The following is a 57,671-nucleotide window of genomic DNA, read 5'->3' as shown; positions in this document are numbered from 1 at the left end:
TCGAGATACAGACCTTCAGCCCAAGGCTTTGCCATCTTGCGGCCTGCTCTACCGCCTGGGCGACGACCCATCTGGTGAGCGGTCGCGCCATCCTGGTCTGCTCGATCAGCGGAATGAATTCTGCGGGAGAAACGTTACCCAGTGACGGATGCTTCCAGCGAATAAGCGCCTCAACACCAACGCACGCCCCGGTCTTCATATGAATCCGGGGCTGATAGTCCAGGCGCAGCTGGCCTATGTTTGTCAGTGCGCTACGAAAGTCGTCCAGGAGGACGAAGCGTCGTTGATAACGGGCATCCAGCTCGCTCGAATAGAGCCCGACGCCGGCCTCCGACTGACCCGCGTCCTGACTGGCGCAATGTGCAACGCGCAGCACATCCTCGCCGAGGCGTTCGCCCAGGCGGAAAGGTGCTACGCCGATGACAGCGCGCGTCATCAACGCCCCGGAATCATCCGGAACAGGCACAGCGAGATTCAGGCGCAACGCGCTGGCCATGTCGACCGCTTCCTGCTCGCCGGCCGCTTCCATGACATGGACAAATTGATTGGGGCTAACGCTGTAGAGCTTGACGCCCTTGTCCAGCGATCGCTGCAAGCGCATCACGGCAGACTTGATCTGCTTGTCGAGAAACGCAGGGCCCATCACCCGCTGGATGGACATGATCTGCTCGATATCCACCAGGTCGGTGAAAAAAGCGAACAACGCCTTGCCTGGCTGGTCGCGAGCGAGATCCTCAAGATCCTCGAGAAACTGGCTGCGATTGGCTAATCCGGTCAGGGGGTCCACACGGCCGTACGCATGCTGCATTTCGATCTGTCCCATGACCATGGATGCCAGATCACGTAGCACCGCTTGTTCATGATCGGTGATGTCGCGCGGCTCGGTACCGAGCACACACATAGCTCCGAGCGTGTAGCCGTCTCGGGTAACCAGCGGAGCCCCCGCGTAAAAGCGGATCCCGGACTGCGCAAGCGCGCTGTCGCTGTAGAACGGCGAAGCCAGCAGGTCACTGACGACCAGCACTCCGGAACTATCGGCAACCTCTGCGCAGCACGCCTTGAATCGCGGGATCTCCGTATGGGCTACCCCCACGCGGGATTTGAACCATTGGCGATCACTGTCGGTAAGCGAAACCGCCGCTATTGGCAGGTCGAACAGCTGGCTAGCCATTCGCGTGATCCTGTCGAAGCTTTCGCTTGGCGGTGTATCCAGAATATTCAGCTGCCTCAGCGCGAATAATCGTTTTTGCTCGTAGTGCGACATGGCGCGTTCAACTCCAGACATCATTTCATAAGCGCCGCGAGTGGATTCACCCCAAGGGCCGCGGAGGACTTCTGCCAAGCCGGCTCGTCAGATGCGGCCCATCAATAGGTGACGATGTCGTAACGCATTGCGTAAGCAGATAATCGGCTGCGACCTGCTCATCTTGATGTCCATTGATCGCCATTAGCGGATGTAGCTAAAGTCGCCAGGCTGGCCGGTAGACGCCTTCGGGCGTTTAATGCAGGCCTTACAAAACCCGCTCCTCTAGGACCGCCTCACCATGCCCGCTGATACCCACTATTTGCTCGACCAGCTTGAAGCCGCCGACATGCTGATCATTGACGAGCTGCATGCCTGGCAGTTCGAGCTGAACGAAGCGCTGCTTGATGATGCCGACGCCGCGGCCGAGGCCAATCAGCCATTCGCCAGCGAAGACACCCTGCTGACCATCGACCTAGTCGACGGCCGTACCCGCCGCCAGTGGCAGTTCAGCTATAACCAGATCATGGAGGCCCAGCTCCAGGCCGATGGCGAGAGCTGGCTGCTGGAAGGCCCTCACCAATTGCGGTGCCTCAGCGCCATCGGCGGCGAGGACGAAGCCGAATAGCGCCGTCTTAACCGCCTCGCCCGACCCTGGCCACGGATGGCATTGGATTCGCAATTGTGGTTTTCCCTGCAGATGCAGCTGACTTTGCGCCATCCATAAGCGGTCGTTCGATATAGCGATAGCTCAGACCAGCAACGATCAGCGAGACCGATATGCACGCGGCCAGCCGTGGCAGCAGCGGCTGGTCGTCGAGCCAGCTCATGCACAGCAGCCAGACCGGGATGTGACACAGGTACAGCGAGAACGATACCTGCCCGACTGCCTCCAGCGGACGTGACAGAACACCGAAAATCGCCTCACTGGAACAGACCGCCAGCATGAATGGCACGGCCAGAACCAGCGTCGTTGCTGCCCAGCGAAATGACGCGAGCGGTTCCAATGCGATGGCCAGAATGCTCGCCGAAACAACCGCCAGGGCGCTCACCAGGACTTTTCGGGTGGCCGTCATCGCCTCGATGTCGCACTCGACGACGCGAAACTGCTCGAGCGACGACAGCTTCCATAGCAATAACCCCATGAACAGACCGTTCGCCCGGAACAGCCACTCGGGGGCGAACGGGTTGGCGAAGCTGAACCAGAGCACAATACCAATCACCGCCGGCCAAAACGCCCGGCGCAGCAGAAGCAATAGCGGGAACAGCAGATAGAACTGCACCTCCAGCGCGATCGACCAGAAGTAGCCGAAGTCGGTCTCGTGCAGGCCGTTAAAGACATTGGCGAGAAAGAATGCTGCGCTCGCCGTCACGCCCAGCAGCGTATCCAGCGTGTAGGCAGGCGCGCCGCGCGGCGGCTCGACAACACTGAACAGCAACACCACCGCTGCCCAGAACCACGTCGGAAGCAGCACGCGGCGGATGCGTTTCTTATAGAACGCGTACACCGCCTGGGCATCGAAACACTGCTGCTTGCGCAGAAAGGTCGTGCCCATCAGATAGCCGGAAATGAGAAAGAACAGATCGACGCCAACGCCCGGCAGAAAGCGCTGCAGCAAGCCATCCCACCCGTCTGCCTCCGCGCCGACCAGCATTACCGACGCGTGGGCCAGCAGCACCATCACGATCGCCAGCCCACGGAGAAATTGAATGTTGCGATTCTTGCCGTGCCGCGCTCCGGCATCACTCATAAGCAGTCCGATATCCGCAAGCCGCCGCGACTACCAGTCACTGCCTGGGTCATTCAGGATCAACTCCATCTCCTCGGGGCCTGGTTGAGGTCTGGCCGGCCTCCTGCCGTGCCCTTGCCTCAACCAAGACCCGTCGACATCCGGGTTGTTCAATCGCCGTACGGCTTGTGGCCTGCAGCAACGGGCCTTCGCGTCCGCTATGATCGCGCCCCTCGTTTGGCAAACCCGGTAGTACCCATGTCGCCTCTAGAACTGATCGCCTCGCTACTCGGTGTCATTGCCGTATGGCTGACGGTACGTCAGAACCCATGGTGCTGGCCCATCGGCCTGGGCATGGTGTCGCTCTACGCCTGGTTCTTCTTCGACGCCAAACTGTATTCGCAGGTGTTGCTGCATAGCGTTTTCGCCGCCATGCAGCTCTACGGATGGTGGGCCTGGACGCACGGTGCCGTGGGCGACCGAGGCCGGCCCGTCACCCGAGCCAGCACGCGCGAAGTAACAATCGGCATTGCCGGCGCGGCGCTTGGCAGCCTGTTGCTCGGCAGTGCCATGGCCAGCTTCACCGAGGCTGCTTTTCCCTGGCTCGACGCCGGGCTCACCGCCTTCAGCCTGCTTGCACAGCTGTGGATGGCACTCAAACGGCTGCAGTGTTGGCCGCTGTGGATCGTCGTGGACCTGCTGTTCGTCGCCTTCTTCAGCTATCAAGGCTACTGGCTGACCGCCGGCCTCTACGCGCTGTTCACCGGGCTTGCCGTTATGGGGCTGCGCGAATGGCGCATGGCATTGGTGACGTCACGATGAAGGTGCTGGTGCTTACCGGCCCGGAGTCCAGCGGCAAAAGCTGGCTTGCCGAGCGGCTGCTGCGCACGTTCGGCGGGGTGCTGGTCGGCGAATACGTGCGTGACTATATCGAGCTCACGCAACGCGATACGACGCTTGCCGACATCCCGACCATTGCCCGCGGGCAGTTGGCCCAGGAAGATGCCGCGCGAGCCCGCGCACCGCACCTGCTGATCCTCGACACCCACCTGCTGAGCAACATGCTTTGGAGCCGCACGCTCTTCGGTGACTGCCCCGCCTGGCTCGAGGATGAGCTACTGGCGAGGGATTACCACCAGCACCTATTGCTCTCGCCAGAGGGCGCCGAGTGGCATGCCGACGGCCAGCGCTGCCAGCCCGATTTCAGTGAACGAATGGACTTCTTCGAGGCTTGTCGCAACTGGTTGCAGCAGCGCGACCAGCCCTTTATCGAGGTCGGCGGCAGTTGGTCCGAACGCGAGCGTCAGGCCATTTCCCATACCCGCGCACTGCTGGGTGAATGACCGGCTGTCAGCCTATGGCTGGCGGTCAGGACGCAGCAGCAGGCCGATGGCAAGCACGACCAACAGGCTGCCAGGCAACCAGTGCATGCCCATGCGGGTCGGCTGATCGAAGAACAGCAGCAGCATCGAGACAAACGGCACCAGGTAGCTGTAGGCCGTGACCGCACCGGGACTGAGAACGGAGGTCGCTCGCTGCTGAAGAAAGAAGGTCATCGCGCTGGAGAACACGCCGAGGTAGATCACCAGCAGCAGATCCAGCAGGTTCATCCTCAGCAGCATCGCCGGGCGCTCCCAGATCAGGCCCATCAAGCCGATCAGAACCGCGCCTGCGATCAGGCTCCAGAACGTGCGCAACCCTGCCTGCCGCGGCAGTACGCCGTTCGCCAGCCCCCATTTGCTGAGCACCGGGTACAACGCCGAAGCGACACAGCCGAAGAAGAAGCCCAGCTCGCCCAGGCCCAGCTGCATGTCAGAGAAATCGCCACCGTTCTCGGCCCATGCCAGGCCGAGTGCCCCGCTCGCACCAAGCGTCAGTACCGCCAGCAGACGACCGGCGGGTTGCTCGACGCCGAGCCCGCGGCCCAGGCAATACGCCAATAGCGGCACGCTGACGAACAACGTCGCCATCGACAGCGCGCTGACCCGATGGGCCGCCCAGAACATGGTGCCGAAAAAACCCGCCAGGCATAGCCCCATGGCGGCGTAGAGCAACAGCGTGCGCCAACCTGGACGCCCTTCGCTCTGGCTCCAGGCCAGCGGTGCCAGCACCAGCGCCGCGATGCCGAAGCGCATGGCGGTCAGCAGCAACGGCGGCAACCCATCGCTGAGCAAGCCCACGGCCGGAAACGACAACCCGACGAAAAGCGCCCAGAGCAGCATGCCGAGGTGCGCACGGGAGGTTCCGCCGCGGCTATCGCTGCCTTGTGTCTCCAGCGCATGGCCGCTTGGGCTGGTATTTGCGGCGGACGGATGGTGGCTGCGGTTCAAGAAAAGTCGCTCCCGGTTCGTTGCCTCGCAGCCAATTTGGCGATTACAGACGCGAGGGGGACCGACGAATGACCCTGATCGAGTGGCTGAGGTTCGGTTTTCGCGTCACGCTGATCGGGCGTCGGGTGACCGTGTCGATCGTGATATTCCAAAATCCGGTGCTCGGCACCACGATCTTCGCCGGAAATGTATCGAACGCGCCGCCATGGTAGGTGTGGCGACCGCCGTTCTTGAAACTGCGGAAGTTCGCATCGTTCATCAGGCGGATATTGCAGGTCTGCGAGCATTCGACGACGACGATATCGTCCTCGTTGAGGTGCTCGCGCTGGTGTATGAATTTCATCGACTGCTCCGACAGCGCACTTGGCGGCAAAGCGGCTAACGATAGCATGCACACCCCTCGTACCGGCCTGGTTGTGATCACCGCTTTGAGTGGAACAGCGTACCGGCCGCACTTGTGCTCGGGTTGTTCCATAGCCGGGGTTGTGTATCCTCTATGCACCTATCCGACAACTGTCCCTTCCATGCTCTGCACGTCACTCCCCTGCTCTTCAAGCCTGCCCGCGGGAAGCCGACTGCTGTTTCTCTTCGATACCGGACTGCTGGCCCTCTGGTGAATCGCGGCTCGCTACGCGCCCGACCACAATGCCAACCCAGTTCATCGAGGAATGCCGCCCATGCTTGCGGTCCGTAATACCGTTCAAATCGAAGCCCCAATCGTGCGCAACGCGACCCGTTGCGGTTTTTTCATGGCCGGCTTCGGCCTGTCCGTCTGGGCGCCGCTGGTGCCTTATGTGCGCGAACGCATCGAGATGACCGATGCGGTGTTCGGCCTGTTGCTGCTGTGCATTGGCGTCGGCTCGCTGACCTGGATGCCGCTGTCTGGCGTACTGGTGAGCCGCTGGGGTATCCGTCCGGTGCAGCTTTGCAGCGTCGTGTTGCTGGCATTTGCCTTGGCCGGCATGGCGCTGACCGATTCGATGTGGCTGCTGGCTCTGGCGCTGTTCTGCTTCGGCGGCAGCCTGGGCGTCATCGACGTGATCATGAACATTCAGGCGGTGCTGGTGGAGACGGCAGTCGGCCGCCGGCTGATGTCGAACTTCCATGGCATGTACAGCCTCGGCGCCATCAGTGGCGCGCTGCTGCTCACTGGTTTGCTGACCTTCGGCCTGGCGCCGGAGGTAGGCAGCTTTCTGATGATCGGGCTGATCATTGCGGCGAATCTCGGCCTCGCCCGCGGCTTTCTGCCGAACCGCGCACCGGGCGGCGGCTTTGCCTTCGTGCGGCCCACCGGGGTGGTGCTGTTAGTGGGGCTGATGTGCTTCGTCGTCTACCTGGCCGAAGGCGCAGTGCTGGACTGGAGCGCGCTGTACCTGACCGGCGAGAAAGGCCTGGAAGTGGCCAAAGGTGGCCTCGGCTATGCGGCGTTCGCGCTGATGGTGACAATCGCACGTTTCGCCGGCGGCTCCCTTGTACATAGCCTCGGCACGGCGCGGGTCATCGCTTTCGGTGGGTTACTCGCTGCGTTCGGCATCGTCCTGAGCCTGGCCGCCGAGCACTGGGCTGTCGCGCTGATCGGCTACGGCCTTTGCGGACTTGGCTGTGCCAACGTCTCACCGGTACTGATTTCATCCCTGAGCAGGCAGGATGGCATGCCGGTGCAGTTGGCCGTCACCGTGGCGACCACCATCGGTTTCGCCGGTGTACTCGCCGGTCCGGCCATGATGGGCGTAGTCGCGCATTTCAGCTCGCTGGGCATGGCGTTTGCGCTGCTGGCAGTTCTGCTGCTGGGTATCGTGCCGTTCTGCCGTCGCTTCACCGCGTGACCCCGGATAGAATGCGCGCCCTATGCGAATCCTAGACTTCCAGCAATGCCTCGCCGATATCGGCGCCAAGCCCCATCATATCGGGCGGATGACCCGTGCGTGGCTCAAGGGCCTGCCGCTCGATGTCGGCCGGCGCCAGCAACAGGCTGAGGATTTCCTGCCGCTGAGCGTGCGCGAAGGCTTGCCCGCGCTAAGCGCCAAGCTCGACGGCCTGGCGCGGCTGCGCTCCGAGCATCCGGCGGCCGACGGTTCGGCGCGCCTGCTGGTGGAGCTGGCCGATGGGCAGATGGTGGAAAGCGTGCTGCTGCCGCGCGACGGCCTGTGTGTATCCAGCCAGGTCGGCTGTGCGGTGGGCTGCGTCTTCTGCATGACCGGTAAGAGCGGCCTGCTGCGCCAGTTGGGCAGCGCCGAGATCGTCGCCCAGGTCGCCCTCGCCCGGCGCTTCCGCCCAGTCAAGAAAGTGGTCTTCATGGGCATGGGCGAGCCCGCCCACAACCTCGACAACGTGCTCGAGGCCATCGACCTGCTCGGCACGGACGGCGGCATCGGCCACAAGAATCTGGTGTTCTCCACCGTCGGCGATATGCGCGTGTTCGAGCGCCTGCCGCAGCAGCAGGTCAAACCAGCGCTGGCCCTGTCGCTGCACAGTACCGATGCGACGCTGCGTCAGGCGTTGTTGCCAAGGGCGCCGCAGATCGCACCGGACGAACTGATCGAACTCGGCGAAGCCTATGCCCGCGCGACGGGTTTCCCAATCCAGTACCAGTGGACGCTGCTCAAGGGCATCAACGACAACCAGGACGAGATGGATGGCATCCTGCGCCTGCTCAAAGGCAAGTACGCGGTGATGAACCTGATCCCCTACAACAGCCTGGAAGACGATGAATTTCAGCGCCCCGATGGCGAGCGCATCGTGCAGATCGTGCGTTATCTGCACAGCCGCGGCGTATTGACCAAGGTACGCAATTCGGCCGGCCAGGATATCGACGGCGGCTGTGGCCAGCTCCGTGCACGGGCTGAACAGGTGCTCGATCGCAAGCGGCGCGCTGATAGCGGCGCCTGAACCCACCTCGCCGAGCACTGTCCCAGCGCAATACCCTCAATGGCCAACACCGGCCTTACCCAGCAAGGAAAGCGCAAAGCCGCATGCATACATTGGAACAATTGGAACGTGGCGAGCTGGCCGGCACCCGCCGTCTCGACCTCTCGGCCGATCTGCAGACCTTTCCCGAAGCGATCTTCAGCCTTGCCGATACGCTGGAGGTGCTGAACCTCTCGGATAATCGCCTTGACGCGCTGCCAGCCGACCTTTCTCGCCTGCGCAAGCTGCGCATCCTGTTCTGCTCGGACAATCTCTTTACCGAGATGCCAGCCTGCCTCGGCGACTGCGCGCAGCTGGAGATGATCGGCTTCAAGGCCAACCAGATCCGCCATCTTCCTGCTGCGGCGCTTCCGCCGGCATTACGTTGGCTGATTCTCACCGACAATCAGTTGCAGGCGTTGCCCGAGGAGATTGGCAAGTGCCGACGCTTGCAAAAGCTGATGCTCGCCGGCAACCAATTGGCTGCGCTGCCGGACGCGTTAGCGAATTGCACCAACCTCGAGCTGCTGCGCATCGCTGCGAACCACCTGCAAGCGTTGCCCGACTGGTTGCTGACGCTGCCGCGCCTTAGCTGGCTGGCCGCTGCCGGCAACCCCTTTAGCGACACCAACGAAACGATGAGCCTCGCTCGCCATTCACTACCGGCAATCCCGCGTGAACAGGTCATCCTGCACGAGCAACTGGGCCAGGGTGCGTCCGGCATCATTCACCGTGCCGAATGGCATCCTGCCGGGCGGTTGCCGAGACAGATGGCCGCCAAGTTGTTCAAGGGCCACGTCACCAGCGATGGCCTCCCCCATAGCGAGACGGCCGCTTGCGTAGCTGCCGGAGCCCATCCAAACCTGATCGACGTTGCCGGGCCGCTGGCCGAACACGCGGGGCAGACGCCGGGCCTGCTGATGGATCTGGTCGAGCCGATCTTTCAGCCGCTGGCCGGTGCGCCGTCCTTAGCCAGCTGTACGCGTGATTGCTATGCCGACGATAAAACCTTCACTTTGGAGCAGGTGCTGCGCATTGCTCGAGGCACCGTATCGGCGGTGGCGCACCTGCATGAGCGAGGCATCCTCCACGGTGACCTCTATGCGCACAATCTGCTGGTCGAGCCCAACGGCGAATGTTTGCTCAGCGATTTCGGCGCGGCATCTTTCTTCGAGCCAGACAGCGCTATCGGAGAGGCCCTGCGGCGCGTCGAATCCCGCGCCTTCGGTTGCCTGTTAGAGGAATTGCTGCAACGCTGCCCGGGCTTCGATAACGACCCACGCCGGCATACCCTGAGCGAACTGCAGAATCAGTGCATGTCCGAGCAGCCAGCGCGCCGCCCCGACTTCAGCCAGCTGCACATCACACTCGCCGCGCTCTGACGCGCCTTACCTGAGCGACCCGCAATGACGTCACCCGCAGCAGACGAAGAACGCACGCCCTACCCCAAGCCCTATTCAGACGCGCCCGGGGAGCACGACCCCTTCATCCGTGGCCTCAAGCAGCGACTGCCCGAGCATTTGCGCGAATCCTTCAGCGCGGAGCAGCTCGACGCATTGCGTGGCGTATTCGGCGCGCGGTCATGGGTCAAACATCGAGTCGACCTGCGCGGCACGGTACGAGTCTGGCGCGATCGTTACTACTTCGCGATCGTTGCTGGCCGTAACAAGCGAAACCTTACCCGTCCGCAGCAAAATCTCTCGCTGATAGCCAAGGCTGCGCTGGCGACCTTTTTTCTGCTGTTCTCGGGCCTGGTTGGTCTGGTGATCCTCTATCTGCTCAAGTCCGCCCTGGGCATCAATCTGTTCCCGGATTTCTCTCTGGGGCTGTGGGACTGGTTCAAAGAGAGCCTCTGAAGCGAGCGCTGACCGGTAGACGGCGAGACTGCACAGCTCAGCTAGACTCATGAAAAACCGTGATCCGAGGCAGCCATGAGTGATAAGCAGGAGAAGAACCTGACGCTTCGAGAAATGCTGGGCAGCGTATTAGCCGCCGCGCTGGGCGTGCAAAGCGGCAAAAACAGAACCCGGGATTTCAGCCAGGGTAAACCCAGCCATTTCATCATGCTTGGCGTGGGATTTACCGCACTGTTCGTGCTGGTGATCCTGGGATTGGTGAAACTGGTGCTCTACTTTGTCGGTTGAGCTGGCCGCTACTGGTGGCTGACCCAGAATATAGCCGTGCCCACGGCTAGCATGATCAAGGCGAAGATCGCCGCGGCGTCCACTACACTGTCGCGCTGGTCGTTTCTCACGAGTCTTTCCTCTAGCAATTCAAACAGGTCAACCGCCTGTTTCAGCCAGTTAAGACCACGGAAGGAAGTTGCTCAAGGGCAGTGAGCCATAAGTCCGTTTCGCTTGGTTTAGTTCTAAACATATTCCCAAACATCACTTTTGCGCATAACCGACAGCTGGTATCGTGCCGCCCTCCCTAAATGGGTGCGCGGCCGTGCGCGCGAATGCTGCAGACAGCCTGAAAACAGGACATTTATGTACGTTTACGATCAGTACGACCAACACATCATCGAGGACCGGGTCCGGCAATTCCGCGACCAGACTCGCCGCTTCCTGGCCGGCGAACTCGCTGACGAAGAATTTCGCCCGCTGCGCCTGCAGAATGGCCTGTACATCCAGCGCTACGCGCCGATGCTGCGCGTAGCTGTGCCCTACGGCCTGCTCTCCTCCACCCAGGTGCGCAAGCTTGCCGAGATCGCGCGGCGCTACGACAAGGGCTATGCGCATATCAGTACTCGCACCAACGTGCAGTTCAACTGGCCTGAGCTGGAAGATGTGCCCGACATCCTGGCCGAACTGGCCACCGTGCAGATGCACGCAATCCAGACCAGCGGCAACTGCATCCGCAACACCACTACCGACCAGTTCGCCGGCGTAGCCAAAGACGAGCTGATCGATCCGCGTCCGTGGTGCGAGATCATTCGTCAGTGGTCGACCTTCCACCCCGAATTCGCCTTCCTGCCGCGCAAGTTCAAGATTGCCGTCAACGGCGCCGTCAGCGACCGCGCCGCCATCGAAGTGCACGATATCGGCCTGGAAGCAGTCAAGAACGAAGCCGGCGAACTGGGCTTCCGCGTTTCGGTTGGTGGTGGCCTCGGCCGGACCCCGATCGTTGGCAGCTTCATCAATGAGTTTCTGCCGTGGCAGCACCTGCTGAGCTATCTCGACGCCATCCTGCGGGTCTACAACCGCTATGGCCGCCGCGACAACAAGTTCAAGGCGCGCATCAAGATCCTGGTGAAGGCACTCACGCCGGAAGTATTCGCCGAGCGCGTCGATGCCGAATGGGCGCACCTGAAAGACGGCCCGACGACCCTTACCGAAGCTGAAGTTCAGCGCGTCAGCAAGTTCTTCGTCGATCCAGAATACAAATCGCTGGAAGACCAGAGCGCAGCCCTCGCCCAACTGGACGCCGAGCACCAAGGTTTTGCCCGCTGGCGCCAGCGCAACGTGGTTGCGCACAAGAAGCCCGGTTACGCGGCGGTGACCCTTTCACTGAAGAGCACTGGTGTCGCTCCGGGCGATGCGACCGACAAGCAACTCGATGCCATCGCTGAGCTCGCTGATCGCTACAGCTTCGGTGAGGTGCGCAATTCCCACGAGCAGAACATGATTCTGGCCGACGTCGAACAGGCCAAGCTGTTCGAACTCTGGCACGAACTGCGCGAGCTGGGTCTAGCCACGCCGAACATCGGCCTACTGACCGATATCATCTGCTGCCCCGGCGGCGATTTCTGCTCGCTGGCCAACGCCAAGTCGATCCCGATCGCCGAGGCCATTCAACGTCGCTTCGACAACCTCGATTACCTGTTCGACCTGGGCAACATCGACCTGAACATCTCAGGTTGCATGAACGCCTGCGGTCACCACCATGTCGGCCATATCGGCATTCTGGGTGTGGACAAGAAAGGTGCTGAGTTCTACCAGGTGTCCTTGGGCGGCAGTTCCGGGCGTGACGCAAGCCTCGGCCAGATCCTCGGCCCATCCTTTGCTCAGGACTCGATGCCCGACGTGATCGAAAAAATCATCAACGTTTACGTGGAGCAGCGTACCGAAGATGAACAGTTCCTCGACACTTTCCGCCGCATCGGCATTGATCCCTTCAAGGAGCGCGTCTATGCAGCGAATCATTAAGAACGATCAGCTGGTCGACGAAACCTGGCATCTGCTGCCCAAGGAGCAGACGCTCGACGATCTGTGCAACAGCGACGATCTGATCGTCCCTCTGCACCTCTGGTTAGATCACGCACACGCCCTGAAAGCCCGCGATGGCGGCCTCGGCGTATGGCTCGATGCGCACGAGCAGATCGAAGATATCGCCGATGACCTGGAGCATTTTCAGGTCATCGCCCTGAATTTCCCGAGCTTCACCGACGGCCGCCATTACTCCAGCGCCCGCCTACTACGTGAGCGCTACGGTTATAAGGGCGAAATTCGCGCCATCGGCGATGTGCTACGTGATCAACTTTTCTATATGCGCCGCTGCGGCTTCGATGCGTTCGCCATTCGTGCCGATCGCGACCCTATCGATGCCCTGGAAGGTCTGAAAGATTTTTCGGTGACCTATCAGGCCGCGGCTGACGATGACCGCCCGCTGTTCCGCCGTCGCCAGCCCTGACATAAGCAAGGCGCAATAGCTGTAAATAAAAAGCCCGCCAATTGGCGGGCTTTTTATTGCGTCATTGGTACATCCAGAAATTGGGATGCTCAACTGGTGCGGCAATCTCGGTCGCCTTTTTTCCGGAAGCGATCTGTTTGATTTTCTCGGCGAGCTTCTTCATGAGCGGATTTCCTTGGTTGCGTTCGGGAGTGGCGCTAGAGTCCGCCAAACGCCGCTTCGAAAGGAAATTCATTGCCACTATTACGCTGATAAACCGTTCATCAGGCGCAACTGATTCAATCGACACGCACCAGTATGCGTCCCACTTGGCCACCGGCCAGAATGCGCTCGATGGCCTCTGGCAATTGCTCTAGACCGATCTCGTGAGTCAGATCTTCGAGGTTGGCCAGCTTCCACTGCAACGAGAGCTTGTCCCACATGGACGCCTTGACCACCAACGGAATCTCCACCGAGTCCACGCCCAACAGATTGACCCCACGCAGAATGAAGGGCAGCACACTGGCCTGGAACTGCGTACCGGCAGTAAGCCCGCAACAGGCTACGCTCGCGCCTCGCTGCAGGGACTTGACGACATTGAACAGGATATCGCCGCCGACGGTATCAACCGCCCCGCCCCACTGTTCCTTGAGCAAGGCCTTTTCCACACCGGCCTGCAGCGCGGCCCGCTCGACAACCTGACTAGCACCCAGACGGGTCAGAAAGTCAGCCTGATCGGCCTTACCGGTGACTGCCGCCACCTTGTAGCCGAGGCTAGCCAGCAGCGCGACCGCGATGCTACCAACGCCACCCGTTGCCCCGGTCACGAGAATGGAAGCGTCGCCCGGCTCAAGCCCGGCCTGTTCAAGCTTGTCGACACAAAGCGCTGCCGTGAGCCCGGCAGTGCCGAGAATCATCGCTTCGCGCAGGGACAGGCCCTGAGGCCGCTTGATTACCCAGGCCGCCGGAACGCGGATGTACTGTCCGAAGCCACCGGCAGTGTTCATGCCCAAGTCGTAGCCGGTGACGATCACCTCGTCGCCTTCGGTGAACTCACTCACGCTGGAAGACGCCACGACACCCGCCGCATCAATCCCCGGTGTGTGTGGATAGGACCGGGTGACGCCGCGGTTGCCGCTGGCCGAAAGCGCATCCTTGAAGTTCAGCGAGGAATAACGTACCCGGATGAGCACCTCGCCGGCTGGCAGCTCGTCGACGCCGCGCTCGACGACTTTGGATTCGAAACGGCCTTCGGCCGCCTCGCTGACTTGTAGTGCCTTGAAACTGCTCATCGAGGTTCCCCTTGTCATTGCCAAAAACGTTGTTCGTTCAGCCGGCTCCAGCCTTTCAGCAAGCCGTGCTCCATGACCGTGCTGGCCGCCATGCCGAAGCGTTCCGGCAGGCTCTTTTTCTGGATGTAATGCAGCTGGAACAGTTCCGCTTCCTGGGCCCGTTCGGCGAGGTACTGATCACTGGTCTTGAGCTCGTCCGCCAGCTGCTTGCCCAGCGCGGCGATACCGAGCCACACCTCACCCGTCGCGACTTCATCTATGGCGAGATTCTGTCGGTAGCGGGCGACGAAGTTCTTGAACAGCTCATGGGTGGTTTCCAGGTCCTCCTGGAATTTCTCCCGGCCTTTCTCGGTGTTCTCGCCGAAAACGGTCAATGTCCGCTTGTGTTCGCCGGCGGTGAGCACTTCGAAATCCACGTCGTGCTTCTTCAGCAGCCGGTGAACATTGGGCAGCTGCGCAACTACTCCGATGGAACCGAGGATTGCGAATGGCGCCGTGAGAATGCGATTACCAATGCACGCCATCATATAACCGCCGCTTGCGGCCACCTTGTCGACGCAGACCGTCAGCGGCACGCCGGCATCCCGGATACGGACCAGTTGGGATGCGGCCAGACCATAGCCATGCACCATTCCGCCGCCGCTTTCCAGGCGCAAGACCACTTCGTCCTGCGGCGTCGCCATTGTCAGCAGCGCTGTGATTTCGTGGCGCAGATTTTCAACGGCCGATGCACGAATATCGCCATCGAAATCGAGGACAAACACCCGCGCAGGCGTTTCAGGCTTCTTGTTCTGCTTGGCCGCCTTGGCTTCCCGCTTGCGCAACGCCTTGAACGCGTCCTTCTCAAGCACAGCCAGCTCCAGCCGCTCGCGCATGGATTTGTAGAACTCGTTGAGCTTGTTGACTTCGAGATGGCCACCGCCCTGCTTGTTGCGCCCCCGGCGCATCGAAGCGAGAGCGATCAGCACGACCACGATTGCTAGCACTAGCGTGACGGTCTTGGCCAGGAAGCTGGCGTAATCGACAAAAAATTCCACGTATTCCCCTCGATGAGTTCGGTCGCCGACATAGACTCTTCGGCAGCAAGCCGCCAGCATACCGGCGGGCCTTTGGCTGGGCTAGCGCGCGCGATTCAAACAAACGTTCGAATTATCGTTGACACTCCCGGACGATGTCCCTACCCTCGCGAAAAACAGTGCCGGCCGGAGCAGCAAGCATGGGCAGTATCTACCTGATCAGACATGGTCAGGCGTCATTCGGCGCAGAAAACTACGACGTGCTCTCTCCTCTCGGTTATCGCCAGTCCGAAGCGCTGGGCGACTATCTGGCGCAGCTCGATGTAACTTTTGATCGCTGCCTGAGCGGCGAACTCGATCGTCAGCAGGACACTGCCCGCACGACGATGGCCCGATTGGGTAGCCAGCCAGAGCTTGAAGTCGACGCCGCCTTCAACGAATTCCATGCCGATGCGGTTATCCGCGCCCACCTTCCCGACCTGCTCAAAGTCGAGCCGAATGCGATGCACATCCTGCGCAATGCGGCAGATCATCGCGCCGACTTTCAGCGGTTGTTCACTTATGTCGTGCATCGCTGGATTTCCGGCGAGCATGAAAAAGAAGAACTCGAGAGCTGGCAGCATTTTCTAGAGCGCGTTCGCAGCGGCCTGGAACGCGTACTCGATCAAGCCGGCAAGCGTGATCGCATTGCCATCTTCACGTCGGGCGGAACCATTACTGCGTTGTTACAGCTGATCATCGGTGTACCGCCGGTCAAGGCATTCGAGATGAACTGGCAGATCGTCAACACTTCACTCAGTCTGTTGAAGTTTCGTGATCGGGATGTCGCGCTCGCCTCCTTCAATAGTCATGCGCACCTGCAACTTCTCAAGAATCCGGAGCTCGTCACCCATAGATGAGCCCAGCCCCACGCGGCCTCGCGCTGCGTACCCATAACGACCAAAAAAGGAAACCCTCATGAGCAACGTCGCCGAGACTTTCAAAGGCATGCAGTCGAAGTTCAACCCCAGCGCTGCTGCAGGCCTGGACCTGGTCTTCCAGTTCAACATCACCGACGCCGAGAACTATTACCTGGTCGTCAAGGATGGCACCTGCGATCTGCAGCAGGGCGACTCCAGCGACGCCAACGTCACCCTGATCATGGACAGCGAAACCATGCAAGGCATCGTCAGCGGTGAAACCGACGGTATGCAGGCCTTCATGGGTGGCAAGCTGCGCGCCGAAGGCGACATGATGCTGGCTATGAAGCTCAGCGAACTGTTCCCAGCCTGACACTGACGCCAACCGCTGCGATGCAGAGAAAACCGAAGTCCTGGACTTCGGTTTTTTTATGCCGACGAAATGGGGGTGATCGAATCAGGGAGCTTGATTGATAGGCAACACTCCGACCAATAACAGCGGGCATCGCTTGGTCTGGAGCATCTCCCACATTAGATTACTGAATCATCTTGGGCACCGAGCATAAGTAGAAGGGATAACAATGGCGCTTACAGATCAAACCACCCGCGTCCGAGAAGGCGAGGATCTGCCGATCGAGATCATCGACCGATACCTGAAGGCGCACATCCCTGGCCTGGACGGTGAACTGCAGATTTCCCAGTTCCCCGGCGGCGCCTCGAATCTGACCTACCTGTTGCAATACCCTGGCGTCGATCTGGTTTTGCGCCGCCCTCCCTTCGGCCATAAAGCGAAATCCGCCCACGACATGGGCCGAGAATTTCGCATCCTCAACCAGCTCAACGAGGGCTTTCCCTATTGCCCGAAGGCCTACGTCTACTGCACCGACGAGTCGGTGATAGGGGCCGAGTTCTACGTCATGGAGCGCGTCAATGGGATCATCCTGCGCTCCGAACTGCCGCCTGAGCTGAACTTTGACGAAGCCCAGACCCGCGCCCTCTGCGAGAGCTTCATCGACAAGTTCGTCGACCTGCATAACGTTGATTACCAGGCCTGTGGCCTCGGTGATCTAGGCAAGCCAGAAGGGTATGTGAAGCGCCAGATCGAGGGTTGGAGCGAGCGCTATGAGCGCGCAATCACTCCCGATGCGCCCGCTTGGGATGCGGTCAAAGCCTGGCTGAAAGACAAGATGCCGGCCGATCATCCCAAACCTGGGATCATTCACAACGACTACCGCTTCGACAACGTCATTCTCAACCCGGACAACCCGATGGAAATCATCGGTGTACTGGACTGGGAAATGACCACCATTGGCGATCCGCTGATGGATCTGGGCAATACGTTGGCCTACTGGATCGAAGCCGATGATCCCCAGCCGATGCAGGCGATGCGTCGGCAACCAAGCCATCTGCCTGGTATGCATACCCGCCAGGGCTTCGTTGACTACTACGCCCAGCGCGCCGGCATCGAAATTCCCTGCATCGATTTCTACTACACCTATGGCCTGTTTCGCCTGGCCGGAATCGTCCAGCAGATCTACTACCGCTTCTATCACGGCCAGACCCAAGACCAACGTTTTGCCCAGTTCATTCACATGAACAAGCTGCTCGAACAACGGGCACTGCAAGTGATCGGGCAGTCGAGGCTCTGAAGCCAAACCAAGACCCGTGGCCGCCACGGGAACGAACAAGAAAAGAGGAACGCCCAATGTCCAAGACAACCCTGTTCGACCTAGACGGAAAGATCGCTTTCGTTTCCGGAGCCAGCCGCGGGATCGGCGAAGCCATCGCCAAGTTGCTCGCCCAGCAAGGCGCCCACGTGATCGTATCCAGCCGCAAGATCGAGGGATGCCAGGCAGTGGCCGACGCGATCGTGGCCGCTGGCGGGAAAGCCACTCCAGTCGCCTGCCACATCGGTGAGATGGAGCAGATCCAGGCAGTTTTCGCCCAGATCCGCGAACAGTTCGGCCGCCTCGATATCCTGGTCAACAACGCCGCAACCAATCCGCAGTTCTGCCACATCCTCGACACCGATGTGTCGGCCTTCCAGAAGACCGTCGACGTGAACATCCGCGGCTATTTCTACATGTCTGTTGAGGCCGGCAAGCTGATGCGCGAGAACGGGGGCGGCAGCATCATCAACGTCGCCTCCATCAATGGCGTCACGCCGGGCAACTTCCAGGGCATTTATTCGATCACCAAGGGCGCTGTGATCAACATGACCAAGGCTTTCGCCAAGGAATGCGCGCAATTCGGCATTCGCTGCAATGCCCTACTGCCGGGCCTGACCGACACCAAGTTCGCCTCGGCGCTGGTCAAGAACGACTCGATCCTGCAAATGGCGCTGCAGCACATTCCCCTAAGCCGTGTCGCCCAACCGAGCGAAATGGCCGGTGCTGTGCTCTATCTGGCCAGTGATGCGTCCAGCTACACCACGGGCGTGTCGCTCAACGTTGATGGCGGTTATCTGGCCTGACGCGTTCTGGGATAAACAAGAAGGGAGCCTAACGGCTCCCTTCTTGTTTTCCAGCTATCAGCTACCAGTTCTTCAGCGCCTCGGTCGCCGCGGCGTTCGTCGGCCTGGCGATCAGCCCTGTCGGAGCGAGCTCCACAGCATATGCGGCGCCATCGGCGATCGGCATGTAATCCACGCGCAACAGCTGCGCATCGAACAGATGCATGTCGCGCTGCCCGAGTTCAAGTGTTTGCCAGATGTCTACACCCAGAGGCTTCTCGCTCAGCAAAACGCGGCCATGGCGCGAAAGGTTCTGCTGTTCGACAGCGAGATAGCGTCCGGAGAGCCGCTCCAGTCGATAACCTGACTCCAGTCCGATCAGCTCGGCGAGGCTTTTCCAGCGGAGCACATGCAAGTCTAGCTGCCAAAGATCGCCCTCCAGTGTTGCCGTGCGTGTCTTGTTCCCTTGCTCAAGCCGGACTTCATAACGTTGCGGGGCCTGGGCGTGAAAACTCAGGGTGACCAGCGGTTCCTCGCTCGGCAGCGCAGTGTAGGTACTGACGTCGTAGCCAAGCATGGCGATTAGTCCAGCAAGGGCAAGGACAACGAAACCGCAGGTTCCACGCAGCCAGCCCATCAGCCAGGTGCCCCCCAGCAGCAAACGCAGCGCTACCAGCAATACGATCACAGCCAGTAACGCGATCACGATCGCGAGCCCGATATATTGCATAGCCAAGCGTCCTTTTCATTGGGTGCGACATTATCCGCAGCAGCCTTCGACACAGCCAGCACCGGCATGGGACGCCGGTCACGGGCTGACGTTGTTCTTGGTGCAGAGCTGGACGCCGGTCGTTCAATCTCTCCACTTTCGCCAGCATGACAGCCGCACTATCCTGCGCTGTCCTTCAGCCCATCGAGGCCCGCATGCCCTTCGCGCTTGAGCTCGCGCTCGACCCTTCGACACTGGTAATTCTGTTCGCCGTAGCCTTCACTGCCGGATTCATCGACGCCATCGCTGGCGGTGGCGGGCTGCTGACTATCCCCGCGTTACTGACTGCGGGGCTGCCGCCACATCTTGTGCTGGGTACCAACAAGTTGTGCGCTACCTTCGGCTCGGCCACCGCCAGCTATACCTTCTATCGCCGTCGCCTGTTCGAGCCCGGGTTATGGCGCCGCGCGCTTGCCGGCACCGCAATCGGAGCGGCACTCGGTGCAGTTCTCGCGCAGTTCATGCCGGCGAGCTGGCTCAACCAGCTATTGCCCTTAGTCGTATCTGCCTGTGGGATCTATCTGTTGTTCAGCCACATGCCCACGCGGGCAAGCAGCGATGTGACACCAATCGGACGCCAGCGGCAGTGGCCGCAGAGCCTTTCACTCGGTTTCTACGACGGGGTGGCCGGGCCCGGCACGGGTGCGTTCTGGACGGTCAGCAGCATGCTGCTCTACCCGCTCGATCTGCTGCGGGCTAGTGGTGTTGCGCGAACGATGAACTTCGTCAGCAACGCGGTTGCGCTGAGCGTGTTCGTGATCGGCGGCCATGTCGCCTGGGTGCTCGGAATCGGTATGGGTCTGGCACTGATGGCCGGCGCTTATTTCGGCGCGCGCACGGCAATCCGTGGCGGCTCACGGTTCATCCGTCCCGTGTTCATTTTGGTGGTTCTCGCAATGAGCCTGCGTCTAGCCTGGCAGCACTGGTTCGGAACGGCCTAGACGGCGAGCCAGATACAGCTCTATCAGATAACGCGCGATGGACTGGCGAGGGGGCAATGCCGGCAGGTTGTCGATGGCGAACCAGCGCGCGTCTTCGATCTCCTCGGGCTGAAGCACGATCTCGCCGCTGGCGTACTCGGCATGGAACCCAAGCATCAGCGAGTGTGGAAACGGCCAGCCCTGACTTGCGACGTACTGTGGCGGATGGATGGCTACGCCGACCTCCTCCCGCACTTCGCGCGCCACGCACTGCTCCACCGACTCGCCCGGCTCCACGTAGCCCGCCAGGGTGCTGTAGACCCCTGGAGCGAAACGCGGCGAGCGAGCCAGTAGCAGCTCATCCCCGCGGGTAACCAGTACGATCATGCTGGGCGATAGTCGCGGGTAGTGCTGAACGCCGCACGCCAGGCAGTGCATCGCGCGCTCGCCGGCGCGCACCTGCATCGGCGAACCACAGCTGCCACAGAAACGATGCTGGCTTGCCCAGGTACCTATTTGCGTGGCGTACCCTAGGAGCTGGAACAGATCGCGATCATCTTCCAGCATGAACTGGCGCAGGCCCTGCCAGCGCGCACCGGGCACCTCGGCGGGAGATTCCAGTTCGAAAAGAAAAACCGGCTCTCCGTCAAAATGACCCAGGCCTTGCTCGCTTAGCAGCGGCAGATCCAGGCGCTTGAGCCAGTCCCGCGGGAACAACACGCCATTGTCGTCAAGGAGGAACTGCTGCCGGCAGTGCACCACTGCCCAGCCCCCCGGCACCGAGGGGTCGAGCAGCGCCGCCTGCCAGCGCAGACTCATTAGGCCGCTACCGGCATGCCCAGCGCGCGCACGCTCTCGCTGGCCAGATCAAGCACGCTCACACGTGAATCGTCACGGCGCAATACCGCTCCGCCTTCGAGGTAATACTCCAGACTGGTCAGGGCATCGGCGAGAGTTTCCAGCAGCTGCTCAGGCGGCATCTGATTCGACTCCAGCATGTGCTTCTGAATGAAGTCGGCACAGGCACCGATCAGTTCCGCCGCACGCTCCTGCTCGAGGAAACGTAATCCGCCTCGGACGGCCTGCAGGCTGAACGGCACGTTGGCCAAGTGCAGTTTCTCGCCATTGGATTCCAGATAGGCGGTAATCGCCCGCTTGGCCAGCGCAAGCCCGGCGGTCGCTTCGTCGATTACTACAATGCGAGCCTCGGTCAGCTGATGATTGGCGAAAGCTTCCGCTTCCATTCCGGGGCGGGCGACTTGGGGCTTGGTGTCACGCCGATCGCCACGCTCTAGGCTGGCAACCATGCTCTCGACGTAAAGCACGGCGTCGGCAAGACGCTGAATAACCTGCGGCTCGGGCGCATGCTCCAAGCTCCAGCTGGAGACATCGCTCAGCTGCGCCTGCAGGGTGCTGGCTGCTGACGATAGACCAACCATGCCGAGGGTCTTGGCCATCTTGCCGAGCAGGTTATGCAGGTTCGAATAGGCTTCCGCTTGCGCGGTACCACGCTCGATCAGATCCAGCAGATCCTTCAGGCTAGCCAGCTCCTCGCGGATCGCAGACGACAGCGAACGCATGACCGCCTGACCAGGACCAGCCAGGCGCTGAGACTCCTCCTCGAGCAGGTGATCAGTGAACGGCAGCGAACTCAAGGAAAAGACCTGGCGAACCTGGCTGGCGATAGGTCCTTGGGTGTCCGCCAGAGCAACAACGTACAGAAGTTCTTTGAGCAGGCTGCGTGGGGCTTCGTATGAAGAATTGCCGAGCACTTGCTTGAGCTCGCGGTCGAGCCGTGAAAATAGCTGTTTGCGCGATTTGCGCGGCAGCAGCTGTCCGTCGAGTTGCGATTCGAGGGCGGCACTGCCGATCCAGCATAGCCGGCTTGCCGGTGATTCGATGAACAGCTGATCCAGGCGCGTCAGCGCACGACCCATGAGCTTCAGGCTGGCTGGCAGATTCTCTTCGCGGATGAAACCCAGCAGCCCAACCTGATACATCTGGCGCAGGCGCCGGGCCTCAGCAACTGGCACAGCACCCGAGCGGGCCGGTACATCCGCTGCAGGGCGAGGATGATCGAGACGAACGCTGAAGAAGAAACTCTCAGGTAAGGCCGGCTGCACACAAGCCTGTCGCAGCGCGTTTATCGCCGGAAGCAGCAGCTCGGGGATTTCCTGGCGGCTGGCATCGACGCTTTCGAGATAACGTCGCAATACATAGAGCGCGTTACTCAGTGCGGCGAGCTGGACATCGCGGTCTTCGCCGGCACCAACGGGGATATCGGTAGCCAGCTGCAGGATTTCCTGCGCAAGCAACTCGGCTCCGGTCAGCTCGATGAGGTTGAGCGTGCCGCGCACCTGCTTGAGGTTTTCCACGGCTTGCTGCAGCAGGCCGCCGTTGTTGCGATCGATGATGAAATGCTCAAGGCTCTGCTCGGCCTCTTCCATGGTGGCGAACAGTTCGTCACGTACCAGACCAAGTGAAGTAGCTCCAGTAACCATGCCTAGTGCGCCTCCCGCGCAAACGTGTGATAGCGCATCAGTCGGCAAAGTCCGGCTTCTGTTTGCTCATATGAGCGGCGATGGCGACTTTTATATCCGCAGATTGCAGCATGGCCGCATTCCACGTAGCGATATATTCGAGGCCGTCATCGACACGGTGATCACGCATATAGCGGATCATTTCCTTGGTTCCGCGAATGGCAATCGGTGACTTGCGGGCGATGTCCCGAGCCAGCTCGAGCACGCCATCCATCATCGCCTGCTGGTCGGCATAGGTGCGATTGACCAGGCCGATGCTACGCGCTTCTTCGCCCTGGATCGTGCGGCCAGTAAACGCCAGTTCACGCATCATGCCATCGCCGATAATTCGTGGCAGGCGCTGCAGGGTCCCGACATCGGCGGCCATGCCCATGTCGATTTCCTTGATCGAGAATTTTGCGTCCGCCGTGCTGTAACGCATATCGCAGGCCGAGATCAGATCAATGGCACCGCCCAGGCAGTAGCCCTGAATCGCCGCGATGACAGGCTTGCGGCAGTTGTCGACGGCATTGAACGAGGCCTGCAGGGAAAGGATCTTGCGGCGCAGCTGCTCGGCGTTGCGCCCGACGTCGCTGCCCAGCTGGCTGCCGACCGAGGCCAGCAGCTGCAGGTCGATGCCGGAAGAGAAATGCTCACCGGCCCCGCTGAGGACCACTACGCGCACCTCGTCGGTGGCATCAACCCAGTTGAAGATATCGATGATCTCCGACCAGAACGCGGCATCCATCGCATTGATCTTCTCGGGTCGGTTGATCACGACGCGGGCAATCTTGTCTGCCAACTCTACGCGGAAGGCTTTGTATTCGGTCACGCTATCATCCTCGACAGCAACGGGCGCATGGAAGGCGTCATCGCGGGCACGCCGGACGACGGTGGGCAACTATAACAACTGGTGCCACAACGAGTGAATGTCGATGCAGACGATGTGATACAGACCACGCCGCCAGCCGACCTGTTCATGCCGCAGTAGACAGCCTGGATCGTAGCCAAATGATCATTCGCGAACGCAGTCGACGGTATACGCACTTCCATCCGGGCCTGCCTCGTGCTGCAGCCCATGCACGTCGGCATCGAACCCTGGAAAGCGCTCGGCAAAATCACGGGCGAAGCGAAGGTAATCGAGAATCGAGCGAGTCTCCCCGGTAAAGCGCTCGCCCGGCATGATCAGCGGGATGCCCGGCGGATACGGCACCAGCATGACGGCGGCGATGCGCCCTTCCAGCGCGTCGATCGGCACCGCTTCGACCTCGCCGCGTACCAGCTTGTCATAGGCCTGTGCCGGGGTCATCGCCGGTTCCGGCAATGCCGTATACATCCTGCGCATGGCTCGCGCCGTGGCGTTTTCGCAGTAACAGGCATGCAACGCATCGCAAAGGTCGCGCAGGCCCATCCCCGCGTAGGTCGCTGCGCCGGCGCGCACGATTGATGGCAGCGCATCGACCAGGGGTACGTTGGCATCGTAGTGACGCTTGAACTCCAGCAGCTCAGTTAGCAGCGTGCTCCACTTGCCTTTGGTGATGCCCATGGAGAACAGCACGAGCATCGAGTAGAGCCCGGTCTTCTCCACCACCAGACCGCGTTCCCAGAGAAACTTGCTGACCACAGCCGCCGGGATGCCGCTCTTGCCCAGCGCACCAGACGCGGTAAGCCCAGGCGTCACCAGCGTGACCTTGATCGGATCGAGCAGTACGTAATCGTCCGCAATGTCACCGAAGCCATGCCAGTCGGCCGTCGGCTCCAGCAGCCAGTCTGGGGTTACCAGCGCCTCCGCGCCATCGACCAATGGTGGCTGCCAGATGCTGAACCACCAGTCATCCGCATCGATATTCTGGCGCAGATTGGCCAGTGCTCGGCGAAAGCTCAGCGCCTCGTCGAACGTCTCCTGAATCAGCGAGCGCCCCGCCGGCCCCTCCATCATCGCCGACGCGACGTCCAGAGATGCCAGGATGCCGTACTGCGGCGAGGTGGAGATGTGCATCATGAAGGCTTCATTGAAGCGGTCACGGTCGAGCTGGCGCGTCTGGCTATCGAGCACATGGATCATTGATGCCTGGCTGAACGCAGCCAGCAACTTGTGCGTGGAGTGCGTGGTGAAAACCAGCGGGCCCTGCTCGCGGGTATCCATACCGTAGCGGCCATCGTAGAACTCGTGAAACGCCGCATAGGCATACCAGGCCTCGTCGAAATGCAGCACTTCGACGTTGTCGGCGAGGGTGCGCTTGATCAGGTTGGCGTTGTAGCAAAGCCCGTCATACGTCGAGTTCGTAACCACTGCCAGCTTGACCTTGGGCGGTCGACCGCGGGCCAGCGGGTTGGCGGTGATCTTGGCCTGAATGGATTCGCGGGTGAATTCTTCCAGCGGGATGGGCCCGATGATGCCCAGCTCGTTGCGGGTCGGGCTCATGTACAGAGGTATCGCACCAGTCATGATGATCGCGTGCAGAATCGACTTGTGACAGTTGCGATCGACCAGCACCAGATCGTCCCGGGCGACCATCGAGTGCCAAACGATCTTGTTCGCCGTCGAGGTGCCATTGATCACGAAGAAGGTGTGGTCGGCACCGAAGTTACGCGCTGCACGAGCCTCGGCCGCTGCCACCGGACCGGTGTGATCGAGCAGTGAACCGAGCTCCGGCACCGAAACCGAGAGATCCGAGCGCAGCGTGTTTTCCCCGAAGAACTGATGGAACGCCTGGCCGACCGGGCTTTTGCGATAGGCCACACCCCCACCGTGACCGGGCGTGTGCCAGGAGTAGTTCGACTCACCGGTGTGCTTGACCAGCGCGCGGAAGAATGGCGGTAGCAAATCCTCCAGATAACCGTGCGCGGCCCTGGCGACCTGGCGCGCAAGGAACGGCACGGTGTCCTCATAGAGATACAGCAGGCCGCGCAATTCATTGAGATCGGCCATCGCCTCGGCTGGCGCATTCTCGATGGTGATCTGCTCGCCCAGGGCGAAGATCGGCAGGCGCGGAGCGCGGCGACGGGCGACCCGGATCAGCTCCACCACATCATGCAGCAGACGCTGATTTTCACCGGCCCCCTCTGCGGCCACCAGGATGCAGGCCAGCCCGTGGTGAGTCGAGGCAACAATGCGCCCTTCGTTGGAACTGGCTGTCGGCAGGATATTGAAGCCGTCGCGCTCCAGCTCCGAAGCGATGCCGCGTACGCGTTCGCCCGCAACCGTGTCAGCCTTGATATCGCGGTGAACGATGAGAATGGGGAATTTCAGGTCTTTATACATGCGCGCTCTCTGCGGACGAATCATCTACAGGGTAGAAGCGTCCGCAACAAAGGAACAGCGCATCAAGACGACAATCATCGCGGGCATCGCCGTAGGAAGCGGCGATGCAGTCAGGTTCAGCCTTCGAGCTGAGCCCACAGCGGGGCCGCACCCGCCGCTTTTTCGATCGCAGCCATGCGCGCCATGTGCGCCTCGAGTTCTTGCTCGCTGGCACGCAGCACCGCGGTGCGCGGTCGATCAGCCGGCAGCCGCCGGATCGGGCTGGGCTGCTGCCGGCCACCATCGGAGCTTTCGCCGTCGCCGGCGAGGGACAGATTGGTCTGCCCGCCGGTCATGGTCAGCCAGACATCAGCCAGAATCTCGGCATCGAGCAGAGCGCCGTGCAGATCCCGGCCGGAGTTGTCCACGCCGTAGCGCTTGCACAATGCATCGAGGCTGTTGCGCTGCCCAGGGTGGCGCTCGCGCGCCATCAGCAGGGTATCGAGCACCGAGCAATGGTCGGTGATCTCGGCACGTTCCTGCTGGCCGAGCAGAGCAAACTCGTTATTAATGAAGCCAAGGTCGAACGCAGCGTTATGAATGACCAGCTGCGCGCCTTTGATGAACTCGAAGAACTCGTCAGCGACATCACGGAAACGTGATTTGTCGACAAGAAACTCGTTGGTGATGCCGTGAACGGCGATCGCCCCCTCGTCCACCTCGCGATCAGGCTGCAGATAGACGTGGTAATGCCGCCCGGTCAGGCGCCGGCCGATGACTTCGACACAGCCGATTTCAATGATCCGGTGGCCGTCGGTCACCGGCATGCCGGTCGTTTCGGTATCCAGCACTACGCTGCGCATGTCGTTTCGCTCACTTACACAATCGGTTGACGTTTGGCCTGCACCACACCGCGATTAGCCAGCAGGTCGGCGTGCTCGTTACCCGGATGACCGGTATGGCCACGGACCCACTCCCAGGTCACCTCGTGGCGATTGACCTGCTCATCGAGCTGCTGCCAAAGGTCGACATTCTTGACCGGCTGCTTGCTTGCCGTTTTCCAGCCACGCTTCTTCCAGTTGGGCATCCAGTCTTTGATGCCCTGCATGACGTACTGCGAGTCGGTCACCAGACGCACCTTGCAAGAGCGCTTCAGTTCGGCGAGCGCGCTAATGGCAGCCATGAGTTCCATGCGGTTGTTGGTGGTTTCGGGCTCGCCGCCCCAAAGTTCACGCTTGACGCCCTTATAGATAAGCAGCGCACCCCAGCCGCCCGGACCAGGGTTGCCTTTACAGGCACCGTCGGTATAAATCTCGACCCAGTCGTCACTCATTTTTGATCGCTTACTCTGTTTACCGGCAGGGTCAGGTCTTCAAGGGAGCCGGTGCTGCTCGGCGTCGCGGCGACTGATCTTGGCCACCGGCATCGGCAGCAATTTGCCCATCCGCTCGCGCCGCTCCTGGCGCAACGGCCGCAAGCCAATCATCAGCTTGCGTGCCACCAGCAGATAAAAGCCCCCGGTGGGCGCCTGCAGCTGCTGCCCAACCGACTCCAGTCGCGACAAACGCGCCTGCCATTCGCTCGAAGAAAGCGGCGGACAATAGCACCCGAAGCGACGTTTCTCCAGCGCGAATCCCAGCAGGTTCAGCCAGTCACCAACCCTCGATGCGCGGATGCAGCGAGCTTCGCGAAACACCTCTCGCGATAGCAGGCGGCGCACGCCCCAGGCGCTCCAAGGGTTGATTCCGACGATCAGCAGATGCCCACCCGGGCGCACGCCGCGTGCCGCTTCACGCAGCAGCCCATGGGGAGAAAGGCTGAAATCCAGAGAGTGCTGCAACACCACGACATCAGCCGCGTGCTCACCTAACGGCCACGCCTGCTCCTCGCAATGAATTTCCACCCCAGGCAAAGGCGCACCCAGGCGGACGCTGCGTTTGATGTTTTGCGGCTGTACCGGCTCGCCACTGAAGGGGCCGTTGTGCACTAGATAGCTGCCGAAGCAACGCGCCAGCTCTTCGGTCAGAACGTGCTTTTCCTGAACCAGCAACTGCTGGCCCAGCGGCCCTTCGAACCAGTCAGATGCCTGGTTGATCATGGACAGCCAATGGTCACTGCCCTGGGTGGACGGTCGATCGTTCATCGCTCGGCTCCGTTCGCCGTGCGGATCTGCGCGGCGCTGAGTTCGCTCGGGTTCAACTTTTTCATGGGACTGCTAGGATGCGCCTTTGTCACTCGCTTGGCGACCCGCCCCATGCTTAAGATCGAAGCACTGCCCGCCTTCACCGACAACTACATTTGGTTGCTGCAGGATGATGCAACGCAACGATGCGTTGCCGTCGACCCAGGTGACGCTGCGCCGGTACTAAGTTGGTTGCAGTCTCACCCGGACTGGCAACTCAGCGACATCCTGATTACCCATCACCATCACGATCACGTTGGCGGCGTCGAACGGCTCAAAACGCAGACCGGCGCCCGCGTTTACGGGCCTGCGGCCGAGAACATTCCCGCGCGCGATGAGGCGCTGAGCGATGGCCAGCGCATCCGGGTGCTGGATAAGGAATTGCAGGCGATCGCGGTTCCGGGGCATACGCTCGGGCATATCGCCTACTTTCACGCCGATGCCGAGCAGCCCTGGCTATTGAGTGGCGACACGCTATTCGCGGCGGGGTGCGGCCGACTGTTCGAAGGCACGCCCGAGCAGATGTTCGACTCACTGCAACGTCTTGCCACAATGCCGGACCGCACGCTGATTTACTGTACGCACGAATACACCCTAAGCAATCTGCGTTTCTCCCAGGCGGTGGAGCCAAGCAATCCGGACATCCAGAATCGTATGCGCGAGGTAACCGAACTGCGTGAAGCGAACCGCTTCAGCCTGCCCACTCGAATGGACATCGAGCGCGCAACCAACCCCTTTCTGCGCAGCGGCGTTGCGGCTGTCCAGCACGCTGCAAGCGAGCAAAGCGGTCGGAAACTTGAGGGTGACGTCGCGGTTTTTGCGGCTTTGCGCGCCTGGAAAGATCGTTTCTAACAAGCTCGACAGGTTCCCGAAACGGAGCCTGCAAACTTGACCCCACCAGGGTGCGTTCCTAGAATCCCCCGAATTTTGTTTCCGGGGAAGATTCCAGCCAATGCCGCCAGCTCCCAAGAAACGCCACGAAACGGACGCCTTGGCAGCCTCTGGTCGTGCGTTGGCCCTCGCCATATGCGTAGCCCTAGCGGGCTGTCAGAGCAATGCCGTGCGCGACGAGGCCCGCGAGCAGACCAGGCGCACGGTAGTGCCTGTGGCGCAAGAGCCTATCTGGCTTAGCGACACCTCCGTCATCACCGAACATGAAGATATATGGGAGCGAATCCGCGGCGGCTACAAGCTGCAGGATCATCTGGACGCCAATCCCCGTATCGAGCAACAGCGCCTGCTGTTCTCCAGCCGCCCGAAGTCCATCGAGATCGTCAGCGAGCGCAGCAGTCCTTTTATCCATTACATCGTCGAGCGCCTCGAAGAGCGCGACATGCCGCTGGAGCTGGCACTGCTGCCAATCATCGAAAGCTCCTACGACCCCTTCGCCTACTCCCCTGCCCATGCTGTCGGGCTCTGGCAGTTCATCCCCTCCACCGGCCGGCACTTCAACCTTCGCCAGACCAGCTGGTATGACGGCCGCAGGGATATCACCGCATCGACCAATGCAGCGCTGCGCTACCTGAGCTACCTGCACGGCCTTTTCAACGGTGACTGGCTGCTCGCCCTGGCGGCTTACAACGCTGGCGAAGGCACGGTCAGCCGAGCGATCGAACGCAATCAGAAGCTGGGCCTGCCAACCGACTACTGGAACCTCCCGCTACCACGCGAAACCCGCGACTATGTGCCGAAGCTGCTGGCGCTCTCGCAGTTGATCCAGGCACCCGAGGCCTACGGCATCAACCTCAACCCGATCGCCAACGAGCCTTACTTCGAAGTCGTCGCACTCAAGCAGCGCATGGATCTGTCGCGAGTAGCCAAACTTGCCGATCTGGACGAGGACGAGCTCTACCAACTGAATCCCGCCTTTACCCGTCGCGTCACCCTGGACGGCCCGCAACAGCTGCTAGTGCCGTTGGAAAAAGCTGAGATGCTGGCGGCAAACCTGGCGCTGATGAAGCCGCAGGACCTCGTCGACTGGCAGCAATATCAGGTGCGCGCCGGCGACACGCTGGGCGTAATCGCCAACCGGCATCACCTGACGGTTAATATCATCCGCGATGTCAATCGTCTGAAGAGCGACACGCTGCGCATCGGCCAGGTTCTGAGCATTCCAACCAGCAGCGATGCAAAAGCCTCACGTGAGCTGCTGCATGCCGTCACGCGCCAACCGGCGTCGACTCCGCGCACTTACCGAGTCAAGACGGGCGACAACCTTTGGGATATTGCCAAGGCTCAAAGAGTATCGGTACGCGACCTGCAGCGCTGGAACAAACTTTCCGGCAGCCAATTGAAGGTTGGTCAGGCACTGTTCCTGCAAGGTCCGGCAACCAGCACGCAGGCGAGAAAAAGCAACTCGCCTACCTACTACAAGGTGCGCAAAGGCGATTCACTGTACGAGATAGCCAAGCGCTTCAATGTGCAGCTGACCAATCTGAAAATCTGGAATCCGAAAGGCACCGAAGTACTGCGGCCTGGTCAGTTGCTGACGCTCTATCTCCCGAACTAAGCCGCACGCAGCTCAACTGACCGGTCGTTTGCTCAGCGACTCCAGGCAGCGACCGGTCAATTGCGTGAAGCGCTGGAACGCAACGAATTGCTCGTGTTTCAGCGCTCGCCCGGAAACCCTGCAATCACCATAAATCACGCCGATTTCGCGAGTGCCAGCCATCAGCGGCGCGATGAAGAACATGCCGTTACCAAACCACTGACGCAGCGGCTGAGTCACCAGATCTGCCAGGTTGTAACTCGCTGGCACACCCATCCAAAGCGGCTGGCGATGGCGCAAGGCATAGCTGAATACATGCGGTTGCTCGGGCTGATCGGCCGGCAGGACGAAGCCCTGTAGCCAGGTTTCGGTCTCCTGGCCCACCGCGCAGCGCGCCTTGAAACGCGTCTGCTGGTCCGCCAGCACCGCTACCATTACCCGCTCAAGACCCACCCCGTGATGCAAGCCTTTCAGCAGCGTATCCAGGATCATTCCTGCATCGCCTCCGCCAGAGGCCATCAACCCCAGATCCTGCAGCGATTGCTGCATGAGCAACAGGTTCGGCTGCAACAGAGCAGCCTGGCGCTGAGCCTGTTGCAAGCGAATCTGTTCAGGGTCGGTACTGGGTATAAGCCTGCCCAGACGGCTGGCTCCGAATGTGGTCGCTACCTGCACGGTTTCATCGGCGCTCGCCAAAATCTGCTGCAGTGCGTCGGCCTCCTCCACGCCGGTGAATTCGGCAACAGCTTTGGTCAGCGCGGCCATCTGCTCACACTCCCAGCCGCCCAGCGCGGCTTCACTGATCTGCACGCCGAGTGCTACCGCTCGAGCAGCCGGATCGGAGCTGGCCACCTGGCTATGTGCGAGGCTGGTCAGCTCTCCCAGATTCCAGCTGCGGACCAAGCCAAGACTGAGCTGCCGAAAACTCGTACCCAGTACAGCCTGAACCGCCTCGTCAGCCTTGATGCCCGGTTGCGTCAACTGGAGTGCAAGCTCATCGACCTGCTCGCCCCCGCAGCCCCAAAATGCCAGTTCGCCGATGCTGTAGAGCAGCGCAGCGATGAACACCTCTTCTTCGTGGCGGGACAGTACGTAGCCGGCTATATTTCGCGCCTGCACAGCCGCATGAAACGAGCGAGCGAGCAACTCCAGCAATTGTTCCCGCGGGGCGCGTTCGAGCAGGCTATCGATCAGCGTCACCGACAGGCTGATCAGACGCACATTCTCGAAGCCGATCATCACGATCGCCCGGGAAATCGTCTTGATGGTTTCCTGTGAAGGATTGTAATAACTGCTATTGCCGACCCGGAGCACCTTGGAAGTCAGGGATGCATCACGCAATAGCACGTCGGCAAGCTGCTGCACCGAGGCATGCTCGTGCACCGCAAGACGCTGAAGGTCTTTGACCACAGACGCCAGCGCAGGCAGCTCCGATTGATTCAGGCGGTCGACCCACGCCTGTAGACCCTGGGCACGTACATCCAAGAGGTCACCTCTCCACAATGCCATTACGGGAAATGAAGCGCAGTTTGCCCGAGTTGCCTGGCCTTTTTCCAGCGCATACAAGCTGTTACTGTACCGGCCCGAGAAGCCCGTAAGCGCCAAGGATCGGATCCCCCGTCTGATGCGAGCCCTGCTACTGTTACTGACCTGCCTGGCCTTGAGCTTTCCCGCCCTCGCCACCATCAGCGAAAGCCATGGTTATGCGCAGTTCGGCACTCTTAAGTACCCAGCCTCATTCACCCACTTCGATTGGGTGAATCCGCGCGCGCCCAAGGGTGGCCAGATCAAGCTGATGGCATCCGGGACCTTCGACACGCTCAACCCGTATACCTTCAAGGGCACCAGTCCAAGCGCGACGCCTGGCTTTCTGCAATACGGCATCAGCGAGCTGAACGAACCGTTGATGGTAGGCACAGGCATTTACGATCCGTCCGGCGACGAACCCGCCTCGAGCTACGGGCTGATAGCCGAATCGGTGGAATACAGCGACAACAACAGCTGGGTGGTTTTCAACCTGCGCGAGGAAGCGCGCTTCCATGACGGCAAGCCGATCACCGCTTACGACGTCGCCTTTTCCTACCGGCTGCTGATCAAAGAAGGTCATCCGCAATACCGCACCAACCTGCAGGGCGTGAGGCGGGTCGATATCCTCAACCGCCACCGCATCCGCTTCGTCTTCGAGCAACCGAACAACCCGTTGCTCATCATGCGCCTCGGTGAACTACCGGTGCTGCCGCAGCATTACTGGAAGGACCGCGACTTCAAGGCGACCACCTTCGAGCCGCCACTGGGCAGCGGCCCCTATCGCATTACCCATGTGCAGCCTGGCCGCCAGGTAGTGTTCGAGCGGGTGCGTGACTGGTGGGGTGCCAAGCTCCCGGTCAACCAGGGCAAATACAATTTCAAGCGAGTCGACGTCGAGTTCTATCGCGATAGCGTCGTGGCCTTCGAAGCGTTCAAGGTCGGTGAGTTCGACTTCTATATCGAACACCAGGCAAAAAACTGGGCCAACGGCTATCAATTTCCCGCAGCAATGCGCGGCGAGATCATCCGCGACGAAATACTTCACCAGATTCCTACCCAGACCCAGGCGCTGTTCATGAACGGCCGCCGCTCGACCTTCGCCGACCTGCGCGTCCGTGAAGCCCTTGGTCTGATGTTCGATTTCGAATGGACCAATCGTGCCCTTTTCTATGGCGCCTATAACCGCAGCGAGAGCTACTACCCCAACAGTGACTTCACCGCGACCGGCAAGCCTGAGGGCGGCGAGTGGCTGCTGCTGTCGCCCTATCGCAAACAGCTGCCTGCCAAGCTATTCACCGAGCCGTTCCAGCTTCCGCAAACCGATGGTCGCGGCATCCCGCGTGAAACGCTGCGTCGTGCACTGGGCTTGCTCGCCGAAGCCGGCTGGAAGGCCTCGGATGCCGGTCTGCTGAACAGTGCCGGGCAGCCCCTGCGCTTCGAGATCCTGCTGGTCAACCCGCGGCTCGAGCGCATCCTCCAGCCCTATGTCGAGAACCTCGCACGCATTGGCATCCAGGCCAACCTGCGCACCGTCGATGGCGCACAGTACAAGCAGCGGCTCGACCATTACGACTACGACATGATCCTGATGACGCTGGCGCAAAGCCTCAGTCCCGGGATCGAGCAGCACCTGTATTTTCATTCCAGTCAGGTCGATGTCAAAGGCGGCCGCAATTACGCCGGCATCGCCAACCCGATCATCGACGACCTGATTGCCAAGCTGCTGGCCGCGCAAACACGCGACGAGCAGGTCGCAGCCGCCCGCGCCATCGACCGGGTGCTGCTGTGGAATCACTACACCATTCCAAACTGGTTCATCAGTAACCACCGCCTGGCGTACCGGAACCGGTTCGCCCATGTCACCACGCCGCCCTATACCCTGGGTTTGCGCGCCTGGTGGCTGAAGAGCCTGGAGAAGACCAAATGAACAATCGCGTGCGCTTTCCGCTACTTCGCGCCGGCCTGCTGAGTCTGCTCTGTTTCGCGAGCCTGGCCGAAGCTGCCCCGCGCCATGCCCTGACGCTGTATGACGAGAAACCGAAGTATCCGGCCGATTTCGACCACTTCGAGTACGTAAACCCGGACGCGCCCAAAGGCGGCACCCTGCGCCAGGCTGGCTTCGGCAGCTTTGACTCGCTCAACCCCTTCATCAACAAGGGGGTCGCTGCCGACGACGTCAACCTGATCTACGACACCCTGACCAGCAACAGCCTGGATGAGCCGTTCACCGTCTATGGGCTGCTAGCAGAGAAGATCGAGAAAGGCCCTAACAACAGCTGGGTGCGCTTCCATCTGCGGCCGCAGGCGCGCTTCCACGATGGTGAACCGGTGAAAGCCGAGGACGTGGTGTTCACCTTCGAAACGCTGATAAGCAAGGGAGCGCCCCACTACCGCAGCTACTATGCCGACGTGGAGAAGGTCGTTGCCGAGAGCACACGACGGGTTCGTTTCGATTTCAAACACGCCGGTAATCGCGAACTGCCGATGATCCTCGGGCAGATGGCAATCTTGCCGAAGCACTGGTGGGACGGGCGAGACTTTACCTCCGGCAGTTTGGAAATCCCGCTAGGCAGCGGGCCCTATCGGATCGAGAAGGTCCAGGCCGGTCGTTCAATCCGCTATGCCCGTGTAGAAGACTACTGGGGCAAGGACCTGCCGGTTAATCGCGGGTTCTACAACTTCGACCGCATCAACTTCGACTACTACCGCGACAACACCGTGGCGTTGCAGGCGTTCAAGGCCGGGCATTTCGATTTTTGGGAAGAGCGCACAGCCAAGAGTTGGGCCACCGCCTACGACATTCCCGCGGTTCGGGACGGTCGCATCATTCGCGACGAGATCGCCCATGAGAACCCCGCTGGAATGCAGGGCTTCATCTTCAATATTCGCCGCCCGCAACTTCAGGACCGTCGTGTTCGCGAAGCCCTCGGGCTGCTGTTCGACTACGAATGGACCAATCGCCAACTCTTCAATGGCGCCTACACCCGCACCCGCAGCTATTTCGACAACTCCGAACTGGCCTCATCCGGCTTGCCGGGTGAGGACGAACTCAAGGTCCTCGAACCGCTGCGCGGCAAGGTGCCAGACGAGGTATTCGACAAAGCGTTCGAACTGCCGCGTACCGAAGGTAACGGGGTGATTCGCGAACAGCAGCGCCAAGCGTATCGGCTGCTGACCGAAGCGGGCTGGAAGGTCGAGAGCGACCGGATGCTGGATGCCCAGGGCAAACCGGTAAAACTGGAATTCCTGCTGGTTCAAGCAGAATTCGAACGGGTACTGCTGCCCTACAAGCGCAACCTGGCGGATCTCGGCATCGAACTGGAAATTCGTAGGGTCGACGTTTCGCAGTACATCAACCGCCTCCGCTCGCGTGATTACGACATGATCGTCAGCGGCTTCGGCCAGTCCAATTCGCCCGGCAACGAACAGCGCGAATACTGGCATTCGGCGAGCGCGGACAACCCGGGCAGCCGCAACTTCATCGGCCTGAAAGACCCGGCAATCGACAGCCTCGTCGAAGGCCTGATCAGCGCCGACTCGCGCAAGGAACTGGTTACCCATACCCGCGCGCTCGATCGCGTACTGCTCTGGGGCCATTACGTGGTGCCGAACTGGCATATCAAGACCTGGCGCGTGGCCTATTGGAACCAACTGGCTCATCCGCAGGTAACGCCCAAGCAGGACATCGGCCTGATGACCTGGTGGCGCAAACCCGATGCTAAAGCACCAGTCGCAGACCCGGTCGAAGCGAAGAAAGCCGAGGAAGCTGGAGCGAACACGCCGGCCGATGACGTCGAGGCGGAGCGCTAAGCATGCTGGCTTATATTTTTCGCCGCCTGCTGCTGATCATTCCTACGCTGTTCGGCATTCTGGTGATCAACTTCATCATCATCCAGGCCGCGCCAGGCGGCCCGGTGGAGCAGGCGATCGCCAAGCTGGAAGGCTTCGAAGGCGCCACCAGCCGCATCGCTGGCGGCGGTTCGGAAGTTGCGGTCGCAGGCACCAGCTACCGGGGTGCACAGGGTCTTGACCCCGAACTGGTTGCCGAGATCGAGCGTCTGTACGGCTTCGACAAGCCGCCGGTAGAACGCTTTTGGATCATGCTCAGCAACTACCTGCGGCTGGATTTCGGCGAGAGTTTCTTCCGTGACGCCAAGGTCACCGATCTGATCATCGAGAAGATGCCGGTGTCGATTTCGCTGGGTCTGTGGAGCACGCTGATCATGTACCTGGCCTCGATCCCGCTGGGGATCGCCAAGGCCACCCGTCATGGCAGCAAGTTCGATGTCTGGACCAGTTCGGCGATCATCGTCGGCTACGCCATTCCGGCGTTCCTCTTCGCCATCCTGCTGATCGTGCTGTTCGCTGGCGGTAGCTATTGGAACTGGTTCCCGCTGCGCGGCCTGACCTCGGCCAACTTCGACGACCTGACACTGGCCGGCAAGATCATCGACTACTTCTGGCACCTGGCGCTGCCGGTCACCGCATTGGTGATCGGCAACTTCGCCACGCTGACGCTGCTGACCAAGAACAGCTTTCTCGACGAGATCAACAAGCAGTACGTGATCACCGCGCGGGCCAAGGGCCTGAGCAAGAACCGCGTGCTTTATGGCCATGTGTTCCGCAATGCCATGCTGATCATCATCGCCGGCTTTCCAGCTGCTTTTATTGGCATGTTCTTCACCGGCTCGCTGTTGATCGAGGTGATCTTCTCCCTCGACGGGCTCGGTCTGCTCAGCTTCGAAGCGGCGATCAACCGCGACTACCCGGTGGTTTTCGGCACCCTCTTCCTCTTCACCCTGCTCGGACTGGTGGTGAAGCTGATCGGCGACCTGACCTACACGCTGGTCGACCCGCGCATCGATTTTGAAAGCAGGGAGGCCTGAGATGCAGTTGTCCCCCCTAAACCAGCGCCGGCTGGCGCTGTTCAAGGCGCACAAGCGTGGCTGGTGGTCGCTGTGGATCTTCCTTGCGCTATTCGGGCTCAGCCTCGGCGCAGAGATCATCGCCAACGACAAGCCGATCGTCGTGCGTTATGACGGCGAATGGTTCGTCCCGGTGTTCAAGCGCTATCCGGAAACGGCATTCGGCGGCGAATTCCCGCTGCAAGCCAACTACAAGAGCCCTTACATCCAGGAGCTGATCGCCGAAAAGGACGGCTGGATGATCTGGCCGGTCATTCCATTCAACTACTCGAGCATCAACTACGAGCTACAGGTGCCCGCCCCCGCGCCACCCTCGCTGGAAAACTGGCTGGGCACCGATGACCAGGGACGCGATGTACTGGCCCGGGTGATTTACGGTTTCCGCATCTCGGTTCTGTTCGCCCTGACGCTGACTTTGATCAGCTCGGTGATCGGCGTGATCGCCGGCGCCCTGCAGGGCTTCTACGGCGGCTGGGTCGATCTGGTCGGACAGCGCTTGCTGGAGATCTGGTCGGGCCTGCCGGTGCTCTATCTGCTGATCATCCTCGCCAGCTTCGTACAGCCGAACTTCTGGTGGCTGCTGGGCATCATGCTGCTGTTTTCCTGGATGAGCCTGGTGGACGTGGTGCGGGCCGAGTTCCTCCGCGGGCGCAACCTGGAATACGTACGTGCCGCGCGGGCGCTGGGCATGCAGAACGGCGCGATCATGTTCCGCCACATCCTGCCCAACGCCATGGTCTCCACCATGACTTTCATGCCGTTCATTCTCACCGGCGCCATCGGCACGCTCACCGCTCTGGATTTCCTCGGCTTCGGCTTGCCGGCAGGCTCGCCATCGCTCGGGGAGCTGGTCGCTCAGGGCAAGGCGAACCTGCAGGCGCCCTGGCTGGGCATCAGTGCCTTCATGGTGCTGGCGGTGATGCTGACACTGCTGGTGTTTATCGGGGAGGCGGCGCGCGATGCCTTCGACCCAAGGAAATAACATGGCCGAACAACCGATAGCCGAGAATCTGGTCGAGGTCCGCGACCTGGCCGTCGAGTTCGTCACCGGCAACCAGGTCCAGCGTGTCGTCGAAGGCGTGACCTTCGATATCCGCAAAGGCGAAACCCTGGCCCTGGTCGGCGAAAGCGGCTCGGGCAAATCGGTGACGGCGCATTCCATCCTGCGGCTGCTGCCCTACCCGCTAGCCCGGCATCCCAACGGGCAGATCCTGTTCCACGGCCAGGACCTGCTGAAAGCGGACGAAAAGGCCATGCGCAAGATCCGTGGCAATCGCGTTGCCATGGTCTTCCAGGAGCCGATGACCTCGCTCAACCCGCTGCATACCGTTGGCAAGCAGATCAACGAGGTGCTCGAGATTCACAAGGGCCTGCGTGGCAAAGCCGCGACCGAGCGCACCCTGGAGCTACTGGAGCTGGTCGGCATTCCCGACCCGCGCAAGCGCATCCGTGCCTACCCGCACGAGTTGTCGGGCGGGCAACGGCAACGTGTGGTGATTGCCATGGCGCTGGCCAACGAACCCGAGCTGTTGATCGCCGACGAGCCGACCACTGCGCTGGACGTCACCGTGCAGCTGAAAATCCTCGAGTTGCTGAAGGAACTGCAGGCTCGCCTGGGCATGGGCCTGCTGCTGATCAGTCATGATCTCAACCTGGTTCGGCGCATCGCCCATCGCGTATGTGTCATGCAGCGCGGTCGCGTCGTCGAACAGGCGTTGTGTGAAGATCTGTTCCGCGCGCCTCAGCATCCGTATACCCAGGAACTGCTGGCGGCAGAGCCCAGTGGCGGTCCCGTAGCGGTCGAGGAAGCGGCACCATTGCTGGAAGTCGATGATCTGCGCGTGTGGTTCCCGATCAAGAAGGGTTTGCTGCGGCGCACCGTCGACCACGTCAAGGCAGTCGATGGTGTGAACTTCAGCCTCCCCAAGGGGCAAACGCTGGGCATCGTCGGCGAAAGTGGTTCCGGCAAGTCCACCCTGGGGTTGGCTATTCTCCGGTTGTTGGGGAGCCGCGGCGAGATCTGCTTTCAGGGCCAGCAGCTGCAAAGCATGTCACAGCGCCAGGTTCGGCCGCTGCGACGGCAGATGCAGGTGGTCTTTCAGGACCCGTTTGGCAGCCTGAGCCCGCGTATGTCGGTCGGGCAGATCGTTGGCGAGGGGTTGCATATCCACCGGATGGGCACTGCCAAGGAGCAGGAACAGGCAATCATTGACGCGCTCGTGGAAGTTGGTCTCGATCCGGAAACCCGGCATCGCTATCCCCACGAGTTTTCCGGCGGGCAACGGCAACGCATTGCCATTGCCCGAGCTCTGGTGTTGAAGCCGGCGCTGATACTGCTCGACGAGCCGACTTCGGCGCTCGATCGCACGGTACAGCGACAGGTGGTGGAGCTTCTGCGCTCGCTGCAGGCCAAGTACAACCTGACCTATCTGTTCATCAGCCATGACCTGGCGGTGGTCAGGGCGCTGAGCCACCAGATGATGGTGGTCAAGCAGGGCCAGGTGGTGGAACAAGGTGCGGCCGCTGACATTTTTGCGGCACCGCAACATCCGTATACACAGCAGCTGCTGGAATCCGCCTTTATGGCGCCCGGCACTGCCGAACAACCAGAAGAGGGACAAGCACATGGGTTTTCTCACCGGTAAGCGCGTACTGATCGTCGGCGTTGCCAGCAAACTGTCGATTGCCTCGGGCATCGCCGCCGCCATGCATCGCGAAGGCGCAGAACTGGCTTTCACCTACCAGGGCGACAAGCTCAAGGGTCGCGTCGAGGAATTCGCCGCTGGCTGGGGATCGAGTCCTGAGCTGTGCTTCCCCTGCGACGTTGGCAACGATGAAGAGATCGCCCGCGTATTCGAAGAGCTGAGCAAGAAGTGGGACGGCCTGGATTGCATCGTGCACTCGGTCGGCTTCGCTCCGGGCGACCAGCTCAACGGCGACTTCACCGAAGTCACCACCCGTGAAGGCTTCAAGATTGCTCACGACATCAGCGCCTACAGCTTCGTTGCTCTGGCCAAGGCCGGTCGCGAAATGATGAAGGGCCGCAATGGCAGCCTGCTGACGCTCTCCTACCTGGGCGCCGAGCGCACCATGCCGAACTACAACGTGATGGGCATGGCCAAGGCCAGCCTGGAAGCCGGCGTTCGCTATCTGGCGGGCAGCCTCGGCCCGGAAGGCACTCGCGTGAACTGCATCTCCGCCGGTCCGATCCGCACCCTGGCCGCCTCCGGCATCGCCAGCTTCCGCAAGATGCTGGCCGCCAACGAGAAGCAGACACCTATGCGCCGCAACGTCACCATCGACGAAGTCGGCAATGCCGGTGCCTTCCTCTGCTCCGATCTCGCCTCGGGTATCAGCGGTGAAATCCTCTACGTCGACGGTGGCTTCAACACCACCGCGATGGGCTCGCTGGAAGACTGATCGGTAACTCGACAGCCGATCTTGCAAACAACGAACCCCGCCATCTGGCGGGGTTCGTGTTTCTGCGTCGGTAACGCCATCAGCCGGCCGTTACCGTCATGCCGCCATCAGCCATGACTACCGAGCCGACCATGAAGCTCGCCCGCTCCGAGGCGAGGAACGCGACGATCTCGGCGATCTCTTCCGGCTGCGCCGCACGACCGATGGGTGCGGCTTGTCCATGCTGCGCAAGAAAGCCCGGGCCGTCCTCGACCACATCGTTGAGGATGTTGGTCACCACGTCACCCACGCCGATGGCATTGACCCGAATGCCATGCTCGATCACCTCCAGCGCCAGCGTTCGGGTCAGCTGTGCCAATGCGCCTTTCGATGCCGTGTAAGCCGCGATGGTCGGAAAGGCGAAGTAGGACGCGTAGGAAGCGATATTGACGATCGCCCCCGAGCGGTTGGGCATCATTGCCTTGACCGCTTCACGGCAATGCAGGAAGGCCGCGGTGGCGTTGACCGCTTGAATGCGCTCCCAGTCCTGGCGGGTCATGTCCACCACGTTCTTGTTGATAATGATGCCGGCGTTATTGACCAGAATATCCAGCTGGCCGAAATGTTCGATTGCCAACCCGACCGCATGCTCGGCTGCGCCATCCTCGGTGATGTCTGCCAGCAGCGGCACCAGCCCCGGCCGAGCGAGGTGCTCGACGGCCGGATTGATGTCCTCGGCGACAACCTTGGCGCCGCGCTCGTGCAGCAGCCAGGCGATCGCCCGGCCGATGCCGCTGGCGGCGCCGGTGACCAGCGCGACCTTGCCTTCGACTTCCTGGGCGACAGTATGCTTCGAATCGATCATGGTGCTCTCCTCCCGATACCGGGGCGCCATACGGCGCCTTCGTTAGTGACGGGTTCAGTCTCGGTCATCGACACAGGCCGGGCTTTTGCAGGCTTGCGCTGGCTGTTGCAGTTCTGCGCGCAACAGTGGGGCATGCGGACACCTATAGGCCGGGCGCTAGCCCGCCAAAACCGCGCGCCTGGATGATGTACCAGAGCCCACCCCACGGTTTGCGCGCCCATTCGCCGGCGTGGGAATGAACCGTAAATATCCTTGAGCCGCCGCATCAGGCAGCCGCTACGCTAGGCTAGCGAGGCCAGCCGCTTGCGGTTTTTGTTCTGGAGATCCCTCGTGCCTCGGCCATCCAATGCCCCTCCCCTGTCAGATACTGGCCGCGCCCCGGCCCGGGCGATGAGCCATTACCTGCCTGGTGAAACGCGGGCAACCATCCTGCAGACGCCGCTGCAGGACGTTGTGGTGCAGCTCTTCAGCCATCGCACGATCGTCGAGCCGATTCAGGTGCCGGCGGTAGTTGAACCGCTGCTGGTGCTGGTGCTGGCCGGCACGGCACGAGTCGAGGAGCGCGCGCTGGATGAGCCGTGGAGCGAGGCCACCGTCACGGCCGGCGACTTCTTTCTGACCGATACTCACGAGCCATACGAAATGCGCTGGGAGACGCTGGAAGGCGAGCGCTTCGAGGTGATGCACCTGTACCTCGGACTGCCGCTCATTGAACAGGCGGCACGTGAGTTGCTCGGACCACAGCGCACAGCGATCGGCCTGCTCGATGTTTCAGGGGCGCGGGACGAAACGGTTCGCTGGTTGATGGAGAAACTGCACCACGAGTTGCTCGATCAGCGCCAGCCCAGCCTGCTGTGCCTGCGTGGCCTGGCCCAGGCACTGGCCGTGCATCTGCTGCGCCACTACCGGGATCCGCAAGGCGACATCCGCCGTAGCAATGCCTTGCAGGCCTACAAGCTGCGGCGAGTTATCGACGTAATGAACGCGCAGCTGGCTGATGAGTTCAGCCTTGCCAGGCTGGCTGGTACCGTTGAGTTGAGCGAATACCACTTCAGCCGGATGTTCAAACGTGCCACCGGCCTGGCGCCGTCGCAGTTCTTCATCGGCTTACGCATGGCACGAGCTCGGCAACTGTTGATCGAAACACAGCGCAGCGTTATCGAAATCGGATTGGAGGTGGGCTATTCAAGCCCGAGTCATTTCTCTCAGGTTTTCCGCCGCGCGGTGGGCATCACGCCCAGCGCCTATCGTCAGGCCTGAAAGCCACGGCCTACCGCACAAACGAAAAACCCCGGCCACGACGACCAGGGTTTTCGTTTGCGGAAACCCGACGGATCGCCGGGTTTCTGCTTCACAGGCTTATCAGCGCTTGGCGACCTGATCCTTCGGCAGCTTGAAGGTCCAGACCATGCCGCCCTGGTTGAACTCCTTCACTCGCTTGGCAACCTCGCCGCCCCAGAGCGGGACTGCACCACCCCAGCCGGAGAGAACGGAGACGTATTGCTCGCCGTCCATTTCCCAGGTAACCGGAGAACCGATGACACCCGAGCCGGTGTTGAACTCATAGAGTTTCTTGCCGGACTTGGCGTCGAAGGCCATCAGGAAGCCTTCGGGGTTGCCGGTGAACACCAGGTTGCCCTTGGTGGCCAGCACACCGCCCCACAGCGGCGCGTAGTTGTTGTAGCGCCAGACTTCTTTGCCGGTCTTCGGATCGATGGCGCGCAGCACACCGATGTAGTCATCGTTGAGCGGATGAATGGTGAAACCGGCGCCCAGGTAGGCTGCGCCTTTCTTGTACGCGGTGCCTTCGTTCCAGATGTCCATGCTCCACTCGTTGGAGGGAACATAGAACAGCCCGGTGTCCTGGCTGTATGCCATCGGCATCCAGTTCTTGCCGCCGAGGAACGACGGCGCCACGGTTACAGTCTTGCCCTGCGCGCCAGCGTCGTTGGGTGAACCCGGACGGTTGGCATCGTCATAGATGGGCCGGCCGTTCTTGTCCAGGCCCTTGGCCCAGGTGATCTTGTCGACGAACGGAAAGCCACGGATGAACTTGCCATTGGTGCGATCAAGTACGTAGAAGAAGCCGTTGCGGTCGGCAGTACCAGCTGCCTTGATGGTCTTGCCGCCTTCCTGATAGTCGAAGGAGACCAGCTCGTTGACGCCGTCATAGTCCCAGCCGTCATGCGGTGTGGTCTGGAAGTGCCACTTGATCGAGCCGTCGTTCGGGTCCAGCGCCAGACGCGAGGACGAGTACAGGTTGTCGCCAGGACGCAGGTGCGAGTTCCACGGCGCCGGGTTGCCGGTACCGAACAGCAGGGAGTCGGTGTCCGGGTCGTAGTAGCCACCCAGCCACGGAGCCGCGCCGCCGGTTTTCCAAAGATCGCCCGGCCAGGTCTTGCCTGCTTCGCCGCCGGAAATACCGCTCTCGACCTTCTTCCCATCCTTCCACACGTAGCCCATGTGGCCTTCGACCGTGGGACGGGTCCAGAGCAGCTCGCCGTTCTTCGGGTTGTACGCTTCGACCTTGCCGACCACGCCGAATTCGCCACCGGAAACACCGGTAATGAGCTTGCCCTTGACCACCAGCGGAGCGGCTGTCAGTGAATAACCAGCCTTGTAGTCAGCAACGGTTTTCTTCCAGACGACCTTGCCGGTGTCCTTGTTCAGCGCCACCAGCTTGGCATCCAGCGTGCCGAAGATCACCAGATCGTCATACAGCGCCACGCCACGGTTGATCACGTCACAGCACGGCATGATGCCGTCGGGCAGGCGCGCATCGTACTGCCACAGTTCCTTGCCGGTGCGGGCATCGACCGCGTAGACACGGGAGTAAGAACCGGTGATGTACATCACACCGTCCTTGATCAGCGGCTGCGCTTCCTGACCGCGCTGCTTTTCACCGCCCAGAGAGAAGCCCCAAACCGGCCGCAATTGATTGATGTTATTGGCGTTCAACGCGTCCAGCGTGCTGTAGCGCTGGCCCTGCAAACCTATACCGTTGGTCACGATCTGGTCGGTAGACTTGGCGTCGTTGAGGATTTCCTGGTCGGTTACGGCCCAGGCGTGCAGGCTGGACATCGCCACCGCGGCGCATAGCGCCGTCAAGGCGAAGGGCTTGCGAAGACCGGTGTGCTTCATTGCGGCTACCTCTGCGGGTTCATTGTTATGCCGGGAAGTTTTCCCGGTCTGAGGTTGATTCTTGGTTTGCACCGCCTCGGCAACAATTGCCCGCAGTACCGATTTTCCTACTCCCTTGGTAGCAATACGCCTTCGCAGGCCACGAAACCCGTGGCTTTAAGGGCCGTATCGATGATCAGCGGCACCGAAGTCGCAGCGATCCGGCCAGAAAAGAGTATTCCGCTGTGCTGGCCTAGGCCCTAAAACGGACGTCCCCTCGCTCAGAAGGATACGAGCCATGTTTCGCCGCTCCCTGGCCATCGCCCTCGTCGCATTTACCGCAACAAACACGCACGCAGCCGAACCGATCCGTATCGGGCTCAACTACCCGAGTACCGGCAATTACAAATCCGAAGGACTGGAACTCAGCCGCGGCGCCTTGCTGGCAGTCGATGAGATCAACGGGCGTGGCGGCCTGCTGGGCCAGCCTCTGCAGCTGGTCAGCCTGAACTCCGCCGCACGTGCCGAAAAAGCACAGGCCAATGTCGAGCGCTTCGCCAATCAGGGCGCGGCGATGGTGTTCGGCGGCGCCAATAGTGAGGAAGCCCTCGCCGCCGGCCAGCGCGCACGCGAACTCGGGCTGCTCTATTTCCCCACGCTCGGCTACGCCAACGAAATCACCGGCCGCGATGGGCATCGCCACCTGTTTCGTGAGTCCAACAGCGCCTGGATGAGCGCTCGCGTACTCGGCGAATACCTCAGCTGGCACATGCCCAACCGGCGCTATCACTACGTCAGCCTTGACGATGCCTGGGGTCGCAGCATGGAGCAGGCTTTGCGCGAAGCGACCAAGAGCCGCGACCGAGCGCGCCACGGCTATTCGAAAATCGCCGAGCGCGGCGCGCGGCGCGGCGATTACCTGGCCGCTCTGCAGAAAGCCGCCTCGAGCAATGCGGATGTATTGGTGATCGTGCTGCTGGGGGAGGATCTGGTGCAGACCATGCGTTTGGCGCACACCCTGGAACTGGGCAAACGCATGCAGATCATCGTGCCCAACCTGACCCAGAGCATCGTCGAACAGGCCGGGCCGCTGGTGATGGAACACGTCATCGGTACAGAGGCCTGGACCTGGCGCGTGCCACAGCTGGTCGGCAGCACCGAAGGCCAGGCATTCGCTGATCGCTACATCGCCCAGCACCAAGCCTATCCCGGCAGCACCGCTGCGTCCGCCTATGGCATCGTCCGGCAATGGGCAGACGCCGCCCAACGCGCTGGCAGCACTGCCACAGAAGCGGTGATCGCACGGTTGGAAAACCATCGTTATCAGCTACTCAAAGACGAGCAGCACTGGCGCGACTTCGACCACCAGAACGTGCAAAGCATCTACGCAGTGCGGGTCAGGAACCGCAGCGAGATCATGCAGGACCGCTTCAAACAGGATTACTTCACCATCATCCATCGCATGGACGGCGAAGCGGCTGCACCAAGCCTGGACGAGTGGCAGCAGGAGCGCGGTGATCAGCTCCAGCTGGAGTGATGTGAGTGTTACTGGTCGACGCGTTCCAGCGCTTCGACCTCGTAACGCGGATACAGATGGCTGACGCTGCGAATTAGCTCGTACCGCGTCAGGCTGATACCGGCGAAACGCTCGGGGATCGGGCTTTGGATCACCTCATTCATATCCGCCCCGCTGCTCGCAGCATCGCGCAGTAGCCCGTCTAACCAGCCAAGGTAATCGCGCATCTGCCGGAACGGCTCGGCGTCATCCGCTACCGGGCCGTGGCCGGCAACCAGGCGTTTCCAGGGCAACGCTTCGAGGGTTGTCAGATCATCCAGCCAGACGTTCAAACCAGGGCTGTTCGGTGTGGTCAAGGCGCGCTGGTAGAAGAGAATGTCGCCGGCGAAGAGCACACCGCTGCGTTCGTCGAGAATGGCCAGATCGGCGCCGGTATGCCCCTGGAGTGCCAGCAAGCGCAGGGAGCGCCCAGCCACTTCCAGCGTGCCCGGCTCAACGGTTTCGCTTGGCAACACGACTTCAGTGCCGCGCATCCAGTCGCCAACCAGGCGATACATGTTCTCGGCCATCGCGTTGCCCTGCTCGCGCAGCAACTCGGTGGTGCCAGCCAGCGCAGCAATGGGCACATCGGCAAAGGCCTGGTTGCCCAGCACGTGATCAGGGTGATGGTGGGTGAGCAGAACCTTGATGACCGGGCGGTCGGTGACGCGGGCAATGGCCGCACGCATTGCCTCGCCGTAGAGCCTGGACGGCCCGCTGTCGATAACGATCACCCCTGCTTCACCGACAACGAACCCCGTATTGACGATATTGCCGCCATTGCGCTTGTCGAAGTTATCCGTCGAACCTTCCAGCAACCAGACGTCATCGGCGATTTGCCGTGGTTGCAGCGTGTAGCTCAGCTCGGCCTGTACGGGCAGCGTCAGGCAGAAGGCGAAGATCAACATGAACAGGCGCATGACGCCTCCTTGGCTAGGTTTGCTCGCTCACAGGTTTCGCGGCGCGATTCAGAATGCGGCTTCGAACTCGTTGCCGTTGTTGTCGCGCAGCCACAGATGGGTTTCCTGACCACCCTTCACTTCCAGGCTCAGGTTCGGGTTCTCGGCAACCGCGGGATACAGCTCCAGCTCCGCCATGACCTTGCCGTCTGCATCGCGCAGCTCGGCCTGGTTGAGAAAAAACTCAGGAATACCACCGACCAGACCGTTATCCATGGGATGGGATATCTGCAGGCGCAGCCGGCTGAATTCGCCGCGGGGAAAGCGTGCACCAACCACCTCGCCCAGGTGGTCTTCCCAACCAGCCTGCGCGCGCACGACGCTCGGCGCCGTGCAGCCACCGCCGGCCGCTTCGACCCGCGCCGAGCCGATGTGCCAGACGCCATCGCGGGTCAGCACAGCGGCACGGATCGGCGTCGCCTGTTGCACCCGAATGCGAATGGCCACCAGCGGCACGACCTGCTCGCCTGGGGTAAAGGTGAAGATCCGCGGGATGGGGTTGAGGTCGGCCCAGGCTTCGATGCGCACCACCTCGTCACCCAGGGCACGGGCGTCGATATGCACCGGCACCTGGCGCGAATCCTCGGCGAACGGGGGCACGTGTACCTGAATGCGCTCATCGAACACGTAGGGCTCGCTGTTGAGCAAGCCCTTGTGGTGGTACTCCCACATCACCGATTGCAGCGGGTCAGGCTCGAACGCTGATGCGCTCGATGCGTGGAAGGCAAACAGCAGCAGCAAGACTCGGATGCTCATGTCGACTCCTCGAACGGCGATCCGCAACGGAACGGATCGGCATGGCGCAACCGGTCAGTGCCCGGCCACGTCGCTCTCCACATCCTGGTACAACCCGGGCAATTCGTAGGTCAATCCGTGGCGGGCGTAGAGCTTTTCCAACTCGCCATCGAGAATCAGCGGCTCGAGAACTTCTTCCAGCGCGTACGCCAGCTGCCGGTTCGACTCATGCACTGCCATGCCCAGGTCCCAGACCTGCTTGCCCATGTTCGGATAGGCGTTCTCGGCGAGTTTCAGATGGTCGTCGCCGGCCTGGGCGAGCAACCATTCAACTTCTCCGCGCATGGCCATGGTGGCGTCTACCTCGCCTTGCTGCATGGCGGCGAACGCCTGCGACACGCTCGGGTAATGGTGGGTGTTCTTTGCCAACCGGCCTTCGAATACCGAGGACAGGTAGAACGAGGGCACGCTATCGACCTCGACGCCAATCGGGTGGTACTGGAAGATCGCCACGCTGGGGACCTCATCGATGCGCTGGTCGTCGTAGGCCGCCTGCCAGCGCTCGCGCTGGTAGGGACCAAACATCACCACCAGTTCGTTGATCATCTCGCCGAGCTCGTTACGCTTGTAGGCGAACTCGCGGTCATAGGGCACACGCAGCATCACGTCGGCCAGTACGTCCGGCCTTAGGTAGTGCCCTTTCCAGATGAAATTGCGCAGGTCATCGTCCAGAGTCTCGTCCGGTGTCACCCACAACACTTGCAGCTTCAGGCCCAGGCCATCGGCGAGCTTGCCCGCAAGCTCTACATCGACTCCACGCGGCTCGCCGTCCTGCTGGTAGCTGTACGGGGGAAAGCTCTCGTACATCGCCACCTTGAGCACGCCGGACTCGATGATGTCATCGAAGGCACGCACCTTGACCACATCCGCCTGCGCCAACGCGCAGCACAGGGTCAAGCACAGCGCGAGGACCAGCCGCGCGGCATTCATCACTGCTTGGCCGCTTCGCTTTCAATGTAGGTGCGGATAGCCCACAGCGCTTCCTGGCTGAGGGTGTCCGCCATGCGTGGCATGTACACGGCACCATCACGGACTGCGCCGTTGATCACGCGCTCCTTGTACCACTCGTCACCGTCGTAGCTGGCTTCCAGCTCTCGCAGATCCGGTGCGATACCACCGGAAATCGCTTCCAGGCCATGGCAACGAGCACAGTTCTGGTTGTACGCGGAGGAACCGATCTGCACCGCCAGATCATGATGTTCGCTCGGTGTGCGGTAGGGGTTTTCTTCCAGCCATTCTTCGCCGATCGCCGGCAATCCCTTGGTGTTGACCGCCTGCGGCGTCACGTCGCCGTGTGCCATTACCAAGCCGGACATACCGAGGAAACCCGCTGCCAACAGTGAGCGCAAAAAGATCTTGTTATTCATGACTACCACCCTCTATTCGAGAACCTGTGCAAGGCAGCCCCATCGGAGCGCATGGTGGTCATGTTGGCCGTGCAAGCGGGCGGGCAGAATCCTGCTTTGGATGCCTGCATCTCCTCCCTTGGTACTGGGTTTTGCTACCAACTTTGGCACTCCACTGGTAGCAAGGCTAAATCACCCGGGGTTTGGGAAGGATTCCCGGCATCGGCGGGAGGTTTTCCGTGTCGGCCGTCCCGCCGTGCTCCCAATAATCGAATCGCCAGGCCACCGGCATACGGCGGCCTTGTCCGAATCGACCAAGGGAATCGCAACCATGACAACAAGATCGAACCCCGGCAACAAACGCCCGCTCGCCATAGCCGTGCACTGCCTTGCACTGGCCGGCAGCCTTGCGCTGGCCGGTGCCGCGCACGCCAAGCCGGTCAGCTGGGAAGACATTGCCAACGATCACGTCACCACCAGCAACGTGCTGCAGTACGGCATGGGCACCAACGCCCAGCGCTGGAGCCCACTGGCGCAGGTCAACGAAAGCAACGTGTTCAAGCTGACGCCCGCCTGGTCATTCTCCTTCGGTGACGAGAAGCAGCGCGGGCAGGAGTCCCAGGCCATCATCCATGACGGCGTGATCTACGTAACCGGCTCCTATTCCCGCGTTTTCGCGCTGGATGCCAAGACCGGCAAGCGCCTGTGGAGCTACGCCCACCGCCTGCCAGACGACATCCGCCCGTGCTGCGACGTGGTCAATCGGGGCGCCGCCATCTACGGCGACAAGATCTATTTCGGCACCCTGGACGCCCGTCTCGTGGCGCTGAACAAAGACACCGGCAAGGTCGTCTGGAACAAGAAGTTCGGCGATCACGCCGCTGGCTACACCATGACCGGCGCACCGACCCTGGTGAAAGACGGCAAGAGCGGCAAGGTGCTGCTGGTGCACGGCAGCTCGGGCGACGAGTTCGGCATCGTCGGCAAGCTGTTCGCTCGAGACCCGGATACCGGCGATGAAGTCTGGATGCGCCCCTTCGTCGAGGGCCATATGGGCCGTCTCAACGGCAAGGACAGCACGCCCACCGGCGACATCAAGGCGCCCTCCTGGCCGGATGATCCCAACCACCCAACCGGCAAGAAGGAAGCCTGGAGCCAGGGTGGCGGCGCGCCGTGGCAGAGTGCGAGCTTCGACCCGGAAACCAACACCATCATCGTCGGCGCCGGCAACCCTGCGCCGTGGAACGGCTGGGAGCGCACCAGCGACGGCGGCAACCCCAAGGATTACGACAGCCTCTACACATCCGGTCAGGTTGGCGTCGACCCGAGTACCGGCGAGGTGAAGTGGTTCTACCAGCACACCCCCAACGATGCCTGGGATTTCTCCGGCAACAACGAGCTGGTGTTGTTCGATTACAAAGGCAAGGACGGCAAAGCGGTCAAGGCCACCGCGCACGCTGATCGCAACGGTTTCTTCTATGTGGTGGACCGCAAAGACGGCAAGCTGCAGAACGCCTTCCCGTTCGTCGACGGCATCACCTGGGCCAGCCACATCGATCTGAAAACCGGCCGGCCAGTGGAGAACCAAGGCCAGCGTCCGCCCAAGCCGGAACCTGGCGAAAAGCACGGCAAGTCGGTCGAAGTCTCTCCGCCCTTCCTTGGCGGCAAGAACTGGAACCCCATGGCCTACAGCCAGGACACCGGCCTGTTCTATGTGCCGGCCAACCACTGGAAGGAGGACTACTGGACCGAGGAAGTCAGCTACAAGAAGGGCTCGGCCTATCTCGGCCAGGGCTTTCGCATCAAGCGCATGTATGACGACCATGTCGGCATCCTGCGCGCGATGAACCCCACCACCGGCAAGATCGAATGGGAACACAAGGAAAAGCTGCCGCTGTGGGCCGGCGTACTGGCGACCAAGGGCAACCTGGTGTTCACCGGCACCAGCGACGGCTACTTCAAGGCCTTCAATGCGAAAACCGGCGATGAACTATGGAAATTCCAGACCGGCAGCGGCGTGATCTCGCCGCCGGTTACCTGGGAGCAGGACGGTGAGCAGTACATCGGCGTGACCGTCGGCTACGGCGGTGCCGTACCGCTGTGGGGCGGAGACATGGCCGTGCTGACCAAACCGGTCGCACAAGGTGGCTCGTTCTGGGTATTCAAGCTGCCTGAGTGGGAGAAAAAGACCGCAAAACGATGAGCTGATCGTGCCCGTCACGACGACGGCACGCCTCACTCGCCAAGGTACAGCGGTTCACGCAGCGGCTCTGGCCTGCTGGCCCGGGTTGGCGCTCTCGCCGACAGGCCAGGCCCGCTGCGCGGCCGCGTTTTGCATCCTTTCCTTTCGGATCATCACCATGAACACACTCCCCCGACTGCTATTGCCGCTAGTCCTGATCGCCAGCCCTGCTTTCGCGGCAGACGACGGTCCGCTGACCGTCAACGGCTGCATCCTTCAGCCCGACAGCCAGTGCGCCAACGCCGATTTGCGCGGCGTCGACCTGAGCAACCAGGACCTGCGGCGAATTAACCTTGCCGGAGCCAACCTCTCCGGCGCCAATCTACGCCACGCCAACCTCGACCTGGCCAATCTGGAAAAAGCCGACCTCACCGGCGCCACGCTGAACCGCGCCAGCTTGCAACAGGCCAACCTGCGCCTGGCCAACTTCACCAACGCCCGGCTGATCGCCGTGCAGGGCTGGGGGCTGTTCGCTCAAGCGGCACAGTTCAAGGGCGCCGACCTCACCGGTGCTTACCTTGAGTTTGCCCGTATGAGTGGCGCAAAGATGCACGACAGCAATCTGCACGCCGCCGATCTGGAGATGACCTGGCTGAGCAAGGCCGACCTCAAGGGTGCCGACCTAACTGACGCCAACCTGCAGGAAGCCAAGCTCAACGACGCCAATCTGGCCGACGCGGTGCTCACCGGTGCTCGTCGGCATTACGCGACCTTTCAAGGCACGAATATGGCGGGCTGCAAGGACTGCCCGCACGATTGGGAAAAGTAGCCCCGGCTCGGTGCGCAGCGGCGATTGAGCGGCTCGATCAAGGAAATCTCGTAAACCGTGGGGTCGCGGGCTCAGGAAAAGCATTTCAACGCCGATCAAGTAAGTGGGCGGTCCTGCCCATCACTGGATGCCGAGAAGATGTTCAACAATAACCTCAAACGAGAGCTGGCCGAGTTACGCGAGGACGTCGCGATCAATCGCCAGATCAAGGACTCGTTGTACAGGGAAATGATGGTCCTGGAACTGGACCGGCAGGGACGCATCCAGCACGCCAACGAACTCTTTCTCAGCGAAATGGGTTACCGCCGTGACGACATCCTCGGCCGCGCGCTGGACGATTTCTTCACCGCCCAGTTTCGCGCGGAGCCGAACCACACGCGCCTCAAGACGGCCATGCAGCGCGCCGAACACGTCAGCGGTGCCTACCGATTGCTGCGTGCCGATGGCCAGGAAGCCTGGCTGCGTTCGATCTGGCAACCGATCAAGGCCGCTGACGGTACGCTTCAGCACTTCACGTTGTGCGCCACCAACCTGACGCGCACCATCGAAACCTCCCGCGAGCATGAGTCGGTGATCAACGCGCTGATGCGCTCGACCGCGGTCATCGAGTTCGACCTGAGTGGGCATGTCATCACCGCCAACCAGCGCTTTCTCGACGGCATGGGCTACCGCCTCGAACAGATCAAGGGCAAGCACCACCGCATGTTCTGTGATCGTGAAGAGTCGGATTCGGCGGCATACCGCGAGTTCTGGACCAGCCTGAACCGTGGCGACTACATTGCCGATCGCTTCAAGCGTATCGATGCGCACGGCCAGACCGTCTGGCTGGAGGCTTCATACAATCCGGTTCACGATGCCTACGGCAAGCTGTACAAGGTCATCAAGTTCGCCACGGTGATTACCGAGCAGGTCAATCGCGAGCTAGCCGTTGCAGATGCTGCAACCATTGCCTACGACACGTCCCAGCACACGGATCTCAGCGCCCAGCGCGGCGCGCAGGTGGTCCAGCAGACCGTCGATGTGATGCATCGTATCGCCCAGCAGATGCAGGAAGCCTCCGACGGCATCGAGGCGCTGGACAAGCAATCGCAATTGATTGGTGCCATTCTCAAGACCATCAGCGGGATTGCCGATCAGACCAACCTGCTGGCACTGAATGCTGCCATCGAAGCGGCCAGAGCCGGCGATCAGGGGCGCGGTTTCGCGGTTGTTGCCGACGAAGTACGCCAATTGGCCGCCCGCACCAGCAAGGCCGCTGAGGAAATCGTCGGCGTGGTGCAGAAGAATCAGGACCTGGCGCAAGCCGCAGTGCACAGCATGTCCGCCAGTCGCGGCCAGGCCGAACAGGGGCTGGAATTCGCCAACCAGGCAGGTGCGGTGATCGTCGAGATTCAGGATGGCGCACAGCGCGTGGTCAGTGCGGTCGGGCAGTTCGCCAGTCAGCTGAAGAACTGATTCATGTCCGGTGGCTGCGCCCCGGGCAGCCACCGGATTTGCAAGGAGCAACACGTGAGTCAGAAGCCGATCATCCATATCCCTCAGCACCCGGCCATCGAGCAGTTGCCGGCTTTCGCTGGCCTGGCGCGCCAGCGCATCGTTCTACCCAAAACGCCGGAGGCTTTCAGCGCGGCGGTGAGCGAGATCGTTGCGGCCTCCTGGATCGGCTTCGATACGGAGTCCAAGCCAACCTTCAAAGTCGGGGAAGTGTCCCACGGTCCTCATCTGATCCAATTCGCCACGCCCGATACTGGCTATCTGTTCCAGATTGGCACCCCCGGCTGCCTCCATGCCGTCCGCGCCGTACTGCAAACCCCGGAGGTCATAAAAATCGGCTTCGGTCTCAAGTCGGACCGCTCGCGCCTGCATGCAAAGCTGGATATCCATGCGGCCAGCTTGTTGGATCTGGGTTCGGTACTTCGCTATCAGGGTAAGAAGGGCCAGGTCGGGCTGCGCGGTGCGGTGGCAGCCATTCTCGGCGCACGCATAGACAAATCGCGCAGAGTGGCTACCTCCAACTGGGCAAACGCCGTCCTGACCGACGCCCAGCAGGCCTACGCGGCAAATGACGCCTACGCCGCACTGCTGGTTTTTCTCGGCTTGAGCCCAGAGCACCAGGCACTGCTGCTGCAGTACGCGGGCACGTCAGGCCAGGAACAACGCAACCGCCTGTCCACAGGTATCTGAAACCGCACCGCCCTCCCCGCTCCCGGCCGATCAGCCTGCGCGCGTGATTCGTTGCATCAACGAGAGCGCCGCGTAGGCAAGTACCCCCAACGCAGCGGACAACCAGAGCGCACCGTTGCCCACCTCATCCATCAGCAACGCGAAAACCAACGGTGAGAGGGCCTGGGCGAAGCGTGCCGGCATCATCAACAAACCCTGGCGCAGGCCATACCCGTTCGGGCCGAATAACGCTAGCGGCAACGTACCCTTGGCAATCGTCAGAATGCCGTTACCGCCGCCATGCAACACCACGAATGCCGCGGCCGCGGGCGCGCCGACCAACATGACCCCAGCAGCCCCGATGGGATGCGCGATAGCTGCAAGGCGTGCGGAGAACAGTGGATGGAAGCGCTGCAGCACGACGAACTCCAAGCAGCGCGCGCCAACCTGAGCCGGCCCGACCAGCGCCGCAACGCCGATGGCAGCGGCAGCCGAGAGCCCCGACTCCTGCAGCAAACGCGGCAAGTGCGCGGCCATCGCCGTGCTGGTGAACCAGGTGGCCGCGAAGACGAAGGCCAGCAGCGCCATAATCAATGCTGACCCCGAACTCGTCGCCGGGGCCTGTGATTGTTCCGGGGGTGAAGACGCAGTCTGAATACCGACGGGGATCAACAGCCGGTTCAGCGGTAGCCCGATGACCAGGTGCGCGCCGGCCCAGGCCAGGCACGTTGCCCGCCAGCCGAACTCCGCGTTCAGCCAACCGCTTATGGGCCAGCAAACGGTACTGGCGAAGCCGGCGAGTAGCGTTATGCCGGTGATCGCCCCTCGCGCATCGCGGCCGTAGATACCGGTGAGCGTGGAAAACGCAGACTCGTAGAGCCCCATCGCCATGCCGATTCCGATTACCAACCAGCCGAGCCAGAGCATCGACGGCCCGCTTGCAAGCCCGAGAATCGCCAGCCCGCCTGCGAAGACGATGCTGGACAGCGCCAGCACATCGCGACCGCCATGCTGATCGATGCGCTTGCCGGACAGCGGCCCGAGCACGGCGGTGACGACCAATGCCATGGAAAATGCCGCGAATACATTGCCAGTCGAGATGCCCATCTCGCGCGCCATCGGCTCGGCAAGAATTGCCGGGAGGTAATAAGTCGAGCCCCAGGCGAGGGTCTGTGCGCTGCCCAGGGCCAGGACTATGCGCAGTCGTGACGACACTCAGCGGCTCCAGTCAGGCTCTAGGCCCGGTGCGATGGTGATGTGATGGGTGCGGGTCATCCATGTTCCTGTAGCCACCGGCAAGGTGAGGGGGCAGGCTTAGCAGAATACGCAACCCGCTGAAGGTTCGCCGTGCCCCTGCTGAATGCGCCGTCAGTGGAATAAAAACATGCCGAGCATCGGCTCGGCATGGGTGGCTCTGGGCGACTGGACGGTTATAGCGCATCCCAGCGATAACGTACGCCCAACCAACCGGCACGTGGTGCTCCGGGTGCGATGAACTGCTCGTGACGCCATTCATCCGGGTCCGTTTCGAAGGCATTACCGACGCCTACGAACGGGTTCTCCGCCAACGCACCGCCGGTGGCGTAGCGCTTGTCGAACAGGTTGTCGAGCCGACCGAACAGCGTCCAGCCACGTGCCAGGCGATAGTCAGCCGTGAGGTTGACCACCGCATAACCGGGTAGCTTGCCGCGTCCCTCGAATTCCTCGTTGGGCTGATGACGATTGTTCTCGTTGCCACGCACGTACTGCGCCGAGTACGCCAGGATGCTGGTGCCGACACGCAAACGCTCGTTGAGATTCCAGTCCAGCCCCAGCTTGAGGTGATGCTTGGGCAACCCGGGAAGGTAGTCGCCGCGGGCAATACGGATCTCATCATCCGGGCAGCCGCCCTCGCCTTCGGTGCTGTTGTTTTCGGCCAGGATGCAAGCCGTGGAGCGGAAGGTAGCGTGCAGATAGGTGTAATCCACTCGCCAATCGAAAGGCCCCTGTTCGCCCGCCAGGCCCAGCTCGATACCCTGTCGCCGGGTCCGTCCGAAGTTGGTGAAGTAGCCCTTGCTGCCCCCGGTGCCAACGAATAGCAAGTCGTCATGGTTCATGCTGCGAAACGCCGTCGCGTTCCAGCGTATGTCGCCCGCCAGCTCGCCGCGCAGGCCGAACTCCAGGCTGCGGGTGACCACCTGTTCGAGAAACGGATCGGCCGCCATGGCGTTTGGCAGGCTGCAGGGGTTCTCCGGGTCGGCACAACCCAGTTCGATCGGCGTGGGTGCCCGATTGCCCTGAGAAAAGCCGCCATAAACAGTCAACGCCGGGCGCAGTTGCCAGGCAAAGCCCAATGCCGGGTTGAGCTTGCGATAAGTGAAGTCGCCGTTCAGCGCATCACCCATGCGATCGGTATTGATCACGCGGGTTCGGTTGTAGCGCAGCGAACCGGTCAGCTGCAGCGTGTTGCTCAGCGACCAGGTGTCGGTGGCGTAGAGGCTGGAGGTACGGGTGCGCCCGAGCAAGCTGTTCGCTTGCTCCTCGTCTTCATTGGCTACGATGCCGCGCGCATCGGTAAGCGCGCCGCCTTGCTCGCTCTGCTGGAAACTTGCGCGCGTGTTGTCATGAGCCAGCCCGAAGGCAAACTGGTGGGCGCCGACGTAACGGCTCCACTGCAGTGCCAGTCCATAAGCACGCTGCGCGGTACGGGTGCGGTTCAGTACGCCGCTTTCCGGCCCTGCGCCGATGAAGCCGCCGTCCTCCCACTCTTCGTATTCGTCCTCGTACTCGTCGTTGCCATCGCCATTGAGGGTCGCGGTCCGCGTGCGCCGCAGATACACCGTGCCGGACAGCCGGTCGCTGTCGTTAAGCCAGTGACTGGCAGAAAGCGCCATCAGGTGGCTGCGATTCTCTGTCTGGTCAGGGTAGGTGAAGATCGCCTTGCGCCGCTGGTCGTGCATGCTTTCTGGAATCAGGCCGTTGCCGATCAGGTCGTTGTCGGCGTGAGCCAACGTCAGCGCCAGGTCGGTCGTTTCGGTCGTCCAGGCGAACTTGCCGAACAGCTGGCGAACCTCGGACGGCGAATGGTCACGCCAGCCGTCTTCATCCATGCCCTCGGCGGCCAGGTACCAGGAAAACTCCTCATGCCTGCCGCCGTGCTCCACCGATCCACCCTGGCGTCCGAAGGAGCCGCCATAAAGCTCTGCCGAACCACCCGGATGGGTATCGCCGCGCTTGGTCTGCAGTGCCAGCGCGCCACCCAGGGTGTTCAGTCCGTACAGCGGATTGGAACCCGGAACCAAGGCCATGTTGGCGATGGCGGTATTGGGAATCAGGTCCCAATGCACCACATCGCCGAACGCTTCGTTGACCCGCACGCCATCGAGAAATACCGACAACCCCTGGGGCGTACCAAGCAGGGGGGA

Annotated in this window: 52 protein-coding genes (2 of these 52 cut by a window edge); 29 read left to right on the top strand and 23 right to left on the bottom strand. The window is 61.4% G+C overall.

Annotation, left to right across the window (positions count from 1 at the left end):
* Positions 1-1,264, bottom strand: the 5' portion of a protein-coding gene (locus SM130_RS10765) for a sensor domain-containing phosphodiesterase (protein ID WP_102826034.1). The gene continues 506 nt to the left of window position 1, outside the view; 1,264 of the gene's 1,770 nt are visible here — the first part of the coding sequence; it begins with the start codon at positions 1,262-1,264; the stop codon falls past the left edge of the window.
* Positions 1,265-1,544: 280 nt separating this feature from the next.
* Between SM130_RS10765 and SM130_RS10760 the strand changes: the two genes are divergently transcribed.
* The gene (locus SM130_RS10760; protein WP_102826035.1) at positions 1,545-1,871 is read left to right on the top strand and encodes a DUF5629 family protein; all 327 of its coding nucleotides are present in this window, start codon (positions 1,545-1,547) and stop codon (positions 1,869-1,871) included.
* 7 nt (positions 1,872-1,878) lie between these two features.
* Here SM130_RS10760 and SM130_RS10755 read toward each other — a convergent pair whose 3' ends face one another.
* On the bottom strand, positions 1,879-2,994 hold the full coding sequence (locus SM130_RS10755) for an acyltransferase family protein (protein ID WP_102826036.1): 1,116 nt from the start codon (positions 2,992-2,994) through the stop codon (positions 1,879-1,881).
* Positions 2,995-3,231: 237 nt separating this feature from the next.
* On the opposite strand from SM130_RS10755, the gene pnuC reads away from it, so the two are divergent.
* On the top strand, positions 3,232-3,795 hold the full coding sequence (gene pnuC, locus SM130_RS10750; RefSeq protein WP_102826037.1) for a nicotinamide riboside transporter PnuC: 564 nt from the start codon (positions 3,232-3,234) through the stop codon (positions 3,793-3,795).
* The gene (locus tag SM130_RS10745) at positions 3,792-4,316 is read left to right on the top strand and encodes an AAA family ATPase (RefSeq protein WP_102826038.1); all 525 of its coding nucleotides are present in this window, start codon (positions 3,792-3,794) and stop codon (positions 4,314-4,316) included. The genes pnuC and SM130_RS10745 overlap by 4 nt, the downstream gene beginning before the upstream one ends.
* A gap of 12 nt (positions 4,317-4,328) precedes the next feature.
* Here the strand turns inward: SM130_RS10745 and SM130_RS10740 are convergent, their stop codons facing one another.
* Together SM130_RS10740 and SM130_RS10735 are read right to left on the bottom strand one after the other, a co-directional pair.
* The gene (locus SM130_RS10740; protein ID WP_102826039.1) at positions 4,329-5,303 is read right to left on the bottom strand and encodes a DMT family transporter; all 975 of its coding nucleotides are present in this window, start codon (positions 5,301-5,303) and stop codon (positions 4,329-4,331) included.
* A 43-nt stretch (positions 5,304-5,346) separates the two neighbouring features.
* On the bottom strand, positions 5,347-5,646 hold the full coding sequence (locus SM130_RS10735) for a DUF1883 domain-containing protein (protein WP_102826040.1): 300 nt from the start codon (positions 5,644-5,646) through the stop codon (positions 5,347-5,349).
* 334 nt (positions 5,647-5,980) lie between these two features.
* On the opposite strand from SM130_RS10735, the gene SM130_RS10730 reads away from it, so the two are divergent.
* The 7 genes from SM130_RS10730 to SM130_RS10700 all read left to right on the top strand — a co-directional run bounded on the left by SM130_RS10730 (position 5,981) and on the right by SM130_RS10700 (position 12,842).
* A complete protein-coding gene (locus SM130_RS10730; protein ID WP_102826041.1) occupies positions 5,981-7,129 on the top strand; it encodes an MFS transporter in 1,149 nt (382 codons plus the stop codon).
* Positions 7,130-7,151: 22 nt separating this feature from the next.
* Positions 7,152-8,192, top strand: coding sequence for an RNA methyltransferase (locus SM130_RS10725; RefSeq protein WP_102826042.1), 1,041 nt, complete (start codon positions 7,152-7,154; stop codon positions 8,190-8,192).
* Positions 8,193-8,275: 83 nt separating this feature from the next.
* A complete protein-coding gene (locus SM130_RS10720; protein WP_102826043.1) occupies positions 8,276-9,592 on the top strand; it encodes a leucine-rich repeat-containing protein kinase family protein in 1,317 nt (438 codons plus the stop codon).
* Between the two features lie 24 nt (positions 9,593-9,616).
* On the top strand, positions 9,617-10,066 hold the full coding sequence (locus SM130_RS10715) for a 3-phosphoshikimate 1-carboxyvinyltransferase (RefSeq protein ID WP_102826044.1): 450 nt from the start codon (positions 9,617-9,619) through the stop codon (positions 10,064-10,066).
* A gap of 75 nt (positions 10,067-10,141) precedes the next feature.
* Positions 10,142-10,354, top strand: a complete 213-nt coding sequence (locus SM130_RS10710) for a DUF2970 domain-containing protein (RefSeq protein WP_102826045.1) — start codon at positions 10,142-10,144, stop codon at positions 10,352-10,354.
* A 345-nt stretch (positions 10,355-10,699) separates the two neighbouring features.
* Positions 10,700-12,358 carry a nitrite/sulfite reductase gene (locus SM130_RS10705; RefSeq protein WP_102826046.1) on the top strand — a complete coding sequence of 553 codons (1,659 nt, stop codon included), beginning with the start codon at positions 10,700-10,702 and terminating at the stop codon, positions 12,356-12,358.
* On the top strand, positions 12,342-12,842 hold the full coding sequence (locus SM130_RS10700; RefSeq protein WP_102826047.1) for a DUF934 domain-containing protein: 501 nt from the start codon (positions 12,342-12,344) through the stop codon (positions 12,840-12,842). Before SM130_RS10705 ends, SM130_RS10700 begins: the two co-directional genes overlap by 17 nt.
* 278 nt (positions 12,843-13,120) lie before the next feature.
* Here SM130_RS10700 and SM130_RS10695 read toward each other — a convergent pair whose 3' ends face one another.
* Both SM130_RS10695 and sohB read right to left on the bottom strand, forming a co-directional pair.
* Complete coding sequence (locus SM130_RS10695) at positions 13,121-14,113, bottom strand: YhdH/YhfP family quinone oxidoreductase (RefSeq protein WP_102826048.1); 993 nt, start codon at positions 14,111-14,113, stop codon at positions 13,121-13,123.
* Between the two features lie 14 nt (positions 14,114-14,127).
* Positions 14,128-15,150, bottom strand: a complete 1,023-nt coding sequence (gene sohB, locus SM130_RS10690) for a protease SohB (protein WP_102826049.1) — start codon at positions 15,148-15,150, stop codon at positions 14,128-14,130.
* A 179-nt stretch (positions 15,151-15,329) separates the two neighbouring features.
* Here sohB and SM130_RS10685 point away from each other — a divergent pair, with 179 nt between their 5' ends.
* The 4 genes from SM130_RS10685 to SM130_RS10670 all read left to right on the top strand — a co-directional run bounded on the left by SM130_RS10685 (position 15,330) and on the right by SM130_RS10670 (position 18,501).
* Complete coding sequence (locus SM130_RS10685) at positions 15,330-16,028, top strand: histidine phosphatase family protein (RefSeq protein ID WP_102826050.1); 699 nt, start codon at positions 15,330-15,332, stop codon at positions 16,026-16,028.
* Between the two features lie 58 nt (positions 16,029-16,086).
* The gene (locus tag SM130_RS10680) at positions 16,087-16,401 is read left to right on the top strand and encodes an SCP2 sterol-binding domain-containing protein (RefSeq protein WP_058065782.1); all 315 of its coding nucleotides are present in this window, start codon (positions 16,087-16,089) and stop codon (positions 16,399-16,401) included.
* Positions 16,402-16,609: 208 nt separating this feature from the next.
* The gene (locus tag SM130_RS10675; RefSeq protein ID WP_102826051.1) at positions 16,610-17,677 is read left to right on the top strand and encodes a phosphotransferase family protein; all 1,068 of its coding nucleotides are present in this window, start codon (positions 16,610-16,612) and stop codon (positions 17,675-17,677) included.
* A gap of 56 nt (positions 17,678-17,733) precedes the next feature.
* Positions 17,734-18,501 (top strand): SDR family oxidoreductase, encoded by a 768-nt coding sequence (locus SM130_RS10670; RefSeq protein WP_102826052.1) that lies wholly within the window; start codon positions 17,734-17,736, stop codon positions 18,499-18,501.
* A 61-nt stretch (positions 18,502-18,562) separates the two neighbouring features.
* Here SM130_RS10670 and SM130_RS10665 read toward each other — a convergent pair whose 3' ends face one another.
* Positions 18,563-19,210 carry a hypothetical protein gene (locus tag SM130_RS10665; RefSeq protein WP_102826053.1) on the bottom strand — a complete coding sequence of 216 codons (648 nt, stop codon included), beginning with the start codon at positions 19,208-19,210 and terminating at the stop codon, positions 18,563-18,565.
* A 194-nt stretch (positions 19,211-19,404) separates the two neighbouring features.
* Between SM130_RS10665 and SM130_RS10660 the strand changes: the two genes are divergently transcribed.
* Positions 19,405-20,190: a TSUP family transporter gene (locus SM130_RS10660; RefSeq protein ID WP_102826054.1), complete on the top strand. Its 786-nt coding sequence runs from the start codon at positions 19,405-19,407 to the stop codon at positions 20,188-20,190.
* Here SM130_RS10660 and nudC read toward each other — a convergent pair.
* The 7 genes from nudC to SM130_RS10625 all read right to left on the bottom strand — a co-directional run bounded on the left by nudC (position 20,158) and on the right by SM130_RS10625 (position 28,075).
* Positions 20,158-20,988 (bottom strand): NAD(+) diphosphatase, encoded by an 831-nt coding sequence (gene nudC / locus SM130_RS10655; protein ID WP_102826055.1) that lies wholly within the window; start codon positions 20,986-20,988, stop codon positions 20,158-20,160. The genes SM130_RS10660 and nudC overlap by 33 nt on opposite strands.
* Positions 20,988-22,670, bottom strand: a complete 1,683-nt coding sequence (locus SM130_RS10650; RefSeq protein WP_102826056.1) for a ferrous iron transporter B — start codon at positions 22,668-22,670, stop codon at positions 20,988-20,990. The genes nudC and SM130_RS10650 overlap by 1 nt, the downstream gene beginning before the upstream one ends.
* Positions 22,671-22,707: 37 nt before the next feature.
* Complete coding sequence (locus SM130_RS10645) at positions 22,708-23,520, bottom strand: crotonase/enoyl-CoA hydratase family protein (RefSeq protein ID WP_102826057.1); 813 nt, start codon at positions 23,518-23,520, stop codon at positions 22,708-22,710.
* Positions 23,521-23,703: 183 nt separating this feature from the next.
* On the bottom strand, positions 23,704-25,953 hold the full coding sequence (locus tag SM130_RS10640) for an Orn/Lys/Arg decarboxylase N-terminal domain-containing protein (protein WP_102826058.1): 2,250 nt from the start codon (positions 25,951-25,953) through the stop codon (positions 23,704-23,706).
* Positions 25,954-26,069: 116 nt separating this feature from the next.
* Positions 26,070-26,795 carry a DNA polymerase III subunit epsilon gene (gene dnaQ / locus SM130_RS10635; protein WP_102826059.1) on the bottom strand — a complete coding sequence of 242 codons (726 nt, stop codon included), beginning with the start codon at positions 26,793-26,795 and terminating at the stop codon, positions 26,070-26,072.
* A gap of 14 nt (positions 26,796-26,809) precedes the next feature.
* The gene (rnhA, locus tag SM130_RS10630; protein WP_102826060.1) at positions 26,810-27,265 is read right to left on the bottom strand and encodes a ribonuclease HI; all 456 of its coding nucleotides are present in this window, start codon (positions 27,263-27,265) and stop codon (positions 26,810-26,812) included.
* Between the two features lie 39 nt (positions 27,266-27,304).
* The gene (locus SM130_RS10625) at positions 27,305-28,075 is read right to left on the bottom strand and encodes a class I SAM-dependent methyltransferase (RefSeq protein ID WP_102826061.1); all 771 of its coding nucleotides are present in this window, start codon (positions 28,073-28,075) and stop codon (positions 27,305-27,307) included.
* Positions 28,076-28,186: 111 nt separating this feature from the next.
* Here SM130_RS10625 and gloB point away from each other — a divergent pair, with 111 nt between their 5' ends.
* Positions 28,187-28,966: a hydroxyacylglutathione hydrolase gene (gene gloB, locus SM130_RS10620; RefSeq protein ID WP_102826062.1), complete on the top strand. Its 780-nt coding sequence runs from the start codon at positions 28,187-28,189 to the stop codon at positions 28,964-28,966.
* A 100-nt stretch (positions 28,967-29,066) separates the two neighbouring features.
* A complete protein-coding gene (locus tag SM130_RS10615) occupies positions 29,067-30,623 on the top strand; it encodes a lytic transglycosylase domain-containing protein (protein ID WP_181019277.1) in 1,557 nt (518 codons plus the stop codon).
* Positions 30,624-30,635: 12 nt separating this feature from the next.
* On the opposite strand, the gene SM130_RS10610 is transcribed toward SM130_RS10615, so the two are convergent.
* The gene (locus SM130_RS10610) at positions 30,636-32,087 is read right to left on the bottom strand and encodes an HDOD domain-containing protein (protein WP_102826064.1); all 1,452 of its coding nucleotides are present in this window, start codon (positions 32,085-32,087) and stop codon (positions 30,636-30,638) included.
* A gap of 139 nt (positions 32,088-32,226) precedes the next feature.
* Between SM130_RS10610 and SM130_RS10605 the strand changes: the two genes are divergently transcribed.
* The 6 genes from SM130_RS10605 to fabI are packed head-to-tail and all read left to right on the top strand — an operon-like array spanning position 32,227 to position 40,474.
* The gene (locus SM130_RS10605; protein WP_102826065.1) at positions 32,227-34,056 is read left to right on the top strand and encodes an extracellular solute-binding protein; all 1,830 of its coding nucleotides are present in this window, start codon (positions 32,227-32,229) and stop codon (positions 34,054-34,056) included.
* Positions 34,053-35,939 carry an extracellular solute-binding protein gene (locus SM130_RS10600; RefSeq protein WP_102826066.1) on the top strand — a complete coding sequence of 629 codons (1,887 nt, stop codon included), beginning with the start codon at positions 34,053-34,055 and terminating at the stop codon, positions 35,937-35,939. Before SM130_RS10605 ends, SM130_RS10600 begins: the two co-directional genes overlap by 4 nt.
* Positions 35,940-35,941: 2 nt before the next feature.
* Complete coding sequence (locus tag SM130_RS10595) at positions 35,942-37,015, top strand: microcin C ABC transporter permease YejB (RefSeq protein ID WP_102826067.1); 1,074 nt, start codon at positions 35,942-35,944, stop codon at positions 37,013-37,015.
* Position 37,016: 1 nt separating this feature from the next.
* Complete coding sequence (locus tag SM130_RS10590; protein ID WP_102826068.1) at positions 37,017-38,036, top strand: ABC transporter permease; 1,020 nt, start codon at positions 37,017-37,019, stop codon at positions 38,034-38,036.
* A 1-nt stretch (position 38,037) separates the two neighbouring features.
* The gene (locus SM130_RS10585; protein ID WP_102826069.1) at positions 38,038-39,699 is read left to right on the top strand and encodes an ABC transporter ATP-binding protein; all 1,662 of its coding nucleotides are present in this window, start codon (positions 38,038-38,040) and stop codon (positions 39,697-39,699) included.
* Positions 39,680-40,474, top strand: a complete 795-nt coding sequence (fabI, locus tag SM130_RS10580) for an enoyl-ACP reductase FabI (RefSeq protein ID WP_102826070.1) — start codon at positions 39,680-39,682, stop codon at positions 40,472-40,474. Before SM130_RS10585 ends, fabI begins: the two co-directional genes overlap by 20 nt.
* A gap of 79 nt (positions 40,475-40,553) precedes the next feature.
* Here the strand turns inward: fabI and SM130_RS10575 are convergent, their stop codons facing one another.
* Positions 40,554-41,318, bottom strand: a complete 765-nt coding sequence (locus SM130_RS10575; protein ID WP_102826071.1) for an SDR family NAD(P)-dependent oxidoreductase — start codon at positions 41,316-41,318, stop codon at positions 40,554-40,556.
* Positions 41,319-41,708: 390 nt separating this feature from the next.
* Between SM130_RS10575 and SM130_RS10570 the strand changes: the two genes are divergently transcribed.
* Entirely contained in the window at positions 41,709-42,578 is an 870-nt protein-coding gene (locus SM130_RS10570; protein ID WP_102826072.1) for a helix-turn-helix domain-containing protein, read from the top strand.
* Between the two features lie 102 nt (positions 42,579-42,680).
* Here the strand turns inward: SM130_RS10570 and SM130_RS10565 are convergent, their stop codons facing one another.
* Positions 42,681-44,459, bottom strand: a complete 1,779-nt coding sequence (locus SM130_RS10565; protein ID WP_102826073.1) for a PQQ-dependent methanol/ethanol family dehydrogenase — start codon at positions 44,457-44,459, stop codon at positions 42,681-42,683.
* Positions 44,460-44,736: 277 nt separating this feature from the next.
* On the opposite strand from SM130_RS10565, the gene SM130_RS10560 reads away from it, so the two are divergent.
* Positions 44,737-45,975, top strand: coding sequence for an ABC transporter substrate-binding protein (locus SM130_RS10560; protein WP_102826074.1), 1,239 nt, complete (start codon positions 44,737-44,739; stop codon positions 45,973-45,975).
* Positions 45,976-45,983: 8 nt separating this feature from the next.
* Here the strand turns inward: SM130_RS10560 and SM130_RS10555 are convergent, their stop codons facing one another.
* From SM130_RS10555 to pedF, 4 genes are read right to left on the bottom strand one after another with little or no spacing between them, the layout of a single operon-like run.
* Positions 45,984-46,913 carry a quinoprotein relay system zinc metallohydrolase 1 gene (locus tag SM130_RS10555; protein WP_102826075.1) on the bottom strand — a complete coding sequence of 310 codons (930 nt, stop codon included), beginning with the start codon at positions 46,911-46,913 and terminating at the stop codon, positions 45,984-45,986.
* Between the two features lie 48 nt (positions 46,914-46,961).
* Positions 46,962-47,708 (bottom strand): quinoprotein dehydrogenase-associated SoxYZ-like carrier, encoded by a 747-nt coding sequence (locus tag SM130_RS10550; RefSeq protein ID WP_102826076.1) that lies wholly within the window; start codon positions 47,706-47,708, stop codon positions 46,962-46,964.
* 54 nt (positions 47,709-47,762) lie between these two features.
* Positions 47,763-48,677, bottom strand: a complete 915-nt coding sequence (locus SM130_RS10545; RefSeq protein WP_102826077.1) for a substrate-binding periplasmic protein — start codon at positions 48,675-48,677, stop codon at positions 47,763-47,765.
* The gene (pedF, locus tag SM130_RS10540) at positions 48,677-49,114 is read right to left on the bottom strand and encodes a cytochrome c-550 PedF (RefSeq protein WP_102826078.1); all 438 of its coding nucleotides are present in this window, start codon (positions 49,112-49,114) and stop codon (positions 48,677-48,679) included. Before pedF ends, SM130_RS10545 begins: the two co-directional genes overlap by 1 nt.
* A gap of 310 nt (positions 49,115-49,424) precedes the next feature.
* Here pedF and exaA point away from each other — a divergent pair, with 310 nt between their 5' ends.
* The 4 genes from exaA (at position 49,425) to SM130_RS10520 (ending at position 54,288) form a co-directional block, all read left to right on the top strand.
* A complete protein-coding gene (gene exaA, locus SM130_RS10535; protein WP_102826079.1) occupies positions 49,425-51,296 on the top strand; it encodes a quinoprotein ethanol dehydrogenase in 1,872 nt (623 codons plus the stop codon).
* Between the two features lie 157 nt (positions 51,297-51,453).
* Positions 51,454-52,104, top strand: coding sequence for a pentapeptide repeat-containing protein (locus SM130_RS10530; RefSeq protein WP_102826080.1), 651 nt, complete (start codon positions 51,454-51,456; stop codon positions 52,102-52,104).
* 138 nt (positions 52,105-52,242) lie between these two features.
* Positions 52,243-53,559, top strand: coding sequence for a methyl-accepting chemotaxis protein (locus SM130_RS10525; RefSeq protein WP_102826081.1), 1,317 nt, complete (start codon positions 52,243-52,245; stop codon positions 53,557-53,559).
* Between the two features lie 54 nt (positions 53,560-53,613).
* On the top strand, positions 53,614-54,288 hold the full coding sequence (locus tag SM130_RS10520; RefSeq protein ID WP_181019278.1) for a 3'-5' exonuclease: 675 nt from the start codon (positions 53,614-53,616) through the stop codon (positions 54,286-54,288).
* 30 nt (positions 54,289-54,318) lie between these two features.
* On the opposite strand, the gene SM130_RS10515 is transcribed toward SM130_RS10520, so the two are convergent.
* Both SM130_RS10515 and SM130_RS10510 read right to left on the bottom strand, forming a co-directional pair.
* Positions 54,319-55,482 (bottom strand): MFS transporter, encoded by a 1,164-nt coding sequence (locus tag SM130_RS10515; protein WP_102826083.1) that lies wholly within the window; start codon positions 55,480-55,482, stop codon positions 54,319-54,321.
* A 215-nt stretch (positions 55,483-55,697) separates the two neighbouring features.
* A protein-coding gene (locus SM130_RS10510; RefSeq protein ID WP_102826084.1) for a TonB-dependent receptor crosses the window boundary here: on the bottom strand, positions 55,698-57,671 show its 3' portion. Its footprint extends 327 nt past the window's final position; 1,974 of the gene's 2,301 nt are visible here — the last part of the coding sequence; its start codon lies off the right edge, out of view — the gene reads right to left on this strand; its stop codon occupies positions 55,698-55,700.

The organism is Stutzerimonas stutzeri (assembly GCF_038561965.1).
GTDB lineage: Bacteria > Pseudomonadota > Gammaproteobacteria > Pseudomonadales > Pseudomonadaceae > Stutzerimonas > Stutzerimonas stutzeri_AA.
Note: the sequence above shows the minus strand (reverse complement) of the source record. Positions and strands in the feature narration are given on the sequence as shown.

Coding starts and splice junctions, on each gene's coding strand:
- SM130_RS10650 (WP_102826056.1), bottom strand. CDS start 22,670: ATGGTTACTGGAGCTACTTCACTTGGTCTGGTACGTGACGAACTGTTC.
- SM130_RS10685 (WP_102826050.1), top strand. CDS start 15,330: ATGGGCAGTATCTACCTGATCAGACATGGTCAGGCGTCATTCGGCGCA.
- SM130_RS10665 (WP_102826053.1), bottom strand. CDS start 19,210: ATGCAATATATCGGGCTCGCGATCGTGATCGCGTTACTGGCTGTGATC.
- exaA (WP_102826079.1), top strand. CDS start 49,425: ATGACAACAAGATCGAACCCCGGCAACAAACGCCCGCTCGCCATAGCC.
- SM130_RS10735 (WP_102826040.1), bottom strand. CDS start 5,646: ATGAAATTCATACACCAGCGCGAGCACCTCAACGAGGACGATATCGTC.
- rnhA (WP_102826060.1), bottom strand. CDS start 27,265: ATGAGTGACGACTGGGTCGAGATTTATACCGACGGTGCCTGTAAAGGC.
- SM130_RS10695 (WP_102826048.1), bottom strand. CDS start 14,113: ATGAGCAGTTTCAAGGCACTACAAGTCAGCGAGGCGGCCGAAGGCCGT.
- SM130_RS10760 (WP_102826035.1), top strand. CDS start 1,545: ATGCCCGCTGATACCCACTATTTGCTCGACCAGCTTGAAGCCGCCGAC.
- SM130_RS10680 (WP_058065782.1), top strand. CDS start 16,087: ATGAGCAACGTCGCCGAGACTTTCAAAGGCATGCAGTCGAAGTTCAAC.
- SM130_RS10605 (WP_102826065.1), top strand. CDS start 32,227: ATGCGAGCCCTGCTACTGTTACTGACCTGCCTGGCCTTGAGCTTTCCC.
- SM130_RS10550 (WP_102826076.1), bottom strand. CDS start 47,708: ATGAGCATCCGAGTCTTGCTGCTGCTGTTTGCCTTCCACGCATCGAGC.
- SM130_RS10715 (WP_102826044.1), top strand. CDS start 9,617: ATGACGTCACCCGCAGCAGACGAAGAACGCACGCCCTACCCCAAGCCC.
- SM130_RS10590 (WP_102826068.1), top strand. CDS start 37,017: ATGCAGTTGTCCCCCCTAAACCAGCGCCGGCTGGCGCTGTTCAAGGCG.
- SM130_RS10560 (WP_102826074.1), top strand. CDS start 44,737: ATGTTTCGCCGCTCCCTGGCCATCGCCCTCGTCGCATTTACCGCAACA.
- SM130_RS10705 (WP_102826046.1), top strand. CDS start 10,700: ATGTACGTTTACGATCAGTACGACCAACACATCATCGAGGACCGGGTC.
- pedF (WP_102826078.1), bottom strand. CDS start 49,114: ATGAATAACAAGATCTTTTTGCGCTCACTGTTGGCAGCGGGTTTCCTC.
- SM130_RS10570 (WP_102826072.1), top strand. CDS start 41,709: ATGAGCCATTACCTGCCTGGTGAAACGCGGGCAACCATCCTGCAGACG.
- SM130_RS10745 (WP_102826038.1), top strand. CDS start 3,792: ATGAAGGTGCTGGTGCTTACCGGCCCGGAGTCCAGCGGCAAAAGCTGG.
- SM130_RS10565 (WP_102826073.1), bottom strand. CDS start 44,459: ATGAAGCACACCGGTCTTCGCAAGCCCTTCGCCTTGACGGCGCTATGC.
- pnuC (WP_102826037.1), top strand. CDS start 3,232: ATGTCGCCTCTAGAACTGATCGCCTCGCTACTCGGTGTCATTGCCGTA.
- SM130_RS10600 (WP_102826066.1), top strand. CDS start 34,053: ATGAACAATCGCGTGCGCTTTCCGCTACTTCGCGCCGGCCTGCTGAGT.
- SM130_RS10720 (WP_102826043.1), top strand. CDS start 8,276: ATGCATACATTGGAACAATTGGAACGTGGCGAGCTGGCCGGCACCCGC.
- SM130_RS10675 (WP_102826051.1), top strand. CDS start 16,610: ATGGCGCTTACAGATCAAACCACCCGCGTCCGAGAAGGCGAGGATCTG.
- nudC (WP_102826055.1), bottom strand. CDS start 20,988: ATGAGTCTGCGCTGGCAGGCGGCGCTGCTCGACCCCTCGGTGCCGGGG.
- dnaQ (WP_102826059.1), bottom strand. CDS start 26,795: ATGCGCAGCGTAGTGCTGGATACCGAAACGACCGGCATGCCGGTGACC.
- SM130_RS10545 (WP_102826077.1), bottom strand. CDS start 48,677: ATGAATGCCGCGCGGCTGGTCCTCGCGCTGTGCTTGACCCTGTGCTGC.
- SM130_RS10555 (WP_102826075.1), bottom strand. CDS start 46,913: ATGCGCCTGTTCATGTTGATCTTCGCCTTCTGCCTGACGCTGCCCGTA.
- SM130_RS10700 (WP_102826047.1), top strand. CDS start 12,342: ATGCAGCGAATCATTAAGAACGATCAGCTGGTCGACGAAACCTGGCAT.
- SM130_RS10670 (WP_102826052.1), top strand. CDS start 17,734: ATGTCCAAGACAACCCTGTTCGACCTAGACGGAAAGATCGCTTTCGTT.
- SM130_RS10755 (WP_102826036.1), bottom strand. CDS start 2,994: ATGAGTGATGCCGGAGCGCGGCACGGCAAGAATCGCAACATTCAATTT.
- SM130_RS10530 (WP_102826080.1), top strand. CDS start 51,454: ATGAACACACTCCCCCGACTGCTATTGCCGCTAGTCCTGATCGCCAGC.
- fabI (WP_102826070.1), top strand. CDS start 39,680: ATGGGTTTTCTCACCGGTAAGCGCGTACTGATCGTCGGCGTTGCCAGC.
- SM130_RS10615 (WP_181019277.1), top strand. CDS start 29,067: ATGCCGCCAGCTCCCAAGAAACGCCACGAAACGGACGCCTTGGCAGCC.
- SM130_RS10640 (WP_102826058.1), bottom strand. CDS start 25,953: ATGTATAAAGACCTGAAATTCCCCATTCTCATCGTTCACCGCGATATC.
- SM130_RS10625 (WP_102826061.1), bottom strand. CDS start 28,075: ATGAACGATCGACCGTCCACCCAGGGCAGTGACCATTGGCTGTCCATG.
- SM130_RS10525 (WP_102826081.1), top strand. CDS start 52,243: ATGTTCAACAATAACCTCAAACGAGAGCTGGCCGAGTTACGCGAGGAC.
- SM130_RS10595 (WP_102826067.1), top strand. CDS start 35,942: ATGCTGGCTTATATTTTTCGCCGCCTGCTGCTGATCATTCCTACGCTG.
- SM130_RS10725 (WP_102826042.1), top strand. CDS start 7,152: ATGCGAATCCTAGACTTCCAGCAATGCCTCGCCGATATCGGCGCCAAG.
- SM130_RS10660 (WP_102826054.1), top strand. CDS start 19,405: ATGCCCTTCGCGCTTGAGCTCGCGCTCGACCCTTCGACACTGGTAATT.
- SM130_RS10730 (WP_102826041.1), top strand. CDS start 5,981: ATGCTTGCGGTCCGTAATACCGTTCAAATCGAAGCCCCAATCGTGCGC.
- SM130_RS10575 (WP_102826071.1), bottom strand. CDS start 41,318: ATGATCGATTCGAAGCATACTGTCGCCCAGGAAGTCGAAGGCAAGGTC.
- SM130_RS10710 (WP_102826045.1), top strand. CDS start 10,142: ATGAGTGATAAGCAGGAGAAGAACCTGACGCTTCGAGAAATGCTGGGC.
- gloB (WP_102826062.1), top strand. CDS start 28,187: ATGCTTAAGATCGAAGCACTGCCCGCCTTCACCGACAACTACATTTGG.
- SM130_RS10585 (WP_102826069.1), top strand. CDS start 38,038: ATGGCCGAACAACCGATAGCCGAGAATCTGGTCGAGGTCCGCGACCTG.